This window comes from Endozoicomonas sp. ALB115, assembly GCF_049310245.1.
In the GTDB taxonomy this organism is placed as follows: domain Bacteria; phylum Pseudomonadota; class Gammaproteobacteria; order Pseudomonadales; family Endozoicomonadaceae; genus Endozoicomonas.
Map to the genome: position 1 here is coordinate 1 of NZ_JBLYZG010000030.1, position 57,671 is coordinate 57,671.

The 57,671-nt window shown below is 50.6% G+C and carries 36 protein-coding genes and 1 tRNA gene; 17 read left to right on the plus strand and 20 right to left on the minus strand.

Going from position 1 to position 57,671, the window contains the following annotated elements; genetic code table 11:
• A partial coding sequence (locus ACO6VE_RS14070) for a hypothetical protein (RefSeq protein WP_422461877.1) occupies positions 1–236 on the plus strand: 236 nt, incomplete at its 5' end.
• Between the two features lie 123 nt (positions 237–359).
• On the opposite strand, the gene dacB is transcribed toward ACO6VE_RS14070, so the two are convergent.
• Positions 360–1,769, minus strand: coding sequence for a D-alanyl-D-alanine carboxypeptidase/D-alanyl-D-alanine endopeptidase (dacB, locus tag ACO6VE_RS14075; RefSeq protein ID WP_422447383.1), 1,410 nt, complete (start codon positions 1,767–1,769; stop codon positions 360–362).
• Between the two features lie 285 nt (positions 1,770–2,054).
• Here dacB and ACO6VE_RS14080 point away from each other — a divergent pair, with 285 nt between their 5' ends.
• Complete coding sequence (locus ACO6VE_RS14080; protein ID WP_422461879.1) at positions 2,055–4,388, plus strand: Lon protease family protein; 2,334 nt, start codon at positions 2,055–2,057, stop codon at positions 4,386–4,388.
• Between the two features lie 58 nt (positions 4,389–4,446).
• Here ACO6VE_RS14080 and ACO6VE_RS14085 read toward each other — a convergent pair whose 3' ends face one another.
• Positions 4,447–8,169: a hypothetical protein gene (locus ACO6VE_RS14085; protein WP_422461881.1), complete on the minus strand. Its 3,723-nt coding sequence runs from the start codon at positions 8,167–8,169 to the stop codon at positions 4,447–4,449.
• Between the two features lie 467 nt (positions 8,170–8,636).
• On the opposite strand from ACO6VE_RS14085, the gene tcdA reads away from it, so the two are divergent.
• A complete protein-coding gene (gene tcdA / locus ACO6VE_RS14090) occupies positions 8,637–9,446 on the plus strand; it encodes a tRNA cyclic N6-threonylcarbamoyladenosine(37) synthase TcdA (protein WP_422461883.1) in 810 nt (269 codons plus the stop codon).
• Positions 9,447–9,460: 14 nt separating this feature from the next.
• Here tcdA and ACO6VE_RS14095 read toward each other — a convergent pair whose 3' ends face one another.
• Complete coding sequence (locus ACO6VE_RS14095; RefSeq protein WP_422461885.1) at positions 9,461–11,224, minus strand: SufS family cysteine desulfurase; 1,764 nt, start codon at positions 11,222–11,224, stop codon at positions 9,461–9,463.
• A 321-nt stretch (positions 11,225–11,545) separates the two neighbouring features.
• Between ACO6VE_RS14095 and ilvG the strand changes: the two genes are divergently transcribed.
• Positions 11,546–13,201 (plus strand): acetolactate synthase 2 catalytic subunit, encoded by a 1,656-nt coding sequence (gene ilvG / locus ACO6VE_RS14100; RefSeq protein WP_422461887.1) that lies wholly within the window; start codon positions 11,546–11,548, stop codon positions 13,199–13,201.
• Positions 13,198–13,458: an acetolactate synthase 2 small subunit gene (gene ilvM / locus ACO6VE_RS14105; RefSeq protein ID WP_422447393.1), complete on the plus strand. Its 261-nt coding sequence runs from the start codon at positions 13,198–13,200 to the stop codon at positions 13,456–13,458. The genes ilvG and ilvM overlap by 4 nt, the downstream gene beginning before the upstream one ends.
• Positions 13,459–13,505: 47 nt before the next feature.
• Here ilvM and ACO6VE_RS14110 read toward each other — a convergent pair whose 3' ends face one another.
• A complete protein-coding gene (locus ACO6VE_RS14110) occupies positions 13,506–14,465 on the minus strand; it encodes a LysR family transcriptional regulator (RefSeq protein ID WP_422447395.1) in 960 nt (319 codons plus the stop codon).
• A gap of 366 nt (positions 14,466–14,831) precedes the next feature.
• Here ACO6VE_RS14110 and ACO6VE_RS14115 point away from each other — a divergent pair, with 366 nt between their 5' ends.
• Positions 14,832–15,296 (plus strand): hypothetical protein, encoded by a 465-nt coding sequence (locus ACO6VE_RS14115; protein ID WP_101746581.1) that lies wholly within the window; start codon positions 14,832–14,834, stop codon positions 15,294–15,296.
• Between the two features lie 338 nt (positions 15,297–15,634).
• On the opposite strand, the gene ACO6VE_RS14120 is transcribed toward ACO6VE_RS14115, so the two are convergent.
• Together ACO6VE_RS14120 and ACO6VE_RS14125 are read right to left on the minus strand one after the other, a co-directional pair.
• A complete protein-coding gene (locus tag ACO6VE_RS14120; RefSeq protein ID WP_422461889.1) occupies positions 15,635–18,184 on the minus strand; it encodes a hypothetical protein in 2,550 nt (849 codons plus the stop codon).
• 287 nt (positions 18,185–18,471) lie between these two features.
• Complete coding sequence (locus ACO6VE_RS14125; RefSeq protein ID WP_422447399.1) at positions 18,472–19,812, minus strand: hypothetical protein; 1,341 nt, start codon at positions 19,810–19,812, stop codon at positions 18,472–18,474.
• A 212-nt stretch (positions 19,813–20,024) separates the two neighbouring features.
• On the opposite strand from ACO6VE_RS14125, the gene ACO6VE_RS14130 reads away from it, so the two are divergent.
• The 4 genes from ACO6VE_RS14130 (at position 20,025) to pilB (ending at position 25,854) form a co-directional block, all read left to right on the plus strand.
• On the plus strand, positions 20,025–21,353 hold the full coding sequence (locus ACO6VE_RS14130; RefSeq protein ID WP_422461891.1) for a hypothetical protein: 1,329 nt from the start codon (positions 20,025–20,027) through the stop codon (positions 21,351–21,353).
• A gap of 401 nt (positions 21,354–21,754) precedes the next feature.
• A complete protein-coding gene (locus ACO6VE_RS14135) occupies positions 21,755–23,707 on the plus strand; it encodes a DUF1302 domain-containing protein (RefSeq protein ID WP_422461893.1) in 1,953 nt (650 codons plus the stop codon).
• Positions 23,708–23,749: 42 nt separating this feature from the next.
• Positions 23,750–23,995 carry a hypothetical protein gene (locus tag ACO6VE_RS14140; RefSeq protein WP_422461895.1) on the plus strand — a complete coding sequence of 82 codons (246 nt, stop codon included), beginning with the start codon at positions 23,750–23,752 and terminating at the stop codon, positions 23,993–23,995.
• A gap of 143 nt (positions 23,996–24,138) precedes the next feature.
• A complete protein-coding gene (gene pilB, locus ACO6VE_RS14145) occupies positions 24,139–25,854 on the plus strand; it encodes a type IV-A pilus assembly ATPase PilB (RefSeq protein ID WP_422447407.1) in 1,716 nt (571 codons plus the stop codon).
• 254 nt (positions 25,855–26,108) lie between these two features.
• On the opposite strand, the gene putA is transcribed toward pilB, so the two are convergent.
• Entirely contained in the window at positions 26,109–29,288 is a 3,180-nt protein-coding gene (gene putA / locus ACO6VE_RS14150; RefSeq protein WP_422461897.1) for a bifunctional proline dehydrogenase/L-glutamate gamma-semialdehyde dehydrogenase PutA, read from the minus strand.
• Positions 29,289–29,693: 405 nt separating this feature from the next.
• Between putA and ACO6VE_RS14155 the strand changes: the two genes are divergently transcribed.
• Positions 29,694–30,992: a hypothetical protein gene (locus tag ACO6VE_RS14155; RefSeq protein WP_422447411.1), complete on the plus strand. Its 1,299-nt coding sequence runs from the start codon at positions 29,694–29,696 to the stop codon at positions 30,990–30,992.
• A gap of 73 nt (positions 30,993–31,065) precedes the next feature.
• Here the strand turns inward: ACO6VE_RS14155 and ACO6VE_RS14160 are convergent, their stop codons facing one another.
• Complete coding sequence (locus ACO6VE_RS14160; protein WP_422447413.1) at positions 31,066–32,118, minus strand: PLP-dependent cysteine synthase family protein; 1,053 nt, start codon at positions 32,116–32,118, stop codon at positions 31,066–31,068.
• 94 nt (positions 32,119–32,212) lie between these two features.
• Between ACO6VE_RS14160 and ACO6VE_RS14165 the strand changes: the two genes are divergently transcribed.
• Positions 32,213–33,352 carry a polynucleotide adenylyltransferase gene (locus ACO6VE_RS14165; RefSeq protein ID WP_422461899.1) on the plus strand — a complete coding sequence of 380 codons (1,140 nt, stop codon included), beginning with the start codon at positions 32,213–32,215 and terminating at the stop codon, positions 33,350–33,352.
• A gap of 213 nt (positions 33,353–33,565) precedes the next feature.
• A complete protein-coding gene (locus ACO6VE_RS14170) occupies positions 33,566–36,583 on the plus strand; it encodes a hypothetical protein (RefSeq protein WP_422461901.1) in 3,018 nt (1,005 codons plus the stop codon).
• A 90-nt stretch (positions 36,584–36,673) separates the two neighbouring features.
• Here the strand turns inward: ACO6VE_RS14170 and ACO6VE_RS14175 are convergent, their stop codons facing one another.
• The 3 genes from ACO6VE_RS14175 to tsaD all read right to left on the minus strand — a co-directional run bounded on the left by ACO6VE_RS14175 (position 36,674) and on the right by tsaD (position 38,841).
• A complete protein-coding gene (locus tag ACO6VE_RS14175) occupies positions 36,674–37,072 on the minus strand; it encodes a 2-amino-4-hydroxy-6-hydroxymethyldihydropteridine diphosphokinase (RefSeq protein WP_422447419.1) in 399 nt (132 codons plus the stop codon).
• Positions 37,073–37,078: 6 nt separating this feature from the next.
• The gene (gene folB, locus ACO6VE_RS14180; RefSeq protein ID WP_422461903.1) at positions 37,079–37,447 is read right to left on the minus strand and encodes a dihydroneopterin aldolase; all 369 of its coding nucleotides are present in this window, start codon (positions 37,445–37,447) and stop codon (positions 37,079–37,081) included.
• A gap of 356 nt (positions 37,448–37,803) precedes the next feature.
• Positions 37,804–38,841, minus strand: coding sequence for a tRNA (adenosine(37)-N6)-threonylcarbamoyltransferase complex transferase subunit TsaD (tsaD, locus tag ACO6VE_RS14185; protein WP_422447423.1), 1,038 nt, complete (start codon positions 38,839–38,841; stop codon positions 37,804–37,806).
• Between the two features lie 521 nt (positions 38,842–39,362).
• Between tsaD and rpsU the strand changes: the two genes are divergently transcribed.
• The 4 genes from rpsU (at position 39,363) to rpoD (ending at position 44,349) form a co-directional block, all read left to right on the plus strand.
• Entirely contained in the window at positions 39,363–39,578 is a 216-nt protein-coding gene (rpsU, locus tag ACO6VE_RS14190; RefSeq protein WP_020582360.1) for a 30S ribosomal protein S21, read from the plus strand.
• Positions 39,579–39,682: 104 nt separating this feature from the next.
• Entirely contained in the window at positions 39,683–40,132 is a 450-nt protein-coding gene (locus tag ACO6VE_RS14195) for a GatB/YqeY domain-containing protein (protein ID WP_422447426.1), read from the plus strand.
• Positions 40,133–40,204: 72 nt separating this feature from the next.
• Positions 40,205–42,205 (plus strand): DNA primase, encoded by a 2,001-nt coding sequence (gene dnaG, locus ACO6VE_RS14200; protein ID WP_422447428.1) that lies wholly within the window; start codon positions 40,205–40,207, stop codon positions 42,203–42,205.
• 314 nt (positions 42,206–42,519) lie between these two features.
• Positions 42,520–44,349: an RNA polymerase sigma factor RpoD gene (gene rpoD, locus ACO6VE_RS14205; protein WP_422447430.1), complete on the plus strand. Its 1,830-nt coding sequence runs from the start codon at positions 42,520–42,522 to the stop codon at positions 44,347–44,349.
• Between the two features lie 91 nt (positions 44,350–44,440).
• On the opposite strand, the gene ACO6VE_RS14210 is transcribed toward rpoD, so the two are convergent.
• The 9 genes from ACO6VE_RS14210 to ACO6VE_RS14250 form a co-directional block, all read right to left on the minus strand.
• Positions 44,441–47,587: a hypothetical protein gene (locus ACO6VE_RS14210; RefSeq protein ID WP_422447432.1), complete on the minus strand. Its 3,147-nt coding sequence runs from the start codon at positions 47,585–47,587 to the stop codon at positions 44,441–44,443.
• A gap of 374 nt (positions 47,588–47,961) precedes the next feature.
• Positions 47,962–50,091 (minus strand): polyribonucleotide nucleotidyltransferase, encoded by a 2,130-nt coding sequence (gene pnp, locus ACO6VE_RS14215; RefSeq protein ID WP_422447434.1) that lies wholly within the window; start codon positions 50,089–50,091, stop codon positions 47,962–47,964.
• Positions 50,092–50,416: 325 nt separating this feature from the next.
• Positions 50,417–50,686, minus strand: coding sequence for a 30S ribosomal protein S15 (gene rpsO / locus ACO6VE_RS14220; RefSeq protein ID WP_101746598.1), 270 nt, complete (start codon positions 50,684–50,686; stop codon positions 50,417–50,419).
• A 162-nt stretch (positions 50,687–50,848) separates the two neighbouring features.
• On the minus strand, positions 50,849–51,925 hold the full coding sequence (truB, locus tag ACO6VE_RS14225; RefSeq protein WP_422447436.1) for a tRNA pseudouridine(55) synthase TruB: 1,077 nt from the start codon (positions 51,923–51,925) through the stop codon (positions 50,849–50,851).
• 3 nt (positions 51,926–51,928) lie between these two features.
• The gene (gene rbfA / locus ACO6VE_RS14230) at positions 51,929–52,327 is read right to left on the minus strand and encodes a 30S ribosome-binding factor RbfA (RefSeq protein WP_101746600.1); all 399 of its coding nucleotides are present in this window, start codon (positions 52,325–52,327) and stop codon (positions 51,929–51,931) included.
• Between the two features lie 159 nt (positions 52,328–52,486).
• Positions 52,487–55,078, minus strand: coding sequence for a translation initiation factor IF-2 (gene infB / locus ACO6VE_RS14235; protein WP_422447439.1), 2,592 nt, complete (start codon positions 55,076–55,078; stop codon positions 52,487–52,489).
• Positions 55,079–55,104: 26 nt separating this feature from the next.
• A complete protein-coding gene (gene nusA, locus ACO6VE_RS14240; protein ID WP_269672643.1) occupies positions 55,105–56,598 on the minus strand; it encodes a transcription termination factor NusA in 1,494 nt (497 codons plus the stop codon).
• Between the two features lie 253 nt (positions 56,599–56,851).
• Positions 56,852–57,310, minus strand: coding sequence for a ribosome maturation factor RimP (rimP, locus tag ACO6VE_RS14245; protein WP_101746603.1), 459 nt, complete (start codon positions 57,308–57,310; stop codon positions 56,852–56,854).
• A 133-nt stretch (positions 57,311–57,443) separates the two neighbouring features.
• A tRNA-Met gene (locus tag ACO6VE_RS14250) sits at positions 57,444–57,520 on the minus strand.
• Between the last annotated feature and the right edge of the window lie 151 nt (positions 57,521–57,671).

Below are 57,671 nucleotides of genomic sequence, written 5' to 3' on the forward strand. Positions count from 1 at the left end.
AGCAGTCAGTGCCGATCAGCAAGGCCGCCTATCTTACCGTGGCGGCTTTCGTTGTCAAGCGATCATTTTCAGAAGCTTTCCAACTCACTGATGTTGCCCGAAGCCCTGTCAGCGGAGGCGCATATTACCGCGCCAGCTTGATTTGTCAACCGGTTGTTTTTCGTTTATCTCCAAACAACCCATTTTCAAACCGCACTTCCCGGTCAGCAATGAACATTTATTCTGCTGATCTCTGACAATCTTTTGGGAATGCCCTGGGAAGAGCCGCGTATTATAAAGAGAAAACGAACGAAGGCAATACTTCATCCGTTAATTTTCAGAACAATATACGACAACCCTCCAACAAGCTGATGCCTTCTTTATTGTGTGCCCGTCAGTCGCTCAAGAAATGCCCGGTGGAACAGCCTGATTTCATGATGAAAGGCTCTTACCTCTTCATTCGTCGCTGGCTGAACAGGTCTCAGCCCATTCAGCAGTACAGCGAATATCAAAGGTGAGTTATTTTCCGGAAAGGCATAACCCACCATACTGTTTACCCCACTCATATAACCAGTCTTTAGCCAGCGACGTTCATCATCCCGTGAGGCCAGCCAGGGAGCATTCTCCCCCCAGCTTTTCCAACCGGTTTGCAACACTTCAGTAAAGTCATCAGCACTGAGCATGTTATATCGGGACAATCCTGAACCATCCACCAATCGCCCCCTGGTCAAGTCAACGCCCTCTTCCCGTAACATAGCCAGAACCGCCTCTGTGCCTGAAGAATAAGAACCCTTTTCACCCTTTACCGACGACCCTATGGTTTTCAGCAGGCTATCAGCGTACAGGTTGTCTGACTTATCCAGCACTCGCTGTAAAAGATCAGGCACCGGCGCAGAATGATGACTGGCCACAAGCCAGGTAAAATCCCCCTGTGGTTTCTCAACCACAACCCTGCCTTCAAGCCTGATGTTGTTTGCCTGCAAAAAAGACTCAACAAACCTTGCGGCAGCCCGCTCCGGATCACGCACTGAAAATGCCATGCGCATGGGTTTGGCATCAGGGGCAATACACCCTTCCAGGCGGTACTCATGGTTTGATGATGGCCACACTTCCTGAACACACCCGTCTGGCTCATGGGCCTGAGGTTTTCTAATCGCTATGCGATTATCAACAGAGAGCTGCCAGTGTGGCTCATCGTAAACCATCTTTGACAACTGCCCCTCTGTTCCAGAAGGCACCAGCCAGCCAAAAAAACAGTTACGATCCAGTATCATGGCACTGACTGGTGCGGCAAAGCAGATATTGTGATCATCCCAACTTGCACCACCGGCTCTTGGATAACCACTATATATAGAACCATCAAGCCAGATATTGCCGCGTATTACTTTTACACCTTTATTAATCAGTTTTCCCAGTAGCTCAGAAAGGTCATGCCTGGTCAGCGATGGGTCACCTGAAAAGGTTAATATCAGGTCTCCGGCATATTCCTTTCCCTCTGCCAAGGGTTTGTTACCCAGCAAGCGGGTTTGGTACCGATACTCTTCTCCCAACACCCGATAAGCCGAGATAGCCGTGATGGCTTTGACCGTGCTTGCTGGCAGCAAGTTAAAGCGACTGTTCCGGTCAAACAGCACCTTTCCGGTTTCAGCTTCAATAACTTTAATGGAATGAATATGCCCGGGCGGTAATGTGGCGATCAGTCGATCCAGGTCATCATTGATGGACGCAAAAACCTGGTTAATTCCAAAAGCTATAAAGGTAATAGACAGCCATTTTTTCCAGACGTTCATAAAAAAGCTCTGCAGCCTCTGACCACACTAAAATCACCGTTTAATTTATAGATTCTCAGTTCAACACACTGGTCTCAAGGCCGACAAACCTTTTTAATGAGAGTACTATAGGGCCTGTTGACGTTTCGTTGTGAGCTCAGCGGGACGTGTAGTATGGCTCAAAAAAGTGTCATATATATAACAAAAGCTTCACTCCACTCTTATGGTGTAAGCAATTTGCGGGAAATGGCAAGACTTGTGAAAAAACTCAAACTAACAGCGAATCAGCTTATTGCTAAGCAACCAGTGAAGGATTTGGGTTTCAAGTCCACAGAAGAGCTGGAAAATTACGTCGGCATCCTGGGTCAGGAGCGAGCTACCAGTGCGATTCAGTTTGGTGTCGCCATGCACCGCTCGGGCTATAACATCTATGTCATGGGCGAGTCCGGAACAGGCCGGATGTCCTACCTCCGTAAATACCTTGAAACAGAAGCCAAGCGACAGAGCTCCTCGGATGACTGGGCCTATGTCAATAACTTTGATAACCCCCGTGAGCCGAAAGCCCTGAAGTTACCCGCCGGTCTGGGCAGTGACCTGCAGAAGGACTTTGAGAGTTTTATTGATAAACTGCTGATGACCTTCCCGGCGGCGTTTGAAAACCCCACTTATCAACAAAAGAAAAGCGCCATCGAGCGCAGCTTTAATAAGCGTTATGACCAGGCCATTGATCAAATTGAACAGGAAGCGCTGAAACGGGATATCGCCTTGTACCGGGATACCGGTGCCTTGAGCTTCACGCCAATGTCCAGCGGTAAGGCGATGGATGAAACCGAGTTCGCGCAATTGCCGGATAAAAAGCGGGAAAAGTTCAATAACGACATCAGTGAACTGGAAACCAAACTCAATGAGTCTCTGGTGGAACTGCCCCAGTGGAAACGGGAATCCAACGAAAAGCTGCAGGACCTGAATCAGGACACCATTGATCAGGCTCTGGCTCCCCTGATGAAGCCTATGCTGAAAAAATACAGCAAAGAGCAGAATGTTCTGGATTACCTGGAAGCCGTCAAACAGCACCTGCACAGAACAGTAATTGAATACCTGGCGGATGAACGGGCAATGGAGTCCAAAGAAGACGCCAGCAAACGATCAGCATTAGAAGAACTCTACGCCCCCAACCTGGTGGTCGGCCATAAGAACGATGCCGCTGCGCCGGTTATTTATGAGTCTCATCCCAACTATAAGAACCTCTTTGGCCGCATCGAATACGCCAGTGAGATGGGAGCCCTGGTAACCAACTTCCGTCAGATCTGCCCCGGCTCTCTGCACCAGGCCAATGGTGGTTATCTATTGCTGGAAGCCAACAAGCTGCTGGAAGAGCCTTTCGTCTGGGAAGCCCTGAAACGGGCCCTGAAAGAGCGGCAGTTGAAAATTGAATCCCCTTACTCCGAGATGGGGTTGATGAACACCATCACCCTCACCCCGGAAATTATTCCACTGCATGTGAAGGTGATTCTGGTTGGCTCCCGGGATATTTATTACATCCTTCAGCAGCTCGACCCGGATTTCCACGAAATGTTCCGGGTACTGGTGGACTTTGATGACCAGCTGCCACGCTCTCCTGAAACTGTTCAGGCCTTTGCCCAGCTGTTGAAAAACCGGGCAGACGATGAAAACTATCCACCACTGTCGGCATCGGCGGTTGCCCGGATGATCGAACAAAGCTCCCGGATGACCGAAAACCAGTCTCAACTGTCGGCAAAAATCGGCGAACTTTTCGACTTGCTGGCCGAGGCTGATTTTATCCGACGCACCGGCAATGGTCGTAAAATCAACCACGAGCACATTGACCGGGCGCTGGATGCCAAGGCTGAGCGGACTGGCCGGGTCAGTAAGCAGATTCTGGATGATATGCTGGAAGGCAGCATTCTGATTGATACTGACGGTGAGCAGATTGGTAAGATCAATGGTTTAACTGTGCTCTCTGTGGGAGATGCCTGTTTTGGCTCTCCCGCCCGGATTACCGCAGCGGTTTATCCCGGCAGCCAGGGTATTGTGGATATTGAGCGGGAGGTCGCCCTGGGTCAGGCCATTCACTCGAAAGGGGTTATGATCCTGACCGGTTATCTTGGCAGCCGTTATGCGCAAAAATTCCCACTGGCGATTTCCGCCAGTCTGGCGATGGAACAATCCTACGGTTATATCGACGGCGACAGTGCCTCCATGGCTGAGCTCTGCTGTCTGCTCTCAGCATTGACCAATACTCCGATCAAGCAATGCTATGCCGTCACCGGCTCCATGAACCAGCACGGTGAAGTTCAGGCCATTGGTGGTGTTAACGAGAAAATCGAAGGTTTCTTTGATCTCTGTAATGCCAGGGGTCTGACCGGTGAGCAGGGGGTAATTATCCCTCAGGCGAACGTTCGGAACCTGATGTTGCACAGCAAGGTAGTGGATGCGGTAAAAGCCAAGAAGTTTAATGTTTATGCGGTTTCTCATGTTGAAGAGGCACTTGAACTGCTGACCGGCCATCGTCCGGGTGTTATGAACAGCAAAGGCAATTATCCAAAAGGCTCCATCAACCAGAAAGTACTGGAACGCCTGAAAGAAATCGCTGATCTGACTAAAGAAAACCAAAGTTAAGCGTACGAACTGATACACGCTCAAGCCAGACAGTTGTCTGGCTTTTTTATTGCAAAATTCATTGCGCCTCCCCGGGAGGCTGAAACATTGCCAGCACTAATTTGATCAAGTCCTTCCGCTCGATATCGTCATCACTTTCATTCTGAATGGTCGATAGCAAGCCCTTCACTGTTTGCTCAAAATCAACACGGTAAGCGTGGCTACTCAGTTGCGTTTGCAGAGTTGCCGTGAGTGTATGCAGGCGTTGATATGCTTCTTGAGGCGAGTCAGGCGGTAATTGGGGTTTGCCTCCGGAAGAGTGCCGGGCAATAAACTCCCTGGCGTAACTCAGGGACATCAGAGCACAGGTAAGCAAGCCATAAATACGCTCATCAGGGTTTTTGGGGTTATTAAAAAGCAGGGTTTCAGGTAATTCAAATACCGCTCCTTTTTGGAATTCCACGGTCAGCAGATCAAGGTTATCAACCAGGAATCCCAGCATATCGTTCAGTGATCTGGTTTGTTCAGCAAACGACAAATCGCTGAACGTTCTCTCAACACCAGGAGTAGCCAATTGTGTTGCCTTTTCATCGGCCACCCCGGTATCAACACTGATGTGAAGCCCCATTAATTTGGCACCCAGATCACCGTAATTAAGATGAACATTGTAGACTTTTGGTTGCTTGGTCGCCTGACACCCCGGAGTTGCCCAAATGACCATACTTTGGGGAATGACGGAATCACTGTCGGTGTTGAGTACCTGCAATTTTTCCAGGAATTTTCTGGCAGACTCGTCTGACGTGCATTGAATGTAAATATCAATAAATAATGAGCTGCGGTTCTGCAAAAAGCGTGCGTATGAACCGGTAATCAGGATGGGTGGATCAGCATAAAAACGATTAACTTCCGCAATAATCTCAAATGTTTTCAGCTTTAGCGCATGTAACCGGGGCAACTGAATATCGGGGGCCCCCGGTTCCCCGACATTTAACCATTGTTTTGACGAAGATTGCAGGGCCCCACTGCCAGCAACTGCCGAGGCGGCGGAGCTGTGTTGACTGGCAGAGGTTGCGTATCGGTAAACACCATCACTGTCCCATCTTGCGGGAACCACAGCTTTCAGGTTGTGGAGTATATTTTCCATTAAATTGGCTTCACAGATGCTTTGTTCAAACCAGAAGCCTAAAGCATGGCGCAGAGCGGTTCCTGCTGGAAAACTCTGCAGGCAGTCCAGCACCTGCTCCTTATGGATGTACCGTCCATTAACAGGCTGTCTCGTGATATGGCAGTGCGACAGGAAGAAGAAATGCAGGCGTAAATTCTGAAATGAACTCCGCAGCGGTGCGAAGGATTGATATACCTGTTCTGCAGACACTCTCTGACGATCAATTGGCAGCTCATGGTACATAGCCATGAATTGCAAAAGGCTTTGCAGTCGATGTTGCTCATCGTCTTTGATTGATACGTTGTTTAAGATTTGCCAGGCCGTTTGCAGTATCTCCCGGGCTTGATTGGTTTCATGGTATTGCTGAGGGTGTTTCAACCTTTGTATCAGATACCTGACCTGCCTTGAAGAATTATCCCCGGGTACTTTATTAAATGCTTCCAATACTTTCTGGTTATCCAGAAGGCTGCCATTCAATTCTCTTGCATTCAACGCCAGCTGGGCATAAAAAATAGCGCGTTCAAGCAACCAGCCACCGCGTTCATAGTCCTTGATTACCGCCTGCGGTGTGACCTGCCGACCGTTCAACGGCAGCCCCATCAGGCAACATTGTGACTTAAAACGCGCTATGCCCAGCCTGCCCTCCGGACTATCGGGAAAATCCTTAATCACCGCGTCCGGTGTCACCTGCTGGTTATTCAACAACAAGCCCCTCAGGCAACATTGTTCCTTAAAGCGCGCTATCCCCAGTCTGCCTTCCGGACTCTCCGGAAAAGCATTAACCACCGCATCCGCTGTCACCTGCTGGCCATTCAACAGCCGCCCCTTCAGGCAACATTCCGCTTTGAAGCGTGCTATCCCCAGTTTGCCTTCCGGACTCTCCGGGAAACCCTTAACCACCTCAGCCGGTGTGACTTGCCGATCATCCACCACCAGCCCTCTCAGGCAGCACTCGGCTTTAAAGTGAGCCAGTTCCAGAGTTGCCCCGACCAACTGAAAACCCTTAACCACCGTGTATGGCGTGATCTGGTTGCCATTCAAGGCCAGGCCCTTCAGGCAACATTGCTCCTTAAAGCGCACCAGCTCCAGTGTTGCCCTGATGGCCTGAAAATCTTTCACTACCTCATCCGTTGTGACGCGCCGCCCCTTCAACAGCAGCCCCCTCAGGCAACATTCCGCTTTGAAACGCACTATTCCCAGCCTGCCTTCCGGACTATTCGGGAAACCATTAACCACCGCCTCCGGTGTGACCGGCTGACCATTCAACGCCAGCCCCTTCAGGCAACATAATTGCTTAAAGCGCGCACACCCCATTTTGCCTTCCGGACTCGCCGGGAAAGCCTTGACCACCGCATCCGGTGTGACCGGCCCACCCCTCACCGCCAGATTCTTCAGACAACAATTTTCCTTAAAGTGCGCCACCTCCAGTGTTGCCCTGACGGCCTGATAACCTTCAATCACCATATCCGGGCTGACCGGCAGGCCATTCAATGGCAGGCCATTCAGGTAACATTTTGCCCGGAAGTGTGCTATTCCCAGCCGACCATCCAGACTATCCGGGAAATCCTTGACCACCTCATCCGCTGTGACCTGCTGGCCATTCAATGGCAGCTTCTTCAGGCAGCATTCCTGTTTGAAGCGTGCCAGCTCCAATGATGCCTTGGCTTCCTGATAATCCTTGACCACCGCCTCCGGTGTGACCGGCTGACCATTCAAAGACTGGCCCAGCAGGCAACATTGCTCCTTCAAACGTATTAGCTCCAGGGTTGCCCTGACTGCCTGATAACCCTTGGCCACCTCATCCGGCGTGACCCGCTGGCCATTCAACGCCAGGCTCTTCAGCCAACATTGCCCCCTGAAGCGTGCCATCCCCAGCAGTCCTTCCGGACTATCAGGGAAATCCACCTCATCCGGCGTGACCTGCCGACCATTCAACGCCAGCCCCCTCAGGCAACATTTTTCCTTAAAGCGTGCTATCCCAAGTTTGCCTTCCGGACTATTCGGGAAACCCTGAACCACCTCATCCGGTGTGACCTCCCGGCCATTCAACGCCAGGCCCCCCAGGCAACACTGTTCCTTAAAGTGCGCTAACTCCAGAAATACCCCAACCGCCTGAAAATCCTTAACCACCTCATCCGCAGTGACCTGCTGGCCATTCAACGCCAAGCCATTCAGGCAACAGTCCGCTTTGAAGCGGGCCAGCCCCAGTTTGCCTCTCGGATTATCCGGAAAGTCCTTAACCACCGCATCCGGAAGGATCCCCTGGCCATTCAACAACACCCCTTTAAGACAACATTCCGCTTTGAAGCGCGCCAGCTCCAATGTTGCCCTGGCGGCCTGATAATCCTGAATCACCTCGTTCGGTGTGACCTGCCGGCCATTCAACGCCAGGCCTCTCAGGCAACATAACTCCTTAAAGCGCGCCAGCTCCAGTATTGCACTGACTGACTGAAGCCCCTGAACCACGGCACTCGTTGTGACTTTCTGGCCCTTCAGCGGCAGCCCCCTCAGACAGCATTCCTCTTTGAAACGCACTATCGCTAATTTGTATTTATAATGTCGATCCGGCTCTCGATTGAATTCTTGAATGACCTCATCCGGGGTAACTTTTCTGTTGTTTAGCAGTATGTTCTGCAAGCAAAGTTTTTGCAGAAAGAACCCACTTCTGAGGGACGTTGTATCTTTTTCAAAGGCTGAAAGTACATCAGCCGAGGTGATTTGACGTCCATGTAATGGTTCTTTATCCCAAAAGGCATCCTCTATAGATTTGCTGCTACCCCGGATGCTGTCTTTGCTTCTACAGGGCCGATTGTATGAGACTCTTTTACCATTAAATGCGGTTCCGGCACGGTCAGAAACCACGCGTGGCCCGGCATGCCGGTCAGCACGGCGAGCGGACTCTGAGCGGTGAGGGGTTGATGATGCTGCTTTCAGAATTAAGCCTCGCGCACTTGGACAATAAATACCGCAGTTTGACCTCGAAATAATTATTAGGTTCCATTGATGGCAGGTCAGTCAGAGTCAAAGCAGGGCAAAATTTGATTAAAACAATGCCACTTTGGGTTGTATAATCGGCTACTAATGTTTTATCTCAGTCGTTTCCAATGCCAGCAGCCTCTTCCCCCAGCAACAGCTTTAATGACCGGTTCGGCGGTATTCGCCGCTTGTATGGCAACAGTGCTGTTGAACAGCTTCGTCAATCCCATGTCTGCGTCATCGGTATTGGAGGTGTTGGCTCCTGGGCAGCAGAAGCCCTGGCCAGAACGGCGGTGGGTAACATCACACTGATCGATCTGGACGACATTTGTATAACCAACACCAATCGCCAATTGCATGCGCTTACGAACACCATTGGTCGCTCAAAAGTTGAGGTGATTGCCGAACGCATTATCCAGATAAACCCCGAGTGTCAATGTCAGACCATTGAAGACTTTATTACAGAAGATAATCTTCAGGAGCTGATCACCAGCGAGTTTGACTATGTGCTGGATGCCATCGACAGCTTCCGGGTTAAGGCGGCGCTGATCGCTCACTGCAAACGTCACAAAATCAAAATCATCACCACTGGCGGTGCTGGCGGACAGATGGATCCTACCCAGATTCAGATCACCGATCTGACCAAAACCTGGCACGACCCTCTGGCAAGAAAAGTGCGCAACCAGCTTCGTGACCGTCATGGCTTCAGCAAGAATACCAAACGAAAGTTTGGCGTAGACTGTGTGTTTTCCACCGAGCAGGCAGTTTATCCACAGGCTGATGGCACCATCTGCCAGACCAAACCAACCGGTGAAGGCTCTATGAAAATGGACTGTGCCAGTGGTTTTGGCGCGGCTACCGCAGTGACTGCAACCTTCGGTTTTGCTGCGGCTGCGCGAATTATTGAGAAGTTGACCAGAACTGGCCATTCTGCCTGAATAGTCGGTTGGTGCTATCGATAACGATGGGCAACCGCCTGAATCTCCCTGACAATCGCCTTAAGCCCATTGCCCCTGGATGGGCTTAAATGATTGAACAGATCCAACTCACGGAACCACAGGTCAATATCTTCCTGCTCAATCTCTGCCGGTGTTTTCCCTGAGAATACCGCCAGAACAATGGCTATCAGCCCCCGGATCACTCTCGCATCGGAGTCAGCAATAAAGTAAAGCCGCATGGTTTCATCATCATAGTGATGATGCAGCCAGACACTGCTCTCGCAACCATGAAGTCGGGCATCATCACTTCTCCATTCCCCCGACAGCACAGGCAGCTCTTTGCCCAGCAGCATGATCTGGCGGTAACGTTCCTGCCAGCCTGAAAGCCCATTCAACCGTTCTGTTATCGCGGCAAGGTTCGGAGCCTGCTGACGAAAAATCTCTGGCAGGTCAGTTGTCTCACTGATCATTGTCTGGCTCTGATCACTGTTCATTTCAGGGTGAGCAATATACAGCGGAGAATGGTGGAGCTTGTCCATGGCATCCACAAAAGCCACGGCCTCATCGACGGTGTTATAGAGGGCAAAAGAAGCTCTGACCGTTCCATTGAGATTCAGGCCCTCCATCAGGGGCATGGCACAATGATGCCCGGTTCTCACGGCAATCCCCTGTTGGTCAAGCATCAGCCCGATGTCCTGATTATGATGTTCGCTGGAGACAAACGACACGACGGGCGCTTTCCACTCTGCCTGACCAATCAGACGGATACCGCTTATCTGGCTTAATCCCTCCTCCACCAGCAGGCGCAGCTGATGTTCATGGGCCTGCATGGCGGCAACATCAATATCCGCTAAAAACTCCAGCGCTTTGCCTAAACCAATGGCACCGGCAATATTGGGGGTTCCTGCCTCAAATTTGAACGGCAGGCGATTAAAGCGGGTGCCGGAAAAACTGACATGCTCGATCATCTCACCACCGCCCTGCCAGGGAGGCATGTTTTCCAACAGTCCCCTTCGCCCGTACAGCACACCGATTCCCGTAGGGCCGTAGACCTTATGGCCGGAAAACACATAAAAGTCGGCCCCCAGCGCCTGAACATCCACTTTCTGGTGAGCAACAGCCTGAGAACCGTCCACCAGGACCAGGGCACCGGCCTGATGGGCAAGCTCAATAACCTCTTTAATGGGGGTGATCGTACCAATGGCATTGGAGGTATGGGTCATTGCCACCAGCCTGCTCTTATCCGACAGCAATTGCCGGAACTGTTGCATATCCAGATTGCCAGCATCATCCAGCTCAACCACCCTGATGGTGGCCCCGGTGACTTCAGTCAGCAGTTGCCAGGGAACGATATTGGCATGGTGCTCAAGGCGGCTCAGGATAATCTCATCGCCAGCCTTCAGCTGGCTTCGTCCCCAGCTGCTGGCCACCAGATTGATGGCTTCAGTCGCGCCCCGGGTCCAGATAATCTCTTCCGTAAAACGGGCATTAATAAAGTGGCGGGTGGTTTCTCTGGCGGCTTCAAACCCATGGGTCGTGCAGGCACTCAGGAAGTGCGCTGCCCGATGCACATTGGCATTCTGCTCCCGATAATAGCGGTTTAGCGACTCAATAACCGACACCGGCTTCTGTGTGGTTGCCGCATTGTCCAGGTAGACCAGCGGATGGCCATGCACGGTCTGTGACAACAGGGGAAACTGCTGCCGGAGGTTATCAACATCCAGCACAGTGGATTGAGTGTCGGCCTGGCCTTTCATAGTGACCTCCATGGTGATCATGCCTCTGGGTTTCTGGCACTGCAAATAATGCTGTGCTATAAAACCTGTACATTAAACATTTAAAACTGATAAACCTATGATGCCTTCAGCCCTGAACCAACCAGTCATTCTTAACGTGGTGATTATTATCACCGCGGGTGGCTTTGTGGGCTGAATAAACAGCTGTTACAAAACCCCCGCACCGAAAGGTCCGGGGGTTTTTTTATACCTGATAAAGGAGAAAAGTCATGCTTAACCTGATCGTGCTATCTGTCATTATCCTGCCTGTCATTCTATCTGCAGCGATTACCCTCAACCTCTGGCAGTCGGGGGATCATCGATATGAATGGTGCTGAAGCAATTGTCCAAACCCTGGTTCACCACGGTGTTGACACCGTTTTTGGTTATCCCGGCGGCACCATTATGCCGGTGTATGACGCCCTGCTTGACGCCCCTGTTGAGCATCTGCTCTGCCGCCATGAGCAGGGAGCCGGTTTCGCCGCTATTGGCTATGCTCGCTCAAGCCAGCGAACCGGTGTCTGTATTGCCACCTCAGGCCCTGGCGCAACCAACCTGATCACTGCCCTGGCAGATGCCATGATGGACTCGGTCCCCATTGTTGCCATTACCGGCCAGGTACCCACCAGTGCCATGGGTACCGATGCCTTTCAGGAGATGGATATGCTGGGGCTTTCCATGGCCTGCACCAAGCACAGTTTCCTGGTGACAGAGCCGGACCTGCTCTGCCAAACCCTTCATCAGGCATTTACTCTGGCCAATTCCGGACGACCGGGCCCTGTCCTGGTGGATATTCCCAAAGATATACAACAGGCTCCCGCCAGCTGGCAGCCACCGCTGGACCTGGCTGAGAACGGTTTCCACCCTGATCAGGCAGCCCATGACAACGTTGATCAAGCGCTGCAACTTATGCGCTCAGCATCCCGCCCCATCGCCTATATCGGTGGAGGGGTGAATATGGCTGGTGCTACACCGGCGTTGCGCCATTTTCTGCAAATGACCGGCCTGCCCAGTGTCTGCACATTAAAAGGGCTTGGTACTGTACCTCCGGACAACGAGGCCTATCTTGGCATGCTGGGGATGCATGGCAACCGGGCGGCAAACACGGCAGTACAACTGTGTGACTTATTGATTGTTGTGGGTGCCCGTTTCGATGACCGGGTGACTGGCAAGCTGGACACGTTTGCCCCTGATGCAAAAGTTATCCACATCGACATTGACCCGGCAGAAGTGCACAAACGCAGAGCGGCACATGTCGTCTTTCATCAGCCCATGCCCTGGGTACTGAAAGAACTGTCCATCGCTTTACCCGTCAACGATTGGCAGGGCCACTGTCAGCAACTCAAAGAAGAACATCAATGGCGATACGACAAACCCGGTGAGGCGATTTATGCGCCCCTGCTGCTCAACCAGCTATCCCGACAGCTGCCTGATAATGCCATTATCAGCTGTGATGTCGGGCAGCATCAAATGTGGGTTGCCCAGCATATGGCTTTTCATCACACCCGTAACCATTTGACCAGTGGCGGTCTGGGCACCATGGGCTTTGGCCTGCCTGCCGCCATCGGCGCTGCCATGGCACGTCCGGATGATACCGTTATTCTGGTATCCGGTGATGGCTCATTTATGATGAATGTTCAAGAGCTGAACACCATAAAAAGAAGACAGCTGCCGATTAAAATAGTCCTGCTGGATAACCAGAAGCTGGGCATGGTTCGCCAGTGGCAGGCGCTGTTTTATCAGGGCCGTTACAGCGAAACCGATCTTTCCGATAACCCCGACTTTATTGCGCTGGCCAAGGCCTTTGGTATTGGCGGCAGAACCATCACCCATCGGAATGAGGTAACGTCAGCCCTGGATGAGATGTTGAGTGTGAGTGGCCCATGGTTGCTTCATGTGTGCATTGATGCCATGGAAAACGTATGGCCCCTGGTGCCACCAGGAGCCGCTAACCATGAAATGTTGGAGCAACACTCATGAGCTTTCAGTTATACCTGCAATGCCATCAACAGCCTGATGTCGTGGAGCGGATACTCAGAGTTATCAGACACCGGGGCTTTACTGTGAACACCATGAGCATGACGCCTTCCCGTTGCGGTGGCAGAATTGAGTTATCCATGACTGTTTCCAGCTCACGACCTGTGCATCTTCTGATTACCCAGGTTGAGAAACTCCATGATGTGCTGGCACTGAGATGCATTGATACAACGTCCAATACTGATGTCGGCAGCTATTGATACACCCGGCCAGCCTGGCCGGATGAATCATGCCCTTACCGGTGAGTTCAGTGAGTTAGATCATCCACTTCACCATTGATAATAGCCTCCTGTCGTTCCATCTCTTTCAACTTGAGACGGAAGCGATTAATGATGAACTCCCTGAACCAGCGATGCGCCCGGTTATGCTCCCAGTACTCCGGCCACACTACGTAGTAGCTGACTCTGGGAGGTTTACCGGGCAGGGTTTTCATCGTCATATCCTGGACATAAGTGTTGTAACGAGCTGCTCTCTCCATTGTGATCAGAATATGATGGGTGTCCTTTACCAGCTGCAAACCAATGGGTAGATTGGGTGTTTTCGCAACCACCCGGATATTCTCACTGAGGCCTTCCAGGTAGTCCCTGATGAAATGAGGACTTCCCATCCACGAAGAGTGACGAATCACCGGGTACTGCTCAAGGTCTTCAATGGTCATCTCCTGATCAACGAGAGGATGATCCTCATGCACCAGGGCACAGATACTATCCTCCATTAACAGCTCATAACTGAAACCGGCAGGTGGCTTGCCAACATACCCAAGCACCAGATCGACCTGACCGGCCTCCAGCTTTTTATCCAGCTGCGGGCTGAACTGTAACAGTTCAAAATTAAAATGCGGTGCCTGTTTCCAGAACTGGTGCAGGATTTGCGGCAGGATTTGCTCAAGAACAATATAAGTCCCGGCAATGGTAAAGTTTTTTTCGGTAATCCAGGGATCAAACTGCTGGTTCTCAAATATGGTGCTGGCTTCCGTCACCACACGGTTCACGTCGTCTTTCAACGCCAGCGCTTTTTCGGAGAGAAAAATACGATTGCCCTGCCTGACCAGAATCGGATCATTCAGGGCTTCACGCAACTGAGCCAGGGTCCGGCTCATGGCGGACTGGGTAACATGCATCTGCTTCGCAGCCAGGGAAACACTTTGAGTATCGAGTAACGCCTTGAGGCCCGGCAAAAGGTTCAGGTTAAGTCTGTACAAGTTCATACTTTGGTAACAGGCACCCCAAAGATTGAAAGCACCATCTAAAACAAAAGAGCCTGATCAATCAGCTCAGAGAGAATAAAACAGCTGACCTGTAAAAGCCCAGGCCAATTTGACCACGAGACTATAGTTATACCACTTTAACTTCATCAGTATTATTCCCTATACATTCATCGCTAATCAGGTACACTGGAAACAGGAATCAGTGTCAGAGGACATTCTCAATCAGGCAAATGGCCATGTCTGAATACACGTTTGAAGTACTGGTCTCATGGCTAATTGAGAACGCCCCCGGCTCTGGTGAATCTGGCCTTGGCGCCTGACAAACTACGGGTCAGGCATCCGCTGAAACAGCTTTCAGGAGGGTCTATGAGCCAAAACAAGTACAAGAGTATTCAAGATCTGGTAGATAACTACATTGCCTCTGGCCTTTCTGCCAGAGAGTATGTTGAAGCCCGTGTAGATGCCGGAGATCTTAGTGCTGCCGAAGCCCTGAAACTGCTGTCTATTCTTCGAGAAGCACAGTCTATTACCTTTAAACTGGCCGAAGTCAGTGATGACGAATTTTCCGGCCTGCACATGGTCCTTGTTCGCAAGGAAGAGGATGAGCTTGCGGATGACGCCTCTCCTCTGTTCAGTATTGAAATCGATGAAAGCCTGAACAGTAATCGTGATGATGTTATTAACCTGTTGCAAAAATTTGCCAAAGAGCTGGCTGTGCTGGCGACACGAGGAGAGCTTGAGGAAGCAGAAGCCATAGATACCATTGATGACAACCCTGAAGACTGGCTGGATCACCCCAACATTCTCCCCGCCAGTGAAACCCGTCACTGATAAGGAAGCGGTTTCACCCTGCCCTCTCAACACTTGAAAGAATAAGCCCGGCAAGTTCCGGGCTTATTTTTTGATGGATAAAAGTGAATAACTATTCCTGGTTATATAGCTCAATCTTTAGTCATCAACAGATTCATTGATCAAACCATTGAATGACCTGTGGATAACTGACTGCACCGCACTATTTTCAAGCCTCACAAAACTCTGGTTATTTTTTGTACAGCGCAGCCAAATTGATCAGCGATTTCCCTGAAAAACTCCGGAACCCGTTCGCTTAAAATAGCTATTGATCTCAAAGTAAGGGGTCTTATAGGGTTACGTTCTAATCACCTCAGCAATCAATCATCCCCGCCGAAACCGCCTCCACCAAAACTGCTGCCACCGTAATCACCTCCATCATAATCACTTCGACTGTGCCCACCTCCACTGTACCCACCTCCGCTGTACCCACCTCCACTGTACTCATCTTCACTGTAGCCAGCTCCACTGTGCCCACCTCCACTGTACCCACCTCCACCGGAACTATTTAGGCTGAGACTACTCACACCGAGGCTACCTAAACTGAGAACACCTGAATAGAAACAGGCAACATCATCTGCAACGTCTCCAATGTCTGGGGAAGAAACGACTAATTCAGAGGTGAGGTCAACGTTGCCTAATGATAAGTGTGCACTGATATCAAGAGACAAGTTGGCAATACTCCCAACATCAATATCACCTGAAAAGCCGGAAGCGGGTATGGATAAATTTTCTGCACACGTAGACGGAGGAAGATCTACACACAATTCACCAGAATCAGATACATAAGCCGTATTGAATGTACGTTCCGGAGTGAGGAATAAAGCAACATACAGATACGGCATCCAAAAGCCGTCTACCAGAAAATATCTTTCGGTGGGTTTCATTTGAGTCAAGTCAGAGTAATAACTGCCAAGTTTCTGGTGGAGCAACGGCAATGAGAGAGTTAATTCTTCCTTTTTCCGTTTCGCATTTTCATGGATTTCGCATAATTTACTTGACACCTCAGAGTTTAACTGGGCCTCGAGATTACAAATAGCCGTGGTTTTTATATTCTTATATTTGTTTTCTAAAGTTTGATTAGCTTTGATTTTACTAATGATTTCAACTATGACGCTTGGTTTCTTAAACGTTTTTTTATGGCCATGCCACGACCTGTGTATTTCCTTAAAATATGATTCAATCACTTCTTCGCCCGTTTTTCTCATTTCGTCTGTGGGCGCCACTATCATAGCCTCCATGGCAAGCCGAACAGCTTTATTTAAAGTTTCTTGAAAGTTTATTATGTTAATATCATTACGACTGCCAATATGTCTGAAAAGATAGTTAGCTTCTTTAAATTCCTGGCGGGCCATTATAAGTTTTTCATCAAATTGCCTGGTTAGCCTTGGGGTTGTGGCAGAGTATTGATTCTGATACTCAGTTTTGTGTAATTCAACAACCCCCTGAATCTGTGACTGACAATTTTCAATAAAATCATTTGCTGATTTCTCAGCAGCTTTATCAAACTGCTGGAAGATTTTCTTTTCAATTAGATTCATATGAAGTTTTTTAAGCTCAATATGGTATGGATACTTTGCTAAACCTTCCAGGCATAACTTGCTATGATCTTTATCAAAAGCAGGGTTCAAGGCGAGCTGATAAAAATGATCGGCACTGACAACACAGGACATCACTTTTTCATATAAGCCATCAAAGAACTTCTTACGAATACTGGGGCTTAATTGACTGAATTGCTTAAATGCCTCCAGAGCATCATCAAAGTTGTTAATAGATCCATGCATTTTGCTGAATATTCTTTCGGCTACCTCATCCCGGCCCAGTCCAGCGATATTTACTCTGTAAAAAGCCGCCTTACTATCAACTAATGTTTGGGCCTCATTGCACAATACAGAAAATGCCTTTTTGAGTATTGCTTTTTCATCATCTTTAACAAGGCTTTCCATTTTTTCATTAAGTAAAAATAGTGAATCAGCACGTACCTTCTCTTTTGGTAAACGCTCTACTCTGTTTATCAAATGCTGGATAAGTGCTTTGTGACCTGAAGTTGACAGAATGCTGATATAACAGTGATTATTTTCAACGAATTTTTTTAATGACTCCGTAGTATCGAGTGAATCAAGATCACAGCCCATAGTCTTGACGGCCATGACACTCAGTATTTCCTTCAATCCCTGAAGAGCACCTGACTCACCATGTTCCCGCACTGATTCCTGATTGATCCGCCAGTAAAGCAGGTATATCAACCCAAGAGTCTCGGCATTACCGGGGTGCTGGTCCTTGTCAAATAACGTTATTAATGACTCCTGTAACGAACTGAACGTATTGGGCAATACCATAAATTCAGACAACTCTGATTTGACGAAGTCAAGCAAGGGAACAATATTGGAAAATGATTGAATGGCACGCTTTAAATTATCTTCCAGAAGAGCATTTATTCTCTGTGTTTGCTCTACAACCCTGGTCTTTAGCGCTTCGTATCTTGTGTTATTATGCCTGAGTATGGGTAACCGAAGGTTTTTATTGGTTTTGGACTCCAGATATCTGAACCTGGATTTGTTGCTACTATAAGTATCTAACGGATTATTCTGATCAGCATAATTTGCAAATTCACGGCGACAGGTATCAATCTTGCGATTATTGTCACTGAGAAGTAAATCCAATCGATAAGGTTTGGTAAGCAGGTATCGCAAGGGAAATTTGTTAACCACTTCTATTTTGGAGCGTCTATACAGCTCGATACCTTGTGGTGCTGGTATTAATTCCGATGAATCAATGTTCACAAGGGGGAGCGTAGGGCTGGCCGTTTGTTCTTCTTGCTGTTCTGTATAGTGTGTCGAAAGGGAATTTTCAAATGAAGCGGGTATCATAATAAAATCCAACTAGAGAGGTCAGCCAGGCTTGCACACTGAGTCAGGCAGCTTTACTCAATTCTTGTTAAGTAGTGGAACAGATGTTTCAAAAATTTCTGATCGGTTAGTCAGGTTGGACTATGACTTTGCAAGAACGTTCCGTGATTTTCACATTATTTGAAATCTTTGCAGCATTTCTGATGAAGTCTGTCCTTCCAATTGAATGGCTCAATGGAAGGACAGCGGCCCCGGAGGTGGCAACGGTATAAAACTCACCGATGTGATAGGGATAAATATCTGCCGACTCAATCCAACCTGGCCTGATCATTCTGGGCAGACAGAATAGCCTCCACATAAGAAGCGCCATTTTCAGAAAACCCACCCAGCAAATCGGTGATAACCGCTATCAACCGGTTATAGCCATCCTCCCCGGAAGTCTTTAACACCGTTGCCTGCAACGAAGACCTGGTATTCAGTTCAGAATATTCCACCATGGGATCATCAACGTAGTGTTCCGGCATGGTCTGTTCCAGCACCTCGTGAATATCATGAGCTTTCTCATAAGCCTGCCTGGAAATGACCGTAACAATATGATCATCCTCATAAACTCTGGCGGTTGTTTGTCTCGTTAGTGCCTGAATGGTCGGGTGTTGCTGGTTTTTCTCTGCATAAGCCTGACTCATCACCTGGCTTTGAAAGTCTTCAAGGACTGTGTGCCGGTTGGATGCCAGTTGGATCGCCTCTTTCTGCCCTTGTGGAAAACCCACAAGGTTCATTAAGCCAACCCACAGGGTTGCCACGGTATTATTGCCCGGTACCGGCATCACATGATACGGGTTGGAAAAATCACTGAGATAGTGGAGCCCCCATCCCATAAAACGCCATCCCCAGTAATCATGCCCCTGACTGAAGGCAAACTCGGATAGCTGCTTAAAAGACTGGATGCGATACTCCGGATACGTCTGCTTTAAAAAACCACCCAGGGCATAAAGCAACGATGACTCATGGTAAAAGCCCATGTGGAAAGGTGCCTGTGTACCATATTCCAGGTTTGGATTACCAAACGGCTGCTTACCAAACCCATAGATCTTGCCGTAGTCGGTATTGCTGTCGGTAAACAGGCCTATATCCAGCCCGTGATCCGGTTCGTCCGTGGCCGTTGTGACGATATCGATGGCTGAGGCCTTATCCCCCGGTTGCAGCTGAACCAACTGCACAGACACCAGATGATCAAAATTCTTCAGAGTGCTCACTGACTGCGGCTTAATGGGTGGAGACAATCGTTTTTCCCCGGGAAGAAGCTGTAAATACAGAGGCCATCTGGTATTTGGGTTAACACGAATGGCATGGGCAAAGCGGGTACGAATATCGTCTTTGCTGCCCGTCGCCCTGAAGGCCAGATCTTGCGGACGGGGCGCATAGTGCCATAAATTTTCCTGCATCCACTGCTCCTGCTGATCCAGAAACGCTTCCAGCGCCTCTTCATTAGCCAGCAGAAAGCTTTCCAGACTTTCCACTGTCACCGGGGCTGCATCCCGAACCGGCGGCAGTGTCGCCAGCATCTGGTGAGTGACCAGAGTGTGGTTGGACCAGGAAAACGCCTGGGCAGAGATCAGCAAAGACAGCAGAAAACATAAGGTACGCATAGGCAGGCTCGGTAAAGTAACGTTTTTATTAAATTTATTGCGCGTATACCATAACGATAATGACGGGTTGATGGCAATCAGCTATCAACAACACAATAGGAAAAAAATACGGAACTTTAAAACAGTTTTATGGCCTAAGATATTCAGTGATTGGATATATATGGCATTATCTGATCTATCACTGAATGGCCGAAAAATCCCCAGTTACCAGTATGTATTTAACCAACCCCATATTCCTCTCTGACTCTGTTGACAGGGTTTATGGGGTACATCAAAAACATCATGACCTTGAGCCATTAGCATCCGACGGCAGTGAATTCATCCCGGATATAACAGGCCTTAAAACCACCCTCAACGGTGTATCCGTTCGGGCGATCTATCACCCCCCTCACCTGTATATGACTAAAACGGGTACTTTAAATTCAGTCATCTATGACGGTGCCAGTAGCAATAATCCCTATGATTACCACATCGCTAAAAATGCCAAGATAATCATTCCCTCAAGCGTTTTCCCCATGTTCAGAAGTGAAATGAAAGATGGGGACAGACTGGTAATCAGCACCAAAACAATGAAGTACAAATATCAGATTGCTGAAGCCGATCATTCGCCAAAGAAAGAAGTAACAGGGATAGCCGTTCTTGGTTCCGAAGAACCGGCTAACACGACCGAAATTGAATACCTTCAGTCTCTGGTTGAAAAACATGTTTTAAAGCCCAGAGATACAGCATTCATCGCTACCATGCTGCCCATCAGTACCAGGGAACTGATTTATTTTTTTAATAAAGCCTACCGCTGTAAGGATAAATTATTTGACAGCGATTCCGGGCAGCAAACATTACTGACCATCGTCTCAAACCGCCAGCAGTGGGATGTTTGCTTCAAGCTACTGGAACTGGGGGCCACTCCCGATGCTGGTCATCACGGTGATAGCATAACGCCGCTTCACATGGCGGCAAAAGCGGGACAATCCGATCTGCTGGAAGCCCTGTTGCTTCATAACGCCAACCCCAACATGACTACCGGGCCCTGGTCCTACAAGGGCGAGTGCAAGAGGATGACGGCATTAAGGTTTACCCTGCTGTATAAAGGCAAAGATGAAGAAGAAAGCGCAAACGTCAGAAAATCAATGATTCAAACACTGCTGGAAAGCGGTGCCGACCCAATGACCATCGACACGACAGAGTTAGCTGAATTCATTGAACCGTTAGAATTAATGCTTGAGACCTTTCTGGTTGCCCCAACAAATTCAGTAAAACACACCAGACTCCGGCAAAAATACCAACAATATCTGGAAAAATTAGCAGCCGATGGTTCAGATATTCAAAAAAAACTGGGGTCCGGTTGCACGTTTGCTCAGCGAGAATCAATGGAGAATCTATTGAGTTTACTGGATAAGCTGGCCAGCAAGGCAGACACAGTGCCAACACTTCAGAACGTATGCCGTGCCGTCATTCGTCCCGAACTGAATTTCCCAATCCGCAGAAGCATCAAGGACCTCAATCTTCCCGGAAAATTCGAAAAATTCATCTCTGACAGATAGTGAATTCTGATAAAAACCATGTACTAGTTGTCGCATTACAGGTGACCACCAGACAGCTCGCTCTGACAGGAAGAAAAACCCTGTAAAAAAAAGGGGAAAAAGATCAAGAAGGAAATGACCAGACCGGGTATAAATTTCTTGCATACCACTATGCTCTTTAGTACAAATAGACAGGCCGAAACACAGAACAATAAAAATAATACCAAGAGCACTTTATAAACATCGTCGTATATATAGCCAACTGCGGTGCAAAATATGGTCAGGTAGCCGGTGATAGTGGGGACTATTATCAGGTGTTCCGGCTGTAAAGGAATCCGGGTTACCAGCGCTACAGCGTCGTTAGAATGCTCCATTGGTGGAAAAAATAACTCTAATAATAAACGGCAAGGACACACCATCTCATGTTGACACCACAAAAACGACTGCAGCTCGCACCTGCAACCGCTGGTTTTGTCTTATCCGGTACACTGCTTTTCGCTGCTCCTGCCCAAGCTTATGAGTTTGAGGCAATGGATGGTGAAGTGCAGGGGACTCTCAATACTACGATTACTTTGGGGGCCAAGTATGATCTGGAAGGTTATGAAACGCCGGATAGTGCTGAGCAAAACGAAAACGACGGCGATCGTTCTTTTGATAAAGGCTTTGTTAGCAAGGCTCTCAAGCTGACTTCTGAGCTGGACCTGAAAAAAGATAACTACGGTTTCTATGGTCGTGCTACGGCTTTTTACGACCATGTACTGATGAATGGCAGCAACAAGTGGGATTCCAATAACGCTAAGGATGTCGCAAAAGGCTTTGACGATGAAGCTGGAACATTTAACGGCTGGTCCGATGAAGTAAAAGATAATCAAGGCCGGGGGGCCAAGTTACAAAGCGCTTATTTATACGGTGACTGGACATTTGAAGGCGGTCAGAAACTCAGTCTTAAATTGGGTGATCAGACCCATAACTGGGGTGAATCTATTTTCTACGCCGGTGGTTTGAGAGATCTCAACGCATATGATGTCGCACTCTCTTCCCTTCCCGGCTCTGATGGTGATCTGAACATTGCCCAGGGCATGCTGATGGCAGACCTCCAGTTCAATGATGAAATGAAACTGTCAGCTTTTGCCCAATATGACTGGGAAGGTTCAATTATGCCAGGACGTGGTACCTACGACTCTGGCACAGATCTCTTTGTTCCGGGCTCTGACTTTGCCTACTATGAACTGTCGAGATTCGGACTGAACACTATTGGAAACGCTGGTTACGACGCTCTGTTAGCTGCTGCTCTGGGTGAAAATGGCGCAAATATTGATACATTTGGTGACTACGGAAAAGTTGCTAATGTCGGTGGTGTAGTCGATGCAAGCGACTCTGGACAGTGGGGCATGAAGTTCACATTTACCCCTGAGTCACTACCAGACACTGAATTTGCAATTTACTACGCTAATTACCACTCAAGCACTCCATTTTTTGAAACAAAAGTTACTCAAGCGTCTGCACTCGGCGGCTTAGGTATTTCCGGTCTCACTTCGGCAGCAGGTGAATCTCCTAACGCAACAGTTGAGAGCCTCCTTGATGGTATCAGCGCTGATCCAACCAATACCACTCGACAGATGTTACAGCGGGGTTTGGCAGCGATGTATATGCTACAAAATGGTGTTGACGCCCGAGTAATTTACCCAGAAGACATTAAACTCTGGGGAGCCAGCTTTAATACTAAAGTCTGGGGCTACACACAAATTGCCGGTGAAATCACCTATAGAGAGAATGCACCAATCTGGGTTGATCACCCAGATGACATTCTTGGTAGCGGTGTTCTTGGTATCGGAGACTTTGCTGCTGGTGGTGATGTTAAAATTTCTCAAGCTACGGGAAAAACCGTCAAAGCTGACCAATGGTATCAGAATATCGAACGGACACCGATGTGGGATGCTTCTTTATCGATGATCCAACCCTTTGGTGCGGTTCTTGGCACAGATCTGATGTACGTTGTTGCTGAAGCGGCGTTTGAACAGGTAGCTGGCCTGAATGATGAATATTATGGCCGCATCCTGGGCAAGGGCGCTGAATCAGGAATCAATGAGGAAGAACGCCTCGACCGGAACAGCTGGGGCTACAACGTAATGGTTGGTGCCAATTGGAACGATGTCGCAATGCAGGGACTGAACCTTGAGTCCACTTTCCGCTTTACTCATGACGTTAATGGCAACTCCCATTTTACTGGTCGCTTTGAAGAAGGCGAGAAAAGGATCAACATGGGCCTGACCGCCAAATACGACGATATGATGGCCAAAGTGACCTGGGGTGGCGATGCCGACAACGTTCTGCGTAAAGGCACCATTACCGGAACGATTGGTTATACCTTCTAACTTGGTTCCCACAGTCTCCAGTACACCATTTCAATGAGTGTGATGTGTACAATCTCCGTTCACCCTGAGCGCCCTTCGGCTCCGCTCAGGATGCACGAAAGAAGGGTGATTGGCACAGTCTTTATTCAGGGTATGGTGTTTACGCCCTTCGGCTCCGCTCAGGACGAACGGAGTTTGGGCGTCATTGATAACCCCATCAACCGTGCCCCCATTAAAGCCCCACGATACCCAGCCAATACCAAAGCCGATAAAATCCCCACGATTCCCGGCAAAAACCCGGGCCAATAAAATCCCCCCGCACAAAACCACCCTTAACCATCCGCCATTTATGCTGATATATTACAAAGAGCCTGCTGATGCCCCGTTGCCAGTTCAGCGAAACATCATCAGGCCCTGACAATGAATTCAATATCCAGGGACAGAAACAGGTTATGGCAAACAAACCTCTGACCGGGCTGGCTGCCCGCCTGCTGGCCGATCAATTGATGGAAGAGGCCGACATTCACGACGCTGAAGCCGCTGCTGCCAAGGCCAACAAACCGCTCGCCCGATATCTGCTGGAAAAAAAGCTGGTCAACGGTAATGCCCTGACGCTCGCCACTGCCGAAGAGTTTGGCCTGCCAGTGATCGATCTCAAGGCCTTTGACAAAGAGCATCTGGTCAAAGACGTCGTCGAAGAAAAATTGATGCGAAAGCACAATGTGCTGCCGCTGATCAAGCGGGGCTCACACCTGTTTGCCGCCGTTTCTGATCCGTCCAACCTTCAGGGTCTCGATGAAATCCGCTTTAATACCGGCCTGACCATTCACACGGTCCTGTCGGAGCCCGAAATTCTGGAGAAAATGATTGATGCCACTCTGGATGATACCGGTGGCGCTTTGTCAGAGCTTGGCGACGATGGACTGGTCGATCTTGAAGACCTTGAAGTCAGCGCAGTGGATGATGGGTCCGATGATACCCTGGGAGCTAACGGCGGCGGCGAGGATGACACGCCGGTGGTGAAGTTCGTCAATAAAATGCTGCTGTCCGCCATCAAAGGCGGTGCATCGGATCTGCACTTTGAGCCCTATGAAAGAACCTATCGGGTTCGTTTCAGAACCGACGGCGTGCTCCATGAAGTCAATCGCCCCCCGGTCAGCCTCGGGTCCAGGATTGCTTCACGACTGAAGATCATGTCGGCCATGGATATTTCCGAGCGCAGGAAGCCTCAGGATGGCCGGATAAAAATGAAGCTGTCGAAAAGCAAGGCCATCGACTTTCGGGTCAACACGCTGCCGACGCTCTGGGGCGAGAAAATCGTACTTCGTATCCTCGATCCTTCCAGCGCCAAAATGGGTATTGATGCCCTGGGCTACGAAGAAGAGCAGAAAGAGATGTATATGACCGCCCTGCACCAGCCACAGGGCATGATTCTGGTTACCGGACCCACCGGTTCGGGAAAAACGGTATCGCTCTATACCGGTTTGAATATTCTCAATACCAATGAGCGAAACATTTCCACCGCGGAGGACCCGGTGGAAATTAACCTGGAAGGTATTAACCAGGTTAACGTCAATCCCAAACAGGGTATGGACTTCAGCCAGGCGTTGCGGGCTTTCCTGCGTCAGGATCCGGATATCATCATGGTGGGTGAGATAAGGGACCTGGAAACCGCCAACATTGCCATCAAGGCGGCCCAGACCGGCCATATGGTGATGTCCACCCTGCACACCAACAGTGCGGCAGAGACCCTGACCCGTTTGCAGAACATGGGGGTGCCATCATTTAACATCGCAACCTCGGTCAGCCTGATTATTGCCCAGCGTCTGGCACGAAGACTGTGCAGTCAGTGCAAGGTAAAAGTTGACATCCCGAAAGAAACACTGCTGGAAGAGGGCTTTACCGAAGAGCAGGCGGACTCCGCCGAGATTTTTGGCCCTAAAGGCTGTGACAACTGTAAGGGTGGCTATAAAGGTCGTGTGGGTATTTATGAGGTGGTGTCGATCACCCCCGGCATGCAGCAGATCATTATGGCCGAAGGCAACTCTCTGGAAATCTCGGAACAGGCCCAGAAAGAAGGCTTTAACAACCTTCGCCAATCGGGGCTATTAAAGGCACTGCAGGGGGTTACCAGCCTTGAAGAGGTGAACCGGGTAACACAGGATTAACCAGGCACTGCTGACTTCTCGTTGCTCCATGGCCCTTGAGGGAGGCATAAAAGCCTTTAGGAATTGTCTTTTAATAAGTTCCCGATTTCCGTTCACCCTGAGTGCTGAGCTTGTCGAAGTATCGAAGGGTCGTGCCACCGAACTTCGATACTTCGACAAGCTCAGCACTCAGTCCGAACGGAGTCAGGCAATGAAAATAGGGAAGTTATTTCCAGACAACTCCCTCAGAGCCTGTGAATAAGGGCTTCCCCTGCTTAAACAGACTCACTTCCCAAAGACAGCAGCGTAGCGTTTCCGCCAACAGCCGTGGTATTGATCGACAACGTCTGTTCGGTTGCAAACCGCTGCAGGTAGTTTGGCCCACCCGCTTTTGGACCGGTACCTGACAGCCCCTGGCCACCAAATGGCTGAACACCGACAACAGCGCCAGTCTGGTTCCTGTTGATATAGATATTACCTACCTTGACCCGCTGCTCAATAAACGTCGCCGTCACTTCGTTTCTACTGTGAATTCCCAGGGTAAGGCCATACCCGGTACTGTTGATCTGCTTAATCACCTCAGGCAACGCTTTCGCGTCGTAACGAATCACATGGAGAACAGGGCCGAAGTGCTCCCTATCAAGCTGGCCAATATGGTCAATTTCAAAGGCAACCGGCGCAACAAAACTGCCGTTAGCGCAATCCGCTGGCAGTTGGCATTCAAACAGCAGTTTGGCTTCTTGTTTCATTCGTTGGATATGTGTCTGTAGTGACTGGCGAGCCTTTTCATCAATCACCGGGCCAATATCGGTAGAATGAAAACTCGGATTACCGATAGACAGCTCCTTCATTGCCCCCTGCAACAGAGCGATCACCCGGTCAGCAATATCTTTCTGCACATAAAGTACCCTGAGCGCTGAACAGCGCTGCCCGGCACTGCCAAAGGCGGACAAAAGAACATCATTTACCACCTGCTCAGGCAGTGCGGTGGAATCGACGATCATGGCATTCTGACCACCGGTTTCAGCAATCAGCGGTATCATCGCGCCAGGACGATTCGCCAGCGTCTGATTAATCAACCGGGCAGTTTCCGTGGAGCCGGTGAAAGCGACACCGGCAATCCGGGCATCAGCCACCAGTTGACGACCCACCGTGGCCCCCTCGCCGGGCAATAACTGAATCACATCACCGGGAATTCCCGCTGCCAGCATCAGCTCAACTGCCCTGCCCGCAATCAGGCCGGTTTGTTCAGCAGGTTTGGCAACCACTGTATTCCCGGAGGCAAGCGCTGCGGTAATCTGCCCGAGGAAAATAGCCAGGGGAAAGTTCCAGGGGCTGATACAGAGAAAAACCCCTCGCCCACAAAGCCGCAGCTCGTTAGACTCCCCCGTCGGCCCCGGCATCATGATGGACGATGAAAAACGCTCCCGCGCCTGACCTGCGTAATAGCGGCAAAAATCCACCGCCTCCCGCACTTCATCAATGGCATCGTGCACGGTTTTGCCAGCTTCCTGATGGCACAGGGCCACCAGCTCCTCACGGTTTTCCTCCAGTAAGTCTGCCAGTTTCTCCAGACAGTCTGCCCGCTGTTCTGCCGGTGTGGAATTCCAGCGTTCAAAGGCCGCTTCAGCAATGCCAATGGCCGTACCGGTCTGGGTTTCATCACTCCATCCCAAGTGGCCTGCAATCTCAGAGCGGTCATAGGGGCAGGTTATTTCAGAGGTCTCTGCTGACGGTACAAGCTGACCATCAAGCCATGGCCCCTGAGTCCATTTATGCCCCATAAAGCTCTGTACTTTTTGCTGAAATGGCTGCCACTGACTGTCAATATCCACATTCACACCCAGTGAGTTTTTCCGTGACTGGCCGTAAATAGACGGTGGCAACGGGATTTGGTCGTTCTGCAAACAAACCCGGCCTGTCAACGTCTCCACCGGATGCTGAACCAGGGCCGCAACCGGGGTTTTCGCATCCACCAGACGGTGAACAAAGGAGGAATTGGCACCATTCTCAAGTAAACGACGAACCAGATAGGGCAGCAGATCCTTATGACTGCCAACAGGCGCATAAATACGCACCGGACGACGATGATCAGTCAGGATGAAATTATAGAGCGCATCCCCCATACCGTGGAGGCGCTGGAACTCAAAATCAGCGGCACCTTCACGTTCTGCCATGGTAAGAATACTGGCAACCGTGTGGGCATTATGACTGGCAAACTGAGGATAGAGTGCCGACCTGACAGGCTCGGATAACAGATACCTGGCACACACCAGGTAGGCAACATCTGTCGCTTCCTTGCGGGTATAGACCGGATAACCGCTCAGCCCCTGTTGCTGGCAAAGCTTTACTTCACTGTCCCAGTAAGCTCCCTTTACCAGCCGAACCGGGATGCGGTCTCCGTGCTCATGGGCCAGGGCAGAAAGCCAGCACAACGATGGCAGTGCCCGTTTGCCGTACGCCTGGATCACCAGACCGAGCCCACCCCAGCCACGGCAATCCGGGTGTCGGTAAACCCGCTCAAACACTTCCAGAAACAGCTCATGACGATCCTGTTCCTCAGCGTCCATATTGATAGCTACATTGCCCGCCCTGGCTTCTCGCACCAGATCCACCAGCGCCGGTACCAGCTCCCGGAAAACCCGCGCTTTATGGGCCACGTCATAGCGTGGATGAAGCGCAGAAAGCTTGATGGAAATGCCGGCACGGGGGGAGTTTTCGTGATCAGGTTCCGTAGCAACCGCTCTGATCGCCGCCAGGTATTCATCGTGATAACGCCGGGCATCCTCCATGGTCAGGGCAGACTCCCCCAACATATCAAAAGAGTAGGTGTACCCCTTTTCCCGTTGTTTCAGGCCATTCTTTAACGCTTCTGAAATATTCCGCCCCAGGACAAAATGACGCCCCATAATCTTCATGGCCTGGTTAACCGCCTGGCGAATAACCGGCTCCCCCATCCGGTTCACCAGTTTGCCAATAACCCCTCCGGCAGAGCCATCCTCCCCGGCGTCAAGGTTGACCACCTTGCCGGTCAGCAGCAATCCCCAGGTGGAGGCATTGACCAGCAGAGAGTCACTTTGGCTCAGGTGTTTTTTCCAGTCAGCCACACTGAGCTTGTCGCGGATCAGGGCATCGGCAGTGCGATCATCGGGAATACGCATCAGGGCTTCGGCCAGGCACATCAGCAAAATACCTTCCCGGGTATCCAGGCTGTACTGCAATAACAATGCATCAATCATATGAATGCCATTGTCACTGCCCCTGACCTGCTCAATCATTCTGGTGGCCTGACTGGCTGTCTCAGGGTAATCACCGGACTGTTCATCCAGAATCTGAACCAGTTCCTGTAACCAGGAAGCCTCATCCACGCAGTAATGAGGAGAGATCATCGACCAGAGTTCAGCTGGTTTTTGCCGGACAATACCTTCGTTGAATGCATCTTTCGCCTGGAACATACCCTTCTCCATATTGCCTTTCTCCAATTTGGGGCGTGCAGGATGAACAACCAGACTGCAGCCAATGATCCTGACTGGTTATTTAGAATATCTATCGCTCTTCCTGAGTACTTGAATAATACTCACCAGTTCTGCACGTCGATACCAGGTTAACTGCACTCGCAGCAGAGACCACACTCCTTAAATGGTCACCCGGAATCAATCATGGATGTATTCTCATTTTGTAGACTGATAAAACCCTACGATAGTTCACCAAAAAGTGTATATCTTTATAAAAAAATAATTACTAATTGATATAGAACCAATAACACTTCCACTTGTCGAATGTTGTCGCCATATCGGCAAAATGAGATCCGCAAAATTTTTAACCCCCTACTTCTCCATCAATTTAACAAGGATTAAATAATGGCGACCCCATTATCAGCATCGGTCACACAACCAATCTACACTCCACCGGCAGCGGGTGGGCTTCAGACCGGACAGTCATCCGGGCCGACTGGCCACTATGTTGGGCATAATGTCGACACACATGATCCCGCACCTCAATTACAAGGTTCCGGAACAGGCGCTCCAGCCCAGTCCTATCAGCAACAGGGTGGCCAGCCCCCCTTCGGCTCCGTTGCACAGCACCCTGCTACCAGTTACATGACACCTCAACCTCCAGCGGGAGCGCCAACTGCCGCAGAAACAGCCCCTGCAACTCCGGAAGAGACTAAGACTAACGGCGAGCAGAAAGCTGCTGAAGGTGAAAAGAAAGCTGCCGAAGGTAAACAAAAATCAGCTGGCGGTAAAACCCTTCTTGAACGCTTGAATTTGGGGAATTTCTTAAACAATACGAGGAATGCAGGGGGGGCACCTGAATCAAAAACATCAGAGCAAGATGTTGAAAAAGGAAAAACTGCTGAAAAGGAAAAGACGGCTGACTCGGAAAAGAGTGCTGAGCAGAAAGCGCCGGAAAAAGCCCCTGACCAGGGAGCAAAACAATCTGCAGCACCGCCTGCGCCCGCGCCTGCACCCGCTGCCCATCAGCCAGTGAGCAGTCAATCACCCCATACAGGCCATCAACAAGACCCACACCGTTCGGCAATGCCGCCATATACCCCGGCTCCCACACACACCCCTGCAACTCCCGGGAATGTGCAGACTTCAGGTCATGAGTCGCATCATCAGACCTCGGTTACCGGGTCAACTCAACATGCTCAATTTGATAGCCGCTCCGTTCCTCCTGACAGCAAAGAGTCTGCTCCAACACCACAACGTACAGTTCTTGAGCAGAGAGTCGACAGCGACATTCAACACATGAGTAGCTTAGTGAATGAAGGTATTTCTCATTATGGCCAGCAGGGACCTACAAGGACTCGGCTGGAAGCCGATGCCCGCCGGGATCTTGAGTTCCATCGCGAGGAAGCCGCTAGATGCGAAGCGTACCTTCAACCTTCTACAAAACCGGAAACACAGCAACGGTTAACTGGGGAACTGGCCAGCCAACAAACGAATGAGGTCAGGACTAGTGAGCAATCCAGAACTCAACAAACGGGCCAACAATCCGGACTGCCGCCCTCACTTCAGGATGCCCTGGGCCAGGAGGTATTTTTAATGGCCAAACGAGGTGCAATTGAAGGTGCTCGTGAAGCCTTAAGTGCTCAAGCCAGGGGATTGGAGGAGAAATACGGACCTCTCGGGCAGCCAGGTACCGACGTTTAATCTTCTGACGTTTAACTCTCAACGGTCGCATCTGCGGCCGTTTTATTTTGGAGGCAGTCTGGGAAGGTTGGTATTATTTGCCATAAAAACGACATAAATTGTCTATCCATGGCTGTATATCCCCAACCTGGGCAGCAACCCAGTCAGGGTTATAACAGGTATCCAGATAACGATCACCCGGATCACACAACAGGGTAACGATGGATCCTTCCTGACCATCGGATTTCATCTGTGCAGCAATTTGCAAGGCACCGTATAAATTAGTCCCGGTACTCGGGCCAGCCTTGCGACCCAGTATCCTTTCCAGCCAGTGAATGGTTGCAATAGCGGCCACATCAGGCACTCGACGCATGTCATCAATCACACCAGGAATAAATGATGGTTCGACTCTCGGCCGCCCAATACCCTCTATACGAGAGCCCTGGTCAATCGTCAGGCTTGAGTCGCCACTGGCGTAGTAGTCCATGAAAACAGAGTGATCGGGGTCCACAACACATAACCGGGTATTCAGCTTTTGGTATCGAATGTAGCGTCCAATGGTGGCCGATGTTCCTCCGGTTCCCGGGCTCATGACAATCCAGCTGGGCACCGGGTATTTCTCAGCCCGCATCTGTCGAAAAATGGAATCGGCAATATTGTTGTTACCCCGCCAGTCTGTTGCCCTCTCGGCATAAGTAAACTGGTCCATATAGTGTCCATTCAGCTCCCTTGCCAACCGCTGGGATTCGGCATAAATCTCACTGGAGCAATTGACCAGGTGACACTGACCACCGTAAAACCTGATCTGTTGTATCTTCTGCATGGAGGTCGATCTGGGCATTACGGCGATAAATGGCAAGCCCAGCAGCCGGGCAAAGTAGGCTTCAGAAACGGCTGTACTTCCTGAAGAGGACTCAATAATGGTGGTATTCTCATCAACCCAGCCATTACAGATGGCATAAAGAAATAAAGATCGGGCCAGACGGTGCTTGAGGCTGCCCGTCGGGTGCGTGCTTTCATCTTTCAGATACACCTCGACACCGTTGATTTCCGGTAACTCAAGCCGTATCAGATGTGTATCTGCACTGCGCTGGAAATCCGCCTCAATTTTGCTGATGGCTTCATTAACCCATTGATGACCACTCATAACCTTCCCCCCAAATAAAATTTTAAAAAGAGAAAAAAATACACCATTTTGCTATAAACAATTCTTACTTTTATATCTGGAATAGTGCTAGTTTATGCAAGTTTATCGGGTAGGTGGTGCGGTCAGAGATCAATTACTGGGTTTGCCTGTCAAGGACAATGACTGGGTTGTCGTTGGTGCAACGCCCGGGCAGATGAAGGATCTGGGCTATCAGCCGGTTGGCCGGGATTTCCCGGTTTTCCTTCACCCGCAAACCAAAGAGGAATACGCACTGGCCCGAACGGAACGCAAAACCGGGCATGGTTATGCGGGTTTCAGCTTTCACACTTCCGTTGATATATCCCTGGAGGAAGACTTACTGAGACGGGATTTGACCATTAATGCCATGGCAGAAGACCAGCACGGGAACATTATTGACCCCTACGGAGGTCAGGAAGACCTGAAAAACCGCCGACTTCGCCACATATCGCCTGCTTTTCAGGAAGATCCTCTTAGAATCCTCAGGGTTGCCCGGTTCGCCGCAAGACTTGCCCCTCTTGGCTTTCAGGTGGCAGAAGAGACGCTGGAATTAATGAGCAACATGGTGAATAACGGCGAAGCATCCCACCTGGTGTCCGAAAGAGTATGGCAAGAAACGTCCAGAGCCTTGATGGAACCCAGCCCTTCGGTCTACTTTCAAACGCTGGAGTGCTGCGGTGCTCTTCAGGCCGTATTGCCCGAGTTCCGATCCCTGATCCATAACCAGACCTTATTGCACCTCAACATGGCTGCCCGGGACAACAACACTGCACTGATCCGGTTTGGCTGCCTGTTCTCGCCTCTACTGCCTCAGGCCGAAGCGGAAAAAACCAATGGCATACTGACGGTTCAGGGTGTTTCATCCAGATTGCGATTACCTTCAGAATATGCCGATATGGCCCTTCTGGTCACAGAGCACGCCCAGAGCGTTACGTCGGTTATTCACCGCAACGATGCAGAGTCCCTGATGTCCCTGTTTGAAGCCACCGATGCCCTGCGCCGCCCTGAACGCTTTATCAGCCTGATGACGATTCTTTCCTACAGCTTCGCAATGGTTAAATTGAAAAAAAGCCAGATCATTGAACTATTGACTGGCTGTTTATCCATTAAAGCCAGAGAGTTGATGACTGAAAACATCACAGGAAAAGCCCTCGGCGAAGCATTAAGACAGAAGCGGCTTCAGCAAATGCAATCAAAAATGCCTCTTAACGAATAAAATCAGCGATTAAAGCCCCAACAATCTATGATACAGCGTTATGAGCTATTGATAGTAATTTCAATCTCTTAACGCATTCCAAAACACATTCTGGTTACTGACACTTCATTAATTAGTATTAAACTGGAACAAAACTCCAAATAAAGTGTCCAAATGTTCAGTCAATACTTTATTGATGTAATTAATCATACAAACTGAATAAGGACATAAACCATGGCAAACACAGGTCCAGTAACATCACAGGTAACTACGGCTCACATCCCACCGGTACCGCCGCCTCCACCGGGCGTCAAACCGTCTCCGGTTATTAATGCCCAGCCTGTGGCAACATCCACAACAACCCGGGTAGACAAGCAAACCCAAACGTCGCAGCGGCCGGCAAAACGTTTAATGCTGACTGACAGAATTAAACAAGGCATCGCTGCCATAGGTGGCACACCGGCAGGGTCTGCGCAGAAATCTGTCCAGACAGAGCTTGCTCCGGTGAAACCTGCCAAGTCGACCCCGGTAGAAAAAACCACAGATGGCAAAGTCGCTGAAAGTCCAGCGAAAACTGCCGTAAAAACTGCTGAAAATCCAGCGAAAACCGCTGAAAAAACTGTTGATAAGCCAGCGAAAACTGCTGAAAAAACCGCTGAGAAAAAATCTGAGAAAACGTCTGAGATTAAAGATCAGCCAATTACTGTCATTCACAAGCCCAGCCTGGGTGAGCGTGTAATTGAGAAGTTGAAAGTCGTGGGCTCATACCTTGTTGCCCCCTTAAAGCTCCTCTTTAACGCTGTTAAATTTGTTACCAAACCTCTGCAAGATTACGTGATTACCCCTGCTTACGAAGGGTTACTCTATGTATTCCATCCGGCCAAGTATAATGCCAGAAAGCTGGAGCAGAAAACCGCTGCACAGCAGGCTGAGGATGCTCTCAAGCAGGAAAGAAATCAGGCATTTGACAAGCTCTGTATGACAGAGGCCAACCAACGGCACAACAAATTTCACGAGGAATTGAATTGCGCAAGGCTGGCCGAGCACTACGGTGTTACCGACAAGGAAGTTCAAGACAAGGTAGACAGTCAAAAAGCTCGCGCTGAAGCCAACCACTTGTTCAATAAGCAACTGGCGGCTGAGAAGCTGAAGCTGCACAAAGAAAAAGTACTCCACGAAGATCCAAAAACCGGTGAAAAGTACTACTATACCCCGACCCGGACCCTGACGGTGGCTAATGAAAATAGTCGGGCAACCATGACGGTTAAAGAGAAGACCCCGGGCGGTAAGGTTGTAGATCATTTACTGGATGCTGACCATGCATCAGTAGCCATGAGACTGGGTAACGACCCTGCGCTGGCCACCGCTATGTACAATTACAACAAAGAAATGGCAGCTTACGAACAGTTATTGGCAGCCTTCATCAAGGACGATGCAAAATACCAGAAAGCCAAACAGAAAGCGGTGAAGAAAGGTAAAGCACTTGATCAAAAAGCGCCTGTTCACCCTGGCGAGCCTCCCAAACGTCCTGTATTTAAATGCACTGATGAGAACGTGATCGCAGCATTCAAGCTGGTCAGAGAACAATATCACGCCAAGCTTCACGCAGCAGTACAAACGCTTGAAAAAGACGTGGCAACAATGATGGCTGATTTTGATGCGGCCTACCCGAACAACGGGGATACCAAAAAGCTCATCAAAAAAGAGTCGAATCCTGAAGCCTATAAAGCGGAAGTGCAGGCATGGGTTAAACAGTTAGAATCCTCGCTTGGAGAAATGCGGAAAGATGTGAAGAAGGCAGAAGCAGGCGGACACCAGTCTTCGGTTAATTCGTTAAATGAGCTCATCAGCAATCGGCAAAGGGATATCGATATCAACAAGCGCCACCTGGCAATCTATGCCAAAGAGTGCGAGAAGGCCTCGATCCAACAAGAGCTTGAATACCTGAGCCAGATGTGCCCGAACCTTCAGGAACACCGTACACAAGACATCGATGACTGGAAAAACGGTGCACTTGTTCGTGACCCTCAAGATCCTGATTTCGATAAAAGGGTATCAGACAAACGCGACAGGCTGGACATTGGGCGTTTGAAAAACTGGGTTTACAAAGATGCCAAGGGTAACGCCCTGGATATCTTCACCAGAGATGCCGGCGGCAATGTCACTGGTGTCGACAAAACCATGTACGCCCAGGTGAACGATGTGATCATCCCCACGCCTGACAGGAAGCTGACCCCGGCTTACAACGGAAGAGTGTCTGCCCCGGATTACCAGAATCAGGAAGGCATGAAGTGGAGCAAGATGCGCCAGGCTCCATATCAAGGCTATGTTGCCCAGAGAGATGAAAATGGCAAAGTCCTGAAAGACAGTGATGGCAAGGTCAAATGGGAAGAGGCACCTGGCCGACTCAGCAACCACTGGGTGGTTAAGTACAGTGACGTTGATGGCAGGCATGAGGGCTACGATAAGTCCCAAACCATTGTCAAAAACAGCGCACTGGCCAGCCAACCGGAAGCTCCTGTTGTTGAACCCGAAGTTCCTGTTGTCATTAAACCCAAAGCTTCTTTTGAACCAACACCGGAACAAGCTGCCAGCCTGGCAGCCGCGATTGGAGAAAAACTCTTCGCTCTGACCGAGGAAAATGTGCATGCTCACAATGAGCTACAGGACGCAACAAGCAGCAAACCAAGAGTTCCTACTGTCGATGATGATCACTTCGAATTCTCTGCAAACAGTTCAGAGTCAGAGGCTGACGATGGCAAAAGCTGTACTGTCATGGCCAGAGAATTTTTCAAGCATATGGAACGAGAACGGAAGATCAGCGAATCAACGCGGATCTGTGACCGGTGGTTCTCTGAATTGCAGCGAACAAAGTCAACAGTGGAGGAAACAGAGGAGCCTGTAAAGCCAGTTAATCCCGAGCGCCAAGGTTTGTTGCTGAAGGAGATTTGCGATGACTCGACAGAGGTAGAAAAATTTCGCGCCGACAGTGAGTTCGTTGCAACCACAATAGCTGAGCGTGATGGCCGCCACCACGGCATTGGTAGTGAACCGCAGGTTGACAATGCTTCTGAGCAAAATAACGACGACGATGATGCTTCTTCCGTATATAGTGACCAAGAGTCCTTGGTTGGGCCATCCATTTTTCCTAAAGCTCTACCACCTACACCTGAGCAGCGCATGGTAGATTTCGGTAAATTACATAGTCTGACCACAGATGAGGAGATGAGCACTCTACAAGTTAGTACATAAGCACAGGCTATTTGCCATGTTTTTTCAGGCTAACCCCTGAATATTCTGGCCGTCTTTTCAAGACGGCCTTTTTTTATGGTAATTAAGTCGTTAACCAGATGACATCATATTCCTGTTTAACAGCTCCGTTACCAGGGGCCGAAACCAGGGTTCTTTAACCTGATTGATCAACTTTTCCACGGCAAGGGCACCAGAACTGTCCAACGCCAGCAAAAGGTCAATATCCGCAGCACAAAGGTGCTGTTCGCGATCCCTGCCCAGTTGCTCTTCAAGCCTCTTGCACCATTGCTGCAATGTCTCAGCACTCATGTCTGACTCAACGCAAACCACCCCGTTAATATAATCGGGAGCCTCAAGACCAACCGCTTTCGTGGTCACCAGCTCACTGACCGTGACCTTACCAAATCGCTGCTCCAGCGCAGCGATCATCTGACAACACTGATACTCAGCGTTAATATTGGAGCCAATACCCAGCACATAGACAGTCACTGCCAGCTATTCCTGTCCCATCATCTGTGTACGGGTTCGCTCACACCAGACAGTAGCAAGCGCATTGGTCAAAGCCTTCGGCTTGCGAATGGTGACAGCCACTTTATCCACCGGAAAATGCTCCAGCACCTGAGTGATGATACCGCCAGCCAGTGCCTCAATGAGCTGATACCGGGAGGCCTCACAAAATGCCCTGACCTGCCGGGTAATGGCGTCGTAATCCAGCGCATCCTGCAAGTCGTCACTGGTGAACGCGCGGGTAAAATCAGTCGTCAGTTCCAGGTCCAGCACCAATGGCTGCGGTGCTTCATGCTCAAACTCATAAACACCGATGACCGCCCGGGTTTCAATGGCTTCTATTCGTACTTTATCCATAGGAGTCACACTCACGCTCTTTTAATCATGAAAACAGTGGCGCAGAAAACGAAATCTAAAGAGGCTGTCGCTAAAAAAGAAAATCAACATCAAACCACAAAGGTAAAGATGAGCGCGACCTGCTCGACAGGTAACATCAGAACAAAAACTTTGTGCCTCCGTGCCTTTGTGGTTCCCTTCTTTAAAAGGCTTCTAGGAGGCTGACCGAGAATAGCGCCCGTAGCGAGGATGGCAGAAAATTGAGGATAAAAAGTCGGAAATTTTTAGTGAATAGTGGTTCTATTTGCTAAAAATTTCCGACTTTTTAGACCAATTTGCTGCCACCGCAGTAGGGCAGTCTATTCTCGGTCAGCCTCCTAGCCAACCGGCTCCAGCTCTTCCATAGGCCAGCGGGGCACAGGCACTACTTCAGGCCCATCGCTCTGACCAGCAAGCAGCCGCTGACAGCCAGCATAAGCGATCATGGCACCATTATCCGTACAAAACTGTGGGCGGGCATAACGCAGTACCGCACCTTCTTTTTCCACCATGGATTCCAGGGCAGCCCGCAGTGACTGATTGGCACTAACGCCTCCGGCAATAATCAGCTGCTTCATACCGGTCTGCTGCAGGGCACGACGACATTTGATGGTCAGGGTTGCCACCACCGCCTGTTCAAAGGCACGGGCAATATCCGCACGATCCTGATCCGCAGGCTCTTTGGCTATCGCTTCTTTACGGCATTTTGCCACGGTATTAAGGGTATAGGTTTTCAAGCCACTGAAGCTGAAATCCAGTCCCGGGCGATCGGTCATGGGCCGTGGGAAACGAAAACGCCCTTCCTGCCCCTGTTCTGCCAGCCGGGCAATGGCAGGACCGCCAGGGTAATCCAGACCCAGCATCGCGGCCACTTTATCAAAAGCTTCGCCGGCGGCATCATCAACCGACTCGCCCAGTAGAGTGTAACGACCAATACCGGCCACCTGCACCAGCTGAGTGTGGCCACCGGATACCAGCAGCGCCACAAATGGAAACGCTACGGGTGTTTCTTCCAGCATGGGTGCCAGCAAATGACCTTCCATATGGTGAACCCCCACCGATGGTATACCCCAGGCCCAGGCCAGAGCCTTGCCAATACAGGCTCCCACCATCAGGGCCCCCACCAGCCCGGGGCCACGGGTGTAGGCGATGGCGTCGATCTGATCTTTACTGATGCCTGCCTGCTCAAGCACCTGGTTAATCAGGGGCAATACTCTCTGGATATGGTCTCTGGAAGCCAGTTCAGGTACCACACCACCGTAATCGATGTGCATATCAATCTGACTGAACAGGGCATCGCTCAGCAGACCTTTCCCGCTGTCATAGAGGGCAATGCCGGTCTCATCGCAGGAAGTTTCTATCCCGAGAACAATCATTAAACCAACCTGTGAAACAATGTGTGCAAAAAGAGTCAGTGAAATTCCCGAATCCGGGTATTTCATAAAGGGGAAGAATCATACGTTAAGTAGTTGGCCAAATGGAATCGTATATTTCTGGCTAAGTGGGCAGTTACTATGCAAGGCACAACGCAGGGAGCATAGCCGTAGCTATGTGACCGGAGTTGTAACGCCGCAGAGTGACTGTCCACTTAGCCAGAAAATATGATTTCATTTGGTTAACTACTTAAGTAGGCGTTTTTTGCATTTTTGCTGAATAAGCTTTAAAATTCGCGCCCTTGAAAAACTGCGACTAATCTGTCTTGTTAATGTGAGTATTAACGTCCTGCTTTGGGTAAAGTCCCGTCTTTTCAAAGCACGATACTGGTAATCACAGAGGTGATTTATCGCATTCGCGCAGCATTGGCTGTAATCCAGCCGTGAGTTTTTTAGCCTTCAGTCGCACTGACCGGGGCGGATTCATGGTCAACATTTGTTATTAAAAGGAAGGTGATCTCTGCATGCCTGCTGTTAAAGTTAAAGAGAATGAACCGTTTGACGTAGCCCTGCGCCGTTTCAAGCGCTCTTGTGAAAAAGCTGGTATCCTGGCTGAAGTTCGTCGTCGTGAGCACTACGAAAAGCCAACTACCGTTCGCAAGCGCAAGGCCGCTGCTGCTGTTAAGCGTCATCTTAAAAAACTGCAGCGCGAGCAGCGTCGTCGTGAGCGTCTGTATTGATCAACTGACCCTAACGTCGGTTGCTTCAATCCTGTGATTTACGCGTTGACTACCATTAAGCTTTGAACCCACCAACCTTAACGTCAGGTAAAAAGGAACGTGTCATGAGTGATTGCATTGTCAGGGATCAACTGACAGAAGCCATGAAGGATGCCATGCGCAATCGCGACAAACCACGACTGGGTACTATCCGTTTGGCTCTGGCCGAACTGAAGCGAATTGAAGTCGATGAAAAGTCACTAGACGATCAACGTGCCCTGGCAGTACTGGACAAAATGGTAAAGCAGCGTCGCGATGCCATTGTACAGTTCGAGTCTGCCGGGCGCACGGATCTTGCCGAACAGGAAAAGCTGGAACTTGAGGTTCTTGCTGACTTTCTCCCCACCCCGCTATCAGAAACTGAAATCATCGAACTGGTCGACCTCGCCATTAACAGCACCGGTGCCTCCGGCATGGCCGACATGGGCAAGGTGATGGGTATTGTTAAACCACAGGCGCAGGGTCGTGCGGACATGTCATCCATCAGCAAAATCGTTAAATCCCGGTTAAGCTGACACTCACCCTGTCGGGTGATAGTATCTATCCAATAGTTATTTTCTTTTCTGTTTCAGGCGCAGCACTCCACCATGGCCGGACGGATTCCCCAGTATTTTATTGATGACCTCCTGACCCGCATTGATATCGTCGATGTGATCGATCACCGGGTTAAGCTGAAAAAAACCGGTCGCAACTACTCTGCCTGCTGTCCTTTCCACAAAGAGAAGACCCCGTCCTTTACGGTGAGCCCTGACAAGCAGTTCTACTACTGCTTTGGCTGCGGAGCCAGTGGCAATGCCGTTGGCTTTGTTATGGACCACGACCACCTGGACTTTCCTGAAGCGGTTGACACACTGGCAGGACAGCTGGGCCTGGAAGTCCCCAGGGAAGAAAACCCGCACCGACAACGGGGCCCGGACCACAGCGAACTATACCATCTGCTGGAGCGCGCAGTGGACTTCTATAGCCGCCAGCTGAAACAGCATGAACAATCCCCAAGGGCATCCCACTACCTGAAAAACCGGGGGCTTGATCCACAAACCTGCCAGCACTTTGCCATCGGCTTTGCACCGCCGGGCTGGGACAACCTGAAAAAAGAGCTGGCCACCTCACCAGAAAAAGAGCAGCAGCTGATCACCACCGGCATGCTGGTCAAAAATGAAGACCGCAATACGGTGTATGATCGTTTCCGGGAGCGCATCATTTTCCCTATCCGGGATAGCCGGGGTCGCTACATTGCGTTTGGCGGCCGTGTTCTGGGCGATGAAAAACCCAAGTACCTTAACTCGCCCGAATCCCCGGTTTTCCACAAAGGCAAAGAGCTTTACGGGCTGTTTGAAGCCCGGCAGGCCAACCGCAAGCTGAGCCGCATCCTGGTGGTTGAAGGGTATATGGATGTGGTGGCACTGGCCCAACAGGGAATCACCAACGCGGTGGCAACCCTTGGCACAGCCACCACCCCTGACCATATGCAGCGACTGTTCAAAGTGGTGCCTGAAGTCATTTTCTGCTTCGATGGCGATGATGCCGGCCGACGGGCGGCATGGCGTGCACTGGAATCGACACTGTCCAACATGCAGGATGGTCGTCAGGCCCGTTTCCTGTTTCTGCCACAGGGCGAAGATCCCGATAGCATGGTTCGCAAGGAAGGCTCCGAAAGCTTTATTGAGCGAATCAAGAGCCAGGCCATCAGCCTGGATAACTTACTGTTCAGGGAACTGGAGTCAGAGCTGGATCTGACCACCATGGATGGTCGTGCCCGCTTGGCCAAACTGGCTCAACCTTATCTTGATAAACTGCCGGAAGGCTTGTTTCGTCAGTTGCTGGTGAAAAAGCTCTCAGACCGGACAGGACTGGATACACACTACCTGGAAGCTCACTTTCAGGAAAGTGCCCGCACCAGAGAGTTATCCACAAGCCGACCAGAGCCGGAAGCACGCAACATCAACCAGGAAGCACAGGTTCATCATGGTCACTATGAGCCTGCGCCTTTCTACGATGCAGACTACGAAGAAAGACAGTACGCACCAGAAGAACACCCGGGCTATAACACACCTGAGATTTCACGCAGGCCTTCAACCCGCCATCTGACCAACTCAGCCAGACTGGTGACCTGCGGTTATGCCATACGACAGTTATTATGTAATCCGGAGTTTGCCCGGGAAGTTTCCGAGCCATTTGACCACCTGAAACTGGAAAACGACAGTGACAGTCAATTACTGATCGACCTGTTAACCATCCTGAAAAAAGAGCCGTCACTGAAAGCCAGCACGCTTATTGCCCAATGGTACGGCACAGAAAAAGGACAGCGCCTGCAGGCCCTGGCCGCCCTGGATCACGGCACCACCGCGCACCGGGATGAGTTTCTGGAAACCCTGGCCAGCATTCGCAGGAAAGCAGGATTAAACCATCAGAAGAACCTGTACAAATCACTTATCCAGAGCTTCCAGAACAAAAAGCCGGGACAAATTAACGAAGAACTTCGCCAGCAGTTCCGTCAACATCAGGAAGCGTTCAGAGAGCAGATGACCCAGCAGCAGGCAACCGACAAAACACCCGGCAACCACCACGAAAAAAATGGGGAAAGTTAATCTTTTTTTGGTAGTGTCAGACAAATGCAACCGATTCCTCGAATCCATGCATAAAAAAATAACTGCACAACAAAAAATATTAGGTATACTTGAATTTCACTGTGTCCCGTGGAACTGCATTATTGGCCACATTTCTAATTCAAACCCGGTCTGAAAACACCAAGGAAAGGTAACCCGCGTCATGGAATGCATTCCGGTACCTCGTCCAACCAAGTCGGGCCGCTGCCCTGTGGTACTATACCCAGTTTATGAGCTATAATTGCCTGCTTACGTTTTTTGTCCGGTTCGTCAATATCCGCTGTTAAAGGGTTGATATGTCAGCAAATTCGCAACAACAATCCAGATTAAAAGAGCTTATCGCCCGTGGTAAGGAACAGGGGTACCTGACTTACGCGGAGGTTAATGACCATCTTCCGGAAGATATTTCCGATCCTGATCAGGTGGAAGATATTATCCGCATGATCAATGACATGGGTATCAGCGTCTACGAGACCGCTCCCGACGCCGATACCCTGCTCATGGCTGAAGCCGACACCGATGAAGCTGCCGCCGAAGAAGCAGCCGCAGCGCTTGCCGCCGTCGAACAGGAAGCAGGAAGAACCACTGATCCTGTCCGCATGTACATGCGGGAAATGGGTACCGTAGAGCTGTTAACCCGTGAGGGCGAAATCCAGATTGCCAAGCGCATCGAGGAAGGCTGGCGTGAAGTCATGTCGGCACTGGCTCAATTCCCCGGTTCTGCCCAGATTGTCCTCGACGAGTATGACCGCCTTACTGAAGAAGAAGGCCGCCTCACCGACGTTATCAGCGGCTATATAGATCCCGACGATGATACTGAGATCACCAATACCGATGATAACGATATCGAAATCGACGATTCACTTGATGACGATGACGACGATGGTGATGATGAAGACAGCGAAGAAGAGGGCGATAGCGGACTCGACCCGGAAGAGGCCAGAGAGCGCTTCACCCTTCTGAGAGATGCCCTGGAAAAAGCCACCACGGCTATTGCCACTCATGGCCGTGATAACAGCCGGGCGGCACTTGAAGAACTGGCCGCAGCTTTCATGCCGCTGAAGCTGGTTCCACGCATCTTCGACATGCTGGTGTTCCGAATCCGCAATGCCGTGGAGCGCATCCGTGATAACGAGCGCGCGGTCATGCAGCTGTGTGTTCGCAAATCCAAAATGCCCCGCAAGATTTTCCTTAAGGCATTTCCGGGCAACGAAACCAACCTTGGCTGGATCGATGAACTGGCCGCTGGCAGCGGTGGTTACATAGATGCTTTGCAGAACTATCGCGAAGAGATTGTTCGCGCCCAGAAAAAGCTGGCCAATATCGAGAAAGAGTTTGATCTTTCCCTGGTCCAGATAAAAGACATCAACCGTAAAATGTCCCTTGGCGAAGCCCGTGCCCGCCGCGCCAAAAAAGAGATGGTTGAGGCCAACCTTCGTCTGGTTATTTCTATTGCCAAGAAATACACCAACCGAGGCCTGCAGTTCCTTGACCTGATTCAGGAAGGCAACATCGGTCTGATGAAGGCGGTGGACAAGTTCGAATATCGCCGTGGTTACAAGTTTTCGACCTATGCCACCTGGTGGATTCGTCAGGCGATTACCCGATCGATCGCAGATCAGGCTCGCACCATCCGTATTCCGGTTCACATGATTGAAACCATCAACAAGCTGAACCGGATCTCACGACAGATGTTGCAGGAGATGGGCCGGGAACCCACACCGGACGAACTGGCTGTGCGCATGGATATGCCAGAAGACAAGATTCGTAAGGTACTGAAGATCTCCAAAGAGCCTATCTCCATGGAGACACCCATTGGTGATGATGAAGATTCGCACCTGGGTGACTTTATTGAAGATGCTACCATGCAGTCGCCTATCGACCGGGCAACCGGTGAAGGCCTGAAGGAATCTACCCGCATGGTTCTGGCTGGCCTCACCGCTCGTGAAGCCAAGGTACTGAGAATGCGCTTCGGTATCGATATGAACACCGACCACACGCTGGAAGAAGTGGGCAAGCAGTTCGACGTTACCCGTGAGCGTATTCGTCAGATTGAAGCGAAGGCCCTGAGAAAACTGCGTCATCCAACGCGCTCAGATCACCTCCGCAGCTTCCTTGATGAGTAATCATCAACCATAAAAAAAGCACCACACGGTGCTTTTTTTATGGCTTGCACCAAGTGTGACCAAATGCTCAATGAGTGGAATCTACCCGCTCTTATGCAGGCTTCATCAGCGCAAGCAGTTCCTCGACAGCCTCCCTACTCTTAACCTCACACTCATTCAAAGGCCGGGTTTTTGATAACCAGTCGTTAACTCTGAACTCAAAATCATGACGGCAAACATGGTGAGTCAATTTCATTTGAAGACTCTCAGTCAGCGCATGAAGGCGTTGATATTCTTCCTGAAGCTGGTTAGGTCGGCAGCCAGGTTTTCCTTCAGAGTGCAGGGCAATAAACTGTTTGGCTTTATTCAGGATAAGCAGACAGCCTATCAGCAAACCATAAATACGCTCCCCGGTGTTTTGGGGGTTGTGAAACAGAATGGTTTGAGGCAGGTCGAATGCTGCGCCTTTGTGCAATTGCTCTGTCAGCTGATCAAGGTTATCCGTGAGATATTGCAGCGTATCGTTCAGCAATCTGGTTTCTTCTGCAAACAACAAACACCATACCGGCCTCTCAACGCCAGGAACGAGAACGGGCAATCGTGATGCCTTTCCATCGGTTACTCTGGCGTCAACATAAACCTGAAAACCCATTGCCTTTACCCCCAGATCACCGTCTTTAAGATCAATACTGTAGGCCTTTGGCAATTTCATCGCCTGACATTCCGGGACAGGCCAGATGATGACACTTTGAGGGATGTCTGACTCACTGTCGGTATTCAGTGCCTGCAGCTTGTCAAAAAGGGTTCTGACAGATGCTTCTTTCGTGCAGATAATGTCAATCTCATCAAATGATGAGTGGAGGTTCTGTAAAAAGCGTGCGTATGAACCGGTAACCAGAATGGGAGGGTCGGTATAAGAATTATTAATTTCCTGAATAATCTCCAGTGTTTTCAGCGTTATTGAATTTAAATAAGTAACCTGACAAGAAAGTGGGCCTCCTTTGTCAAGATTGGCTGAACACCCGTTTACATCTGTGGAAAAACAGCCAAACCAGGCGTTGTCAGTAAACTGTTCAGGTGATCCGGGGTGCTCTCTACTGACCGCAACAGAAGCCTCAGCTTGACTGTCACAGGCTGAGCATTCTTGATGACTATCACTCCCACGGACAACGGTATTTTCTCGTTTAAACAGCATATTATCCATTATATTGGCTTCACAGCTGCATTGTTCAAACCAGAAGCCCAGAGCATGGCGCATCTTGCTTCCTTCAGAAAAGCGTTGAAGACACTCCAGAACCTGATTCTTATGAACGTGTCGTCCATTAACCAACTGTCTTGTGATACAGCAATGCGCCAGGAAGAAGAAATGGATACGTGAACTCTGAAACGAGTTTCTCAGTCCTTTGATGGATTGCAATACCTGCTCTGCTGACACTCTCTGATGATCAATGGACAGCCCATAGTGCATAGCCATGAATTGCAATTGACATTGCAGTCGTTGTTGCTCGTCGTCTTTATGGGATGCGTTGTTTAAGATTTGCCAGGCCTCTTGAAGTATCTCCTGAGCTGCATTGTTTTCATCATAATGCATGGGTTGTTTCAACTTTTGAATCAGATACCCGGCTTGCTTTACAGCATGATCGCCGGGTACTTCATTAAATACTTCTAACACTTGCCGGTTATCCAGACAGGCACCGTTCAATTCTCTTGCCGTTAATGCCAGCTGTACATAAAAATAAGCCCTTTCCATTAACCAGCCACCGCCTTCATAATCCTTAACCACTGCATCCGCTTCGACCAGCCGACCATTCAACGCCACTCCCCTGAGGCAACATTCCTGTTTGAAGCGCGTCATCCCCAGCCTGCCTTTCGAATTGTCCGGGAAATCCTTAATCACCGTATCCGGTGTAACCGGCTGGCCATTCAACGACAGCCCTCTCAGACAACATTCCTGTTTGAAGCGCGGCAGCTCCAGTGTTGCTTTGGCCTCCTCATAACCCTTAACCACCTCATCGGGTGTGACCTGCTGCCCCATTAACGGCACGCCGTTCAAGCAACATCGCTCTTTGAAGCGCGTCAAATCCAATACTGCCCTGGCTGCCTGATAACCCTTAACGACCGCCTCAGGTTTGACCTGCTGGCCTTCCAACAGCAGACCCTTCAGGCAACATGCCTCTTTGAAGCGCGCCTGTTCCAATATTGCACTGGCATCCTGATAACCCTTAAACACCACATCCGGTGAGATCCGCTTGCCATTCAATCGCAGGCCTCTCAGGCAACACTCCGATTTAAAGCGGGCCAGCTCCAGTGTTGCCTTGATTGCCTGATAATCCTTAACCACCGCCTCCGGTGTGACCGGTCGGTCATTCAATGGCAACCCCCTCAGGCAACATTCCACCTTAAAGCGCCCTATCCCCAGATTGCCTTGCGGGCTACACGGGAAAGCCTTAATCACTGCATCCGGTGTGACTTGCTGGCCATTCAACGGCAGCCCCCTAAAGCAACATGCCGCCTTAAAGCGCGCCAACTCAAGTGTTGCACTGACTGCCTGATAAGCCTTAATCACCGCATCGGGAGTGACTTGCTGGCCATTCAATAACAGGCCCCTCAGGCAACATTCTGCTTTGAAGCGCGCCAGTGCCATTTTGCCTTCGGGACTACCCGGAAAATCCTTAACCACTGCATCCGGTCTGACCTGGTGACCATTCAATAGCAAACCCCTCAGGCAACAGAGTTGCTTGAAACGGGCCAGTTCCAGTGATGCTTTGGCTGCCTGATATTCTTTTACCACCACATCCGGCGTGACCTGCTGACCATGCAACAGCCGCCCCCTTATACAACATTGCGATTTGAAGCGCGCTATCGCTAATTTGTACTTATTTTGATTTGGCTTCCGATTGAATTCCTGAATGACCTGATCCGGGAATACTTTTTGATTGTTATAAAGAATGTTCTTTAAGCAAAGCCTCTCAAGGAATAAACCACTCCTGAGAGACGTTGTATCATTTCTATAAGCTGAGAGCACATCAGCCGGGGTGATTTGACGTCCCTGCAATAGTTTTTTTTGCCAAAAGGCATCCTCAATATCCTTGCCATCATTCAGCGCTGAGGCTGTATCTTTATGAGTCTGATAGACTCTTTTACCGTTAAATCTGTTTCTGGAGCTGTCAGGAATACCGCTTGAACTGACTTGCCGGTCAACTCTAGCAGGCTTTCGATGGGAGTCGGTTGATGATGCCTTCAGAATAAAGCCCTGCACGCCTGGACTATGAATACCGAAGTTTGACCTCAAGAGGATTATTAGGTTCCACTGCCATGTGGGTTAAACACAGTCAGACTAGGAGGCTGTCCGAGAATAGACTGCCCTACTGCGGTTGCGATAAATTGGTCTAAAAATTCCTGCTTCTTCGTCAAATAGCCCCGCTATTCTCCTCAGAAGCAGAAATTTTTATCCTCAATTTCTCGCAATCCTCGCTACGGGCGCTATTCTCGGACAGCCTCCTCGTGAAAAAAGTGACTCTCATTTTTCTTGCGGGTCACAGAATAACTCCGTCAGGGAGTAGCAGAAAATTCTAATGCACAACAAGATATTGAGAGAGACTGGCACTGAGGCCAGCCTCTTTGAAGCGGTGATTATTCAGCCGCTGCAGCCTGCTGCTCTTTAATACGAGCAACTTCTTTCATGCTCAGCTTAATACGACCACGGTTGTCCAGATCCATCACAACCACTTCAAGCTTCTGTCCCATCTTGACGTAGTCAGCAACGTTCTCAACCCGATGATCAGCAATCTGGGAAATATGCACCAGACCATCCTGACCTGGCAGGATATTAACAAAAGCACCAAACTCAACAATGCGAGTTACCGTACCGTTGTATATCTTGCCGATTTCCGCTTCAGCAGTGACGCCGTAGACACGGTCATAAGCTGCCTGACAGGCTTCGCGGGTCTCACCATAAATTTTAACGGTGCCGTCGTCAGCAATATCAACCGATGCACCGGTATCTTCACAGATAGAACGGATAGTGGCACCACCTTTACCAATAACATCACGAATCTTGTCCTGATCAATCTTCAGGGTCATGGTCATTGGTGCGTTTGGCGACAGTTCACTGCGGGAACGGGCGATGACTTTATTCATCTCGGCCAGGATATGCAGACGCGCATGCAGAGCCTGGTCAAGGGCGATATCCATGATCTCTTCAGTGATACCGGCAATCTTGATGTCCATCTGCAACGCCGTAACACCGTGGGCCGTTCCAGCCACTTTAAAGTCCATATCACCCAGGTGATCTTCATCACCCAGAATATCGGTCAGGACTGCAAACTGCTCGCCTTCCTTAACCAGACCCATGGCGATACCGGCAACCGGTGCCTTCAGAGGCACACCGGCATCCATCAGCGCCAGGGAAGAGCCACAGACGGAAGCCATGGAGCTGGAACCATTGGATTCGGTAATTTCAGACACCACACGGATGGTATAAGGGAACTCTTCCTCACCGGGCAGTACTGCCTGAATACCACGACGGGCAAGACGACCATGGCCGATTTCACGGCGTCCCGGAGGACCCATACGACCAGCCTCGCCTACAGAGTAGGGAGGGAAGTTGTAATGCAGCATGAACGGGTCACGGCTTTCACCTTCCAGGGCGTCGACAAACTGCGCATCACGGGCAGTACCCAGCGTTGTGGTGACGATAGCCTGAGTTTCACCACGGGTGAACAGGGCGGAACCGTGGGTCTTTTTCAGAACGCCAACTTCTACCGTGATCGGGCGAACGGTTTTGGTATCACGACCATCGATACGCGGCTGACCGTTAATGATGTTGCCACGGACGACGGACTTTTCCAGTTTGCTGAAGTAGGTCTGAACATCATCCGCACTGAACTTGCCTTCGTCTTCGCCAACCAGCTCAGCTTCAGCTTCAGCGCGCAGCTCCGCCAGCTTGTTGCTGCGCTCCTGCTTGATGGTGATGCCATAGGCCTCACGAATTTTCTGCTCAAAGCCAGCAGCAACGGCTTCTTTCACTGCCGTTTTTTCTGGCTCTGGCTGCCAGTCCCAGGTTGGCTTACCGGCTTCTGCCGCAAACTCTTTAATGGCAGCAATAACCGCCTGGTACTCCTGCTGGGCAAACAGAACCGCACCCAGCATTTCATCTTCTGTCAGTTCCTGCGCTTCGGACTCAACCATCAGCACAGCGTCGCTGGTACCGGCAACCACCATGTCAAGCTCAGACTTTTTCATCTGCTCGAAAGATGGGTTGAGAAGGTAACCGTCGTCTTCAGTGAAACCAACACGGGCAGCACCCACAGGACCGGCAAAGGGAATACCGGAGATAGCCAGGGCCGCAGACGTGGCAATCATGCCCAGAATGTCAGGATCGTTCTTCTTATCCACCGACATTACCGTGATGATGACCTGAACTTCGTTCATGAAACCTTTCGGGAACAGCGGACGGATAGGACGGTCAATCAGACGGGAAGTCAGCGTCTCTTTTTCGCTGGCCTTACCTTCACGTTTCAGGAAACCGCCGGGAATTTTACCCGCCGCGTAAACCTTTTCCTGGTAGTGAACGGATAATGGGAAAAAGTCCTGACCATCACGGGCACTTTTAGCACCCACTACCGTCGCCAGAACCTGCAGCTCACCCATGGTTGCCAGCACGGCACCGGTGGCCTGACGGGCAACCCGTCCAGTTTCCAGGGTCACGGTGTGTTCACCGAACTGGAAAGTCTTTGTCAATGCTTTTGGAGCAATACTCACGTTATTTTCCTTTATTACCAAACGATATCACCCCACCTGCATCCACACTGTCATAGAGATGGATGCAATTCAGAGACCTCTGAATCGAAGTCTCTGAATTGCACCCCATGCAGACAGAGTGCAGGCATGGGTAATTCTTGTCCAAGACTACCAGAGAAAACAGAGCCCGGCAGTCGCAACCCGCAGAGAGATAATGCCCGGGCTGACAACATTCTCAACCCGCAAATAACAAAACACCGCCAGCCACAGATAGTGCAGCTCGCGGTGCCTTGACTGAGGGAGGTGATATCAAGACACCACCACCCAATATGACTGTATCAAACGATCAGCGACGCAGACCCAGAAGCTGGATCAGGCTGCGGTAACGTTCAACATCCTTACGCTTCAGGTAGTCCAGCAGGTTACGACGCTGGTTTACCATGCGAATCAGACCACGACGAGAGTGATGATCCTTGTGATTCGCCTTGAAGTGTCCCTGCAGACCTTCGATGTTAGCGGTCAGCAGAGCCACCTGAACTTCAGGGGAACCGGTGTCGCCTTCAGTGCGAGCGAATTTCTTCAGGATTTCAGCTTTCTGTTCAGCAGTCAAAGCCATTGTTCAATCTCCAGATAATATGCAATACAGATAACCGGCATGACCGTGCATATTTACAGCCAGCCATTCAAACAAGCGACGAATTCTATCACTATGTTGTGAACGCGTCCAAAAAAACTATATAAGCAGTTGGGCAAATGGAATCGCGTATTTCAGGCTGAATCAGCCTTTGACCAGACGCTTGGGTGCTACCAGACCATCATCGGTAATTTCGCCGATACCCAGGAACAGCACGCCTTCGGCCCCTTCAGCAACGCCATAGATGCGGACATTGCCGGATGTCGGTGCCTGAGGCACCTGGACCGGATTCCCCTGGGAAACATAATAACTGCTGGTTGCACCCAGTTTGACCTGCGGCCAGTCACTGACAGCGCTGTCCTGAGGCAACAACAGGTCATCAATAACACGATCACCGGCCTTATTGCGGATTTTCGACAACTCCCTCAGGCGCTCTGACTGCGCTGGTTCCAGCTTGTCACGGCCCAGCTCCTCTGCCAGAGCGGACAGCTCGGCAAACTCTATACGCTGGTCGACATCCAGGGCCGACTCACGGGCTTCATCCCGCATGGCCGCCAGCTCATCCAGGGAGTGCGCCTGATGCTCAGTGTAAGGGCCTGCCTTGAGGCGCTTCAGCTCAGCAACATGACCAAGGCAGCCCAGGGCCTCACCAATATCTTCAACCAGCGTGCGGATATAGGTTCCCTTGGTGCAATCCACCTCGAAAACACACTCATCCCCATCAAAGTCCAGCAGCTCCAGACGATGAATGGTAATGGTGCGCGAAGGGCGCTCAATTTCAATCCCTTCCCGGGCATATTCGTACAATGGCCTACCGTTGTGCTTGAGCGCAGAGAACATGCTGGGCACCTGCTCAACATCACCCCGGAACTGGTGCAGAATGGCCTCCACATCGGAACGGGTGACCGTCACCGGACGCTCTTCGACAATCTCCCCCTCACGATCACCTGTGGTGGTTCTCACCCCCATTTTCATGGTGGTGCGGTAGGATTTATCAGAATCCAGCAAATACTGGGAAAACTTGGTGGCCTCCCCCAGACAGATGGGTAAAACGCCCGTTGCCAGCGGATCAAGGCTGCCGGTATGGCCCGCCTTGGCGGCATTAAACAACCGCTTCACCCGCTGGAGCACCTCGTTGGAAGAAGCGCCATAGACTTTATCAACCACAATAATACCGTCCACCGGACGGCCACGATTAGCGCGTCGACCTCTTCTGGCCATGACTTACTCCTCGGTACCTTCTTCTGAGCCTTTATCCGCTTTAGCGTCTTTGGCAACCGCCTGATCGATCAGCGAGGACAGGTAAGCCCCGCGCCGCAGACTGTTGTCATAGTAAAAGCGGAGTCGCGGGGTAAACCTCAGCTTGATGGCCCTGGCCAGCTGAGAACGCAGGAACCCCGCGGCCTGACTCAATATCTCCAGGGATTGATCAATTTTTTCCTGATCATCCACCCCAAGAAACGAGACATAAACATCTGCAAAAGCGAGATCCCGACTTACTTCGACCACACTGACCGTGACCATGCCAAGACGAGGATCTTTCATTTCCAGCTGAATCAGCTGAGCCAGTTCTTTCTGAATCTGGTCGGCTACTCGCTGGGTACGACTGTACTCTTTAGCCATTGAATACTCACTCCGTAAACCACAATACCCAAAAGGCACAAAAGGCACAGAGACACAAAGCAATCCTTCCCTTTGTGACTTTGTGCCTTTGTGGTTAAAAAAGCCTGCGGGAAAAACCGCAGGCTCTGGCGTCTATTTCACATTCACACGCATAACGAATTAAAGCGTACGCTGTACTTCAATCGTCTTGTAAACCTCGATCTTGTCACCAGGCTTAACGTCGTTGTAGCTCTTAACGGCGATACCACACTCCATACCGTTACGAACTTCGTTGACATCATCCTTGTAACGACGCAGAGACTCCAGCTCACCTTCGTAGATCACCACGTTATCACGCAGTACGCGGATACGGTCGTTGCGGTACACGGTACCTTCAATAACCATACAGCCAGCCACGGCACCAAACTTCGGTGAACGGAATACTTCACGAACTTCAGCGGTACCCACGATCTGTTCACGGGTATCGGAGCCCAGCATACCGGTCAGCGCTTTCTTAACGTCATCAATGATGTCGTAGATAACACTGTAGTAACGCAGATCCAGCTCTTCAGTCTCTACCACTTTACGGGCAGAAGCATCGGCACGAACGTTAAAGCCAACGATAACGGCGTTGGAAGCCAGGGCCAGGTTGGCGTCGGTTTCGGTAATACCACCAACACCACCAGAGATAACCCTTACTTCGACCTCATCGTTACCCTGCTCTTCCAGAGAAGCGGTCAGCGCCTCCAGGGAGCCTCGTACGTCTGCCTTGAGGACGATGTTGAGCGTCTTCTTATCTTCAGTTCCCATTCTGGAGAACATATTCTCCAGTTTGGAAGCCTGTTGACGAGCCAGCTTGACTTCGCGGAACTTGCCTTGACGAAACAGGGCGATTTCACGGGCTTTACGCTCATCGCGAACCACCAGCATTTCGTCACCGGCATCCGGCGTACCATCCAGACCCAGAATCTCTACCGGGATAGAAGGGCCTGCTTCTTTGATGGGCTGGCCGTTCTCATCCAGCATCGCACGTACACGACCGTACTGCTGTCCCACCAGGATATTATCACCCTGATTCAGCTTACCGCCCTGCACCAGAACGGTGGCCACAGGACCACGACCTTTATCCAGTCGGGACTCAACAACGACGCCACGGGCAGGACCTTCATCCGGAGCAGTCAGCTCAAGCACTTCGGCCTGAAGAATAACTGCTTCCAGCAGATCTTCAACACCTTCACCGGTCAGGGCGGATACTGGCATAAACTGCGTATCGCCACCCCACTCCTCAGGAATAACGTCACGGGCAGACAGCTCGTTTTTCACCCGATCCGGATCTGCTTCCGGCTTATCCATCTTGTTCACGGCAACCACGATAGGTACGCCAGCCGCTTTCGCGTGTTGCACCGCTTCTTCGGTCTGCGGCATGACACCATCGTCAGCAGCAACAACCAGGATAACGATATCCGTCGCCTTGGCACCACGGGCACGCATGGCGGTAAAGGCCGCGTGTCCAGGCGTATCCAGGAAGGACACCATGCCACGATCCGTTTCTACGTGGTAGGCACCAATGTGCTGGGTAATACCACCGGCTTCGCCAGCCTGAACGCGACTCTTACGAATGTAGTCCAGCAGCGAGGTCTTGCCGTGGTCAACGTGACCCATAACGGTCACTACAGGCGCACGGGGCCTGGCTTCGTAAGCAACGTCTTCCAGCTGATCATCCACCAGGGTGTCTTCGATGGCGTCTGCCTTGGTCAGCTTGTATTTGTGGCCCATTTCTTCAACCACGATACTGGCAGTATCCTGATCGATAACCTGGTTGATGGTTACCATGGAGCCCATTTTGAACATGGCCTTGATAACGTCCGCCGCTTTGATGGCCATCTTGCTGGCCAGCTCTGCAACCGTGATGGTTTCCGGGATGGAAACTTCACGAACAACCGGCGCTGTCGGCTTGGTAAAGCCGTGAGCCGCCATGGACTCAGGTGCCATGGTACGGGCAAACTTGCGACTGCCGCCACGGCGATCATCACGCTCGTTGCGACCACCTTTACCACGGCGTGGCAGATCGTCATTGTCATTACGACGATCTTTACCCTTGCTGCCACGCTTGTTGCGGGACTTGCGGTCATCTGCCGGCGGCGGTGCATCACCGAAAGAAGGTGCCGGAGCGCCACCAGTGCGCTGACCACGATCGCCACCCGGACGTGGGCCACGGTCACCACCCGGACGCGGGCCACGGTCACCGCCAGAACGCTCACCGCCCTGACGAGTGCCGCGCTCACCGGAACGGGAGCCACGGTCATCGCTGCGCGCGCCGCGTTCATCTTTCTGGCCACGATCATCCCGGCGTGGGCTGCGATCATCTTTACGCTGACCACGGTCATCCCGACGCTGGCCACGCTCTTCCTGCTTTTCAGGACGGGCCGCCGCTTCATCCGCTTTTGGTGTTTCTTCAGCGGCTTCGCGCTTGACGTAAGTGCGCTTTTTACGTACTTCTACGTTAACCACTTTGTTTTTGCCGGAACTGCCACCAGACACTTTCATGCGGCTGACCGTCTTACGCTTCAGCGTAATCCTGGTCGGCTCAGAACCGGTACCGGCATCACCATGAGTTCGCTTCAGGTGGGCCAGCAGCTGCTGTTTTTCTGCATCGGACACAGACTCTTTGGCGCTGCTTTTGGTGAGACCAGCGTCTTTCATCTGCTGCAACAACCGCTCCACTGGAGCGCCGACCACTGCTGCGAGTTGCTCTACGGTTACATCTGCCATTCACACTTCTCCTCTCAGTGGCCCGCTCAGTTACCCGCTTCTTCAAACCACGGTTTCCGCGCCGTCATGATCAGCTCACCAGCCCGATCTTCATCCATTCCGTCAATATCCAGAAGGTCATCGATCGATTGTTCAGCCAGGTCTTCCATCGTAACGACACCGCGACTGGCCAGCTCATAGGCCAGTTGCTGCTCCATACCTTCCATATTCAGAAGGTCATCAGCAGGCTGGGTACCATCGAGCTTTTCTTCCTGGGCAATGGCCTGAGTCAATAACTGATCCTTGGCCCTTGAGCGCAACTGTTCAACGATATCTTCATCAAAGCCTTCAATGGCCAACATCTCCTCAAGAGGGACGTATGCAATCTCTTCCATGGAGGTAAAACCTTCTGCCACCAGCAGTCCAGCCAGATCATCATCAACATCCAGCTTTTCCCTGAAGGTCTGAACCACACGACCGGCTTCCTGCTGCTGTTTGGCAGCGGCGTCCTCTTCGGTCATGACGTTCAGGATCCAGCCCGTCAGTTCACTGGCAAGGCGGACATTCTGGCCACCACGGCCAATAGCCTGAGCCAGATTATCTTCACTGACCGCAATATCCATCGTGCCCTTGTCTTCATCGACAACGATTGAAGCCACTTCGGCCGGCTGCATGGCATTAATCACGTACTGCACCGGGTTGTCATCGTAAAGCACGATATCAACACGCTCATTGCCCAGTTCACCGGAGACCGCCTGAACACGGGCACCACGCATACCGACACAGGCACCGACCGGATCAATCCGGCCATCATTGGTTTTCACGGCAATCTTGGCCCGTGAACCCGGATCTCTGGCAGCACCTTTGATCTCAATCACTTCTTCTGAAATTTCAGGAACTTCAATACGGAACAGCTCAATCAGCATCGCGGGCGCTGTTCTTGACAGCATCAACTGCGGACCACGCCCCTCAGTGGACACTTCATGGAGCAGGGCCCGAACATGGGCGCTCATTCTGAAGTTCTCGCGGGGCAATACCTGATCTTTCTTTAAAACCGCCTCAGCGTTATTGCCAAGATCAACAATAATGCTGTCACGGGTTGTCTTCTTGACGGTACCGGAAATCAGGGTGCCCATTTTGTCACGGTACTGCTCAACCATCTGCAGGCGCTCGGCTTCACGTACCTTCTGGACAATCACCTGTTTGGCTGTCTGAGCGGCAATACGGCCAAAGCCTACCGACTCAACCGGTTCTTCCCAGATACCACCAATTTCAAGAGACTCGTCGTGCTCCTTGCCTTCATCCAGAGTCAGATGCATGCCGGGAAACTCAAAATCCTCGTCAGCGACCACAGTCCAGCGACGGAATGTATCGTATTCCCCATTAGCCCGGTTGATCGCAACCCGGATATCCACTTCGGTTTCGTACCGTTTCTTTGTCGCTGTCGCCAGAGCGGTTTCCAACGCCTCAAAGATGACCTCGGGCGGTACTCCCTTCTCATTGGATACGGACTCTACGACCAACAGAATCTCTTTACTCATGCTCTGCCTCGCCTATGCTGAACCAGTCCATGCCTATGGAGCCTGCCGAACTCACTTCTGACCTGCGGCGAAAAGCCTGATCTGGTCACGACCCATGCTGCTTTTGGTCAAATAGCCCTGCTATTCTCCTCAAATCAGCATGAAAAATGTCTCAAATCAGGCTTTTCTCGCTCTGGTCAGCCAAGTCCGACAGGCTCCTGCCAACACATCCCTGGCTGCTAAACCGGGATATCCGCCCGGCCTGAAGGATAATTCAGTCGAACTGTGGTATCACCTGCGCCTTATCGATGCTTTCGATTGGCAACAGAAGCTCATGGCCATCGGCCTCTATAACGACATCCTGATCTTCAATTCCCTTGATGATGCCCCGATACTTTCTGCGCCCTTCAAAAGGCACCCTCAGGCGTATACTGACCGTATGGCCAGTCATCATCTCGTACTGCTCAAGCCGGAACAGCGGCCTGTCCAATCCCGGAGAAGATACTTCCAGGGTATATTCGTCCGCAATTGGGTCTTCTACATCCATAACGGCACTCACCTGACGGCTGACCTTTTCGCAATCTTCCAGGGTGATGCCATCTTCTGCGTCGATATAGACCCGAAGCAGCGAATTCCGCCCACGGGAAACAAACTCAATACCCCAGAGACGGTAATCAAGCGACTCCACGATCGGCTCGATAAGTGTCTCCAGCTGCGACTGCTTACCTGCCACGACTGAATACCTGCCAAAAAAACAAAAAAAGGGCTATAAAGCCCCATATATTCGCACAATGACCAGAACGGCCATCACACATCAATTACTCGCTACCTAACAAAAAACCCCGCAAAGGGGGTTTTTCAGGATTTGGTAGCGGGGGCTGGATTCGAACCAACGACCTTCGGGTTATGAGCCCGACGAGCTACCAGGCTGCTCCACCCCGCATCAAATTGTTCATCAGTATACTTCGGCAAGAGCCAGCTGACAACCTCTCCCCAATATCAAATACACTGACCCTGAAGCAAAGAATCAGCACTGAATTTGACTCACTAATCGTTACAAAAGCTGGCTACAAAACAGTAATGGTAAAGCTCTA

Bases quoted from the DNA above. Each gene is read 5' to 3' on its own strand.
- ACO6VE_RS14120 (WP_422461889.1), bottom strand. From the start codon at position 18,184: ATGATACCCGCTTCATTTGAAAATTCCCTTTCGACACACTATACAGAA.
- ACO6VE_RS14140 (WP_422461895.1), top strand. From the start codon at position 23,750: ATGTGTACAATCTCCGTTCACCCTGAGCGCCCTTCGGCTCCGCTCAGG.
- ACO6VE_RS14125 (WP_422447399.1), bottom strand. From the start codon at position 19,812: ATGCGTACCTTATGTTTTCTGCTGTCTTTGCTGATCTCTGCCCAGGCG.
- ACO6VE_RS14160 (WP_422447413.1), bottom strand. From the start codon at position 32,118: ATGAGTGGTCATCAATGGGTTAATGAAGCCATCAGCAAAATTGAGGCG.
- folB (WP_422461903.1), bottom strand. From the start codon at position 37,447: ATGGATAAAGTACGAATAGAAGCCATTGAAACCCGGGCGGTCATCGGT.
- ilvM (WP_422447393.1), top strand. From the start codon at position 13,198: ATGAGCTTTCAGTTATACCTGCAATGCCATCAACAGCCTGATGTCGTG.
- ACO6VE_RS14170 (WP_422461901.1), top strand. From the start codon at position 33,566: ATGGCAAACACAGGTCCAGTAACATCACAGGTAACTACGGCTCACATC.
- rpsU (WP_020582360.1), top strand. From the start codon at position 39,363: ATGCCTGCTGTTAAAGTTAAAGAGAATGAACCGTTTGACGTAGCCCTG.
- tcdA (WP_422461883.1), top strand. From the start codon at position 8,637: ATGCCAGCAGCCTCTTCCCCCAGCAACAGCTTTAATGACCGGTTCGGC.
- dnaG (WP_422447428.1), top strand. From the start codon at position 40,205: ATGGCCGGACGGATTCCCCAGTATTTTATTGATGACCTCCTGACCCGC.
- ACO6VE_RS14115 (WP_101746581.1), top strand. From the start codon at position 14,832: ATGAGCCAAAACAAGTACAAGAGTATTCAAGATCTGGTAGATAACTAC.
- ACO6VE_RS14110 (WP_422447395.1), bottom strand. From the start codon at position 14,465: ATGAACTTGTACAGACTTAACCTGAACCTTTTGCCGGGCCTCAAGGCG.
- dacB (WP_422447383.1), bottom strand. From the start codon at position 1,769: ATGAACGTCTGGAAAAAATGGCTGTCTATTACCTTTATAGCTTTTGGA.
- ACO6VE_RS14130 (WP_422461891.1), top strand. From the start codon at position 20,025: ATGTATTTAACCAACCCCATATTCCTCTCTGACTCTGTTGACAGGGTT.
- truB (WP_422447436.1), bottom strand. From the start codon at position 51,925: ATGGCCAGAAGAGGTCGACGCGCTAATCGTGGCCGTCCGGTGGACGGT.
- ACO6VE_RS14195 (WP_422447426.1), top strand. From the start codon at position 39,683: ATGAGTGATTGCATTGTCAGGGATCAACTGACAGAAGCCATGAAGGAT.
- ACO6VE_RS14095 (WP_422461885.1), bottom strand. From the start codon at position 11,224: ATGATCACCATGGAGGTCACTATGAAAGGCCAGGCCGACACTCAATCC.
- ACO6VE_RS14155 (WP_422447411.1), top strand. From the start codon at position 29,694: ATGGCGACCCCATTATCAGCATCGGTCACACAACCAATCTACACTCCA.
- rbfA (WP_101746600.1), bottom strand. From the start codon at position 52,327: ATGGCTAAAGAGTACAGTCGTACCCAGCGAGTAGCCGACCAGATTCAG.
- tsaD (WP_422447423.1), bottom strand. From the start codon at position 38,841: ATGATTGTTCTCGGGATAGAAACTTCCTGCGATGAGACCGGCATTGCC.
- infB (WP_422447439.1), bottom strand. From the start codon at position 55,078: ATGGCAGATGTAACCGTAGAGCAACTCGCAGCAGTGGTCGGCGCTCCA.
- pilB (WP_422447407.1), top strand. From the start codon at position 24,139: ATGGCAAACAAACCTCTGACCGGGCTGGCTGCCCGCCTGCTGGCCGAT.
- ACO6VE_RS14135 (WP_422461893.1), top strand. From the start codon at position 21,755: ATGTTGACACCACAAAAACGACTGCAGCTCGCACCTGCAACCGCTGGT.
- rpsO (WP_101746598.1), bottom strand. From the start codon at position 50,686: ATGGCTTTGACTGCTGAACAGAAAGCTGAAATCCTGAAGAAATTCGCT.
- ilvG (WP_422461887.1), top strand. From the start codon at position 11,546: ATGAATGGTGCTGAAGCAATTGTCCAAACCCTGGTTCACCACGGTGTT.
- putA (WP_422461897.1), bottom strand. From the start codon at position 29,288: ATGTTCCAGGCGAAAGATGCATTCAACGAAGGTATTGTCCGGCAAAAA.
- nusA (WP_269672643.1), bottom strand. From the start codon at position 56,598: ATGAGTAAAGAGATTCTGTTGGTCGTAGAGTCCGTATCCAATGAGAAG.
- rpoD (WP_422447430.1), top strand. From the start codon at position 42,520: ATGTCAGCAAATTCGCAACAACAATCCAGATTAAAAGAGCTTATCGCC.
- ACO6VE_RS14165 (WP_422461899.1), top strand. From the start codon at position 32,213: ATGCAAGTTTATCGGGTAGGTGGTGCGGTCAGAGATCAATTACTGGGT.